Source organism: Rhizobium leguminosarum, assembly GCF_010668065.1.
GTDB classification, from domain to species: Bacteria; Pseudomonadota; Alphaproteobacteria; order Rhizobiales; family Rhizobiaceae; genus Rhizobium; species Rhizobium leguminosarum_S.
Genome location: NZ_WUEN01000012.1, coordinates 1 through 54551 on the forward strand (window position 1 = coordinate 1; position 54551 = coordinate 54551).

Genomic DNA, 54551 nt, shown 5'->3' on the forward strand with positions numbered 1-54551 from the left:
GTTGGGGAGGGGTCTTCTTTTCAAGTCAGGAGGAGGCACCCATGAAAGCCTTCGCCGACCTCCTCGATCGCCTAGTGCTCACCCCCAGCCGCAACGGCAAGCTGAAGCTGCTGACCGACTATTTCCGCGACACGCCGGACCCTGACCGCGGCTACGGCCTTGCCGCCATCGCCGGCACGCTGGAGGTGCGCAACGTCAAGCCCGCCATGCTGCGTGAGCTGGTGCTGGAGCGCATGGACGAGGTGCTGTTCCGTTATTCCTATGATTATGTCGGCGATCTTGCCGAAACCATCTCGCTCGTCTGGGACAATGAGAGGGATATCGACCGCTCGGCGCTCGCCCAGCCGCGTCTCGGCGAGGTCGTCACCGGCATGAATGCGCTCGGCCGCACCGAAGTGCGCAGCTACGTCCGCGATCTGCTCGACCGGCTGGATTCGTCCGGCCGTTTCGCCTTCATCAAGCTTGCCACCGGCGCCATGCGCATCGGCGTTTCCGCCCGCCTTGCCAAGCAGGCGCTGGCCGATCTCGGCGATAAGGACGTCACCGAGATCGAAACCCTCTGGCATGGCCTGCAGCCACCCTATGAGACGCTGTTCGAATGGCTGGCGGGTGGCGGCGAAAAACCGGTGCTGGCCACCCCGGCGATCTTCCACTCCGTCATGCTCGCCAATGCGGTGGAGGAGGGGGATCTGACCGGTCTCGATCCGGTGAATTATGCCGCCGAATGGAAATGGGACGGCATCCGCGTCCAGCTCTCCCGCTCCGGCGACAGGCGCAAGATCTATTCCCGCTCCGGCGACGACATATCAGGCGCCTTTCCCGATATTCTCGACGCGATCAGTTTTTCCGGCGTCGTCGACGGCGAGCTGCTGGTCGGCGGCACCGCGCGCTCCAATAGCCCGACCCGCACCTTCTCCGACCTGCAGCAGCGGCTGAACCGCAAGACGGTGACGGCAAAAATGCTTGGCGATTACCCCGCCTTCATCCGCACCTATGACCTGCTCTTCGATGGCGACGACGATGTCCGCGGCCGCACCTATGTCGATCGCCGCGATCGGCTGACCGAGATCATCGACCGCGCCCCGCACGACCGTTTCGACCTCTCGCCGCTCGTGCCGTTCTCGTCGTGGGAGGAGCTCGATACTCTGCGCGCCACGCCGCCCGATCCGGTCATCGAAGGCGTGATGATCAAGCGCCGCGACAGCATCTACCAGGCCGGCCGCATGAAGGGCCCCTGGTTCAAGTGGAAGCGCAACCCCTACAACGTCGATGCTGTGCTGATGTATGCCCAGCGCGGCCACGGCAAGCGCTCCAGCTACTATTCCGATTTCACCTTCGGCGTCTGGGCCGATGACGAGGACGGCGAACAGCTGGTGCCCGTCGGCAAGGCCTATTTCGGCTTCACCGATGCCGAGCTCGAGGTGCTCGACAAATTCGTGCGTGACAATACCACCGAGCGTTTCGGCCCGGTGCGCGCCGTGCGTGCCGACAAGGATTTCGGCTTCGTCGTCGAAGTGGCCTTCGAGGGCATCAACCGCTCGACCCGGCACAAATCGGGGGTCGCCATGCGCTTCCCCCGCATCGCCCGCCTTCGCCCCGACAAGCCCTCCTACGAGGCCGACCGGCTTCGCACGCTGATCGCCATGATCGAGGCCAAGCCGGCGTGAAGTTGCAAGCCCTGCGCAAAATGACGCAGGGCAATATTTTCAACAGCATGTGTATTGGCGGCAACGATCTTCCGGTGCAGATTCTGCATGCCGGGGAAATGATGGATGCTGCGTTATGAGCTCGCGTGAACGAAATTCCCTTTTCCTCCAGCGCCGTGCCGTGCTGGCGGGTCTCGCCGGTGCACTTATCCTGCCGCGCATGGCGGCCGCGTTCGATGTCCCGGACGAGCCGCGCCTTGCCAAGCACGACTACGCCAAGGTCCGCCACCATTTCCGCACCAAGCTGTTGCAGAAGGGGCCGGCGCCCGACAAATACGAATCGCTGAATGCGCCTGCCGATGCCGACAAGATCTTCTACCGCTCCGGTTACGGCGAGCTGGAGCTGGCGGCCTGGGTCTCGAAATACAAGCGCGAGCGCGCCGCCAGGCCGGCCGTGCTCTTCCTGCACGGCGGCAATGCCATGGGCATCGGCCACTGGCAGCTGATGAAGCCCTATATGGATGCCGGTTACGTGGTGATGATGCCGTCGCTGCGCGGCGAAAACGGCCAGATGGGCAATTTCTCCGGCTTCTACGATGAGGTCGACGATGTGCTCGCCGCCACCGAACGCCTTGTGCATCTGCCAGGCGTCGATCCCGAGCGCCTCTTCATCGCCGGCCACAGCATCGGCGGCACGCTGACCATGCTGACGGCGATGACCACCCACAAATTCCGCGCCGCTGCACCGATTTCAGGCAACCCCGACGCCTTCCGCTTCTTCAACCGCTATCCGCAGGATATCCGCTTCGACGATAGCAATACGCATGAATTCGAGGTGCGTTCGGCGCTGTGTTACGCCCACAGCTTCAAATGCCCGGTCCGCGTTGTCCACGGCACCGAGGAGCCGCATTTCAACGATCGCGCCGATCTGCTGGCCCGCCGCGCCCGCGGCGCCGGCGTTCATATCGAGACGGAAACCGTCGCCGGCAATCACACCTCGGCGCTGCCGGCCGAGATCGAACAGAGCATCCGCTTCTTTCACGGAGTGGCGGCCTGAGTTTCGCCGTTACCGGCGAAAGCGATTAAGTGTGACGGATGATTGATCCGCGATCCCGCCACCGTTGGCGGCGGGCTCATCGTTTCCTGATCTTGCCTTTCCCACCCCAACGCCAGCCTCGCGCCAGCCGCAGATGCCATCGTCCCGGCAGATATCGCTGTCTCGCCGATCGTTGATAAGGGTGGTTCCATGAATTTTCTGCGCCGGGTCTTCCCGCTTGCCGGGCTTGTGATTGCGGTTGCGTCGCTGAGCGGCTGCAACATCCTCATTCCCGATGTCGCCGCCGATTCGCCCGCCCGCTTCGTCCAGGAAACCTCGCCGGTCTTCTATCAGCCGCCCGGCGTCGATCCGCGCCGGGTGCGGCCGATCCCCGATCAGCCGGTGCCGCAGACGCGCGAACTCTACAAGACCCAGTTCCACCAGACCTATGGCCTGCCGGTTACGAATCCCGTGCACATGGCGATGTACGGCCAGCAGCGTGACGAGGATTTCACCCTGCCGGCGATCCCGGTTAGCCGCGTACAGCCGCAGTTCCTGCGCCAGGAGGTCGATTATCAGACGACCGAGCGTCCCGGCACAGTGGTCATCGATACCAAGGCGCATTTCCTCTATTTCGTCGAGGGCAACGGCAAGGCGATGCGCTACGGTGTCGGTCTCGGCCGCGACGGTTACGCCTGGTCGGGCCGCGGCGTCATCCAATGGAAGCAGAAATGGCCGCGCTGGACGCCTTCGGTCGAAATGGTCTCGCGCCAGCCTGAGGTTCGCCCGTTTGGGGCGGAGAATGGCGGCATGAATCCGGGGCTGATGAACCCGCTCGGCGCCCGCGCCATGTATATCTTCAAGGACGGGCAGGATACGCTCTATCGCATCCACGGCACACCCGACTGGCAGTCGGTCGGCAAGGCCACTTCGTCGGGCTGCGTGCGCATGCTGAACCAGGACGTCATCGATCTTTACGACCGCGTTCCTGCCAAGGCCGAGATCGTTGTGATGTAGCGCTGCAACAGCGCGGCCCATATCGTCTGCTCCGGGCCGACACGTCTGCGTGAAGCTATGGTTTATTTGGCGCAAGCCGATAGATCTCTTGATGTTGTTATCGGCATCGGACGAATCACCGTTTTCCCGGCGTCTCGTCCGGCTTCCCGCATCAGAGGAAATCAGTCCCGCGTCATGAGCTTCGATAGACATCTTTCCCGCCGCAGCTTTCTTTCCTTTTCGGCGTTGACCGCAGCCTCCGCGCTCGCCGGCTGCGCCTCCTCAGCCAACACCGTGACATCAGGCGATACGACGATCACTTACCGTTCGCCCATGCGCCTGTTCCAGTCCCCGGGTGCGTCGAGCGTGCCGAGTGGGGCCGAGCTTGCCGTCATGTATGGCCCCATCGAAGACGGCGGCTTTCTCATTCCAGCCGTTCCCTACGAGCAGATCGATCCGCGCTATTATCGCCAGCGCGTCGTCGATCCCACCGGTCAGCCCCCCGGCACCATCGTCGTCGATACGCCGTCGCGCTTCCTCTATCTCGTCCAGGGCGATGGCATGGCGATGCGTTACGGCGTCGGCATCGGCCGCGAGGGTTTCGCCTGGCAGGGGTCGGGCGTCATCCAGTGGCGTCAGAGATGGCCGCGCTGGAAGCCGCCGAACGAGATGGTCGCCCGCCAGCCGGAACTCGTCAAATATTCGATCGAGAACGGCGGCATGGAGCCGGGTCTGAAGAACCCGCTCGGCGCCCGCGCACTCTATATCTTCTCGAATGGAGAGGACACGCTCTATCGCCTGCACGGAAATCCCGACTGGCGCTCGATCGGCAAGGCCGTCTCGTCAGGCTGCGTGCGGCTGATGAACCAGGATATCATCGATCTCTACGACCGCGTTCCCACCAAGGCGCCCATCGTCGTCTGGCAGTAATCGTCATCGAGGCGGCCGCAATCCGGCCGCCTCGGATCGATCGCTTTTTCCGGCAAGCAGGTGCTTTGCCCCTGGGGAAAAGGGTGCTTCCCCCTGGGGCAAGAGCTTCATTTTGCCCCCGCGAGAGAATTATTTTCCGAAATACCATTGCTTAATTCGGTAAATATCCTACATGGTGCGTATCGAATTGCTTGCGACCTTTGTCCACGCGCTTGAGCGCTCCGTCAGATATCCTCTCAACATCGATACGGCTTGTCGGATATCTTTCCGCAGGCGAACACAAACGGTTGAAAAGGAGATCGTTATGAATTCAGGCGTCGTCAAGTGGTTCAATGGCACCAAGGGTTTTGGCTTCATTCAGCCCGATGATGGTTCTACGGACGTTTTTGTCCATATTTCAGCGGTCGAACGCGCCGGCATGCGCGAACTCGTTGAAGGTCAGAAGATCCGCTACGATCTCGTCCGCGACAAGAAGTCCGGCAAGAATTCGGCCGACAACCTTCAGGCCGCATGATTTGTCATTCGCCTCTGCTGACCATGAATATGGCAGCGGGCTGGCCATGTGCTGGCAGCAAGCTGACCACGGATGTACTGGCAGCGAGCTACCGATACCGGCGGCGGGCTGAGTGACTGGAAGAGGTCGGGTACCAGCCCGGCCTTTTTGCTTTGATCGCAGGCTTTTGCGGAATGCCCGGTCGTTCCTGAATGACCCCCGGTCGTTCTGATTGACCGATTGAGCAGCCGAAGAGTCGAAGGGACGCTGAAATGGGCAGACCAAACTATAAAGTCGGCGACATGATCGTGCTGAAATCCGGCCTTACCCGCACGGCGAAAGCCGACAAGCGGTGCCGGATCTCCAGCATCCTGCCCAACGACCATGGGCATGTGCAATATCGCGTCCAGTTCGACGCAGAGAATTTCGAGCGCCGCATCACTGAGGCCGACATCGATACCGGTGAATCTCCGTCGAGGGCTTCCCCCGAGGCGGCGGCCAAGTCCGACGGCGCCGAGCCCTGGCTGAAGTTTTCGAGCATCAAAATCGGGAAGTAGTTCCGGGTTTTTTATTTTTGGACAGTGCGGCCTCGCCGCCGCAACAGGAAGGATATCGTTTTGCAGGTACTCGTCAGAGATAACAATGTCGATCAGGCGCTCCGCGTGCTCAAGAAAAAGATGCAGCGGGAAGGCCTGTTCCGGGAAATGAAGGCGCGTAGCGCCTTTGAAAAGCCGTCCGAGAAGCGCGCCCGCGAAAAGGCCGAGGCCATTCGCCGCCAGCGCAAGCTCGCCCGCAAGAAGCTGCAGCGCGAAGGTCTGCTGCCGGCACCGAAGAAGGTTCTGCGCCCCACCCGCTAATTCCGGGCGTGGCATCACGGCCTACCGTGGATCACGGCGCAACCGTGGAATCACGGTTCAGCCGTGAAGCCATGGCTTACAGCGCCGCGCGTCTTTTCGAGACGCGCAAGGAGGCTGTAACACTTGAATTTCAGCATAATTCCTTGAACCGATTCCGATTTGAGGAACTATGCAGTAAAGCCGCCATCACCTGGGAAAGGGGCACATGACCGCCACCAAGGGAGAATTCTTCAATCCCGCCAAGCTTTCGTCTCGCGACAAGGCGGAAGCGACCGATCACACGGCGCGCGCCATTATCGCCGCCGAGGCAACGGCCCGTGACAAGAAGACGGAGAAGCTGAAGGCGCTGCGTTTGCAGCAGGAGGCCGAGGCCGAACCTAAGGCGGCGCCTGCAAAGAAGCGCCGGTCACCGGCCAAGCCGCGGCCCTGATTTGCGGCGCGCGCGCCGGCTCTAGCGGGGTGCCGGCTCTACTGGGTGAATGCGTTCAGCCGCCCGTGCCGGCCCGCCCGAGATTGCCCCGCAGCCGATGCAGCATGTCGCGCATCTCGGCCATTTCCTGAAGCGTGCAGCCTGCGGCTTGCCCGATCGCCGTCATGATCGTATCGATCTCCCCTTTCATTGCCTCACCTCTAGGGGTCAGCGACACGATCACCTGCCGTTCGTCGCGCAGGTCGCGGATGCGCTTGATCAGCCCGCTCTGTTCCAGCCGTTTCAACAGCGGCGATAGCGTGCCGGAATCGAGATCCAGCTGCTCGCCGATCGTCTTGACCGGCAGTTCGCCGCGTTCCCACAGCACCAGCATCACCAGATATTGCGGATAGGTCAGTCCGACCCTGTCGAGGATGGGCTTGTAGGCGCGGGTGAAAGCATGCGCCGTCGCGTAGACCGCGAAGCACAACTGCTTTTCCAGCCGCTTCTCCTCTTGCGGTATCTCCATCGTCTTCGTCGTTTGCGCTCTCATATCTATTATCCCTGAAGCCTGATTGTCCTCTTTTCGAATCCGAAATGCAATTTGCAAAATTCACTTGCGTACAATTTAATTGTGCGATAATAAAAGTCCAACCCGATCGAAGGGCCAACCAAAGGAGATTGTCATGCCTATTCTCTATACGACCAAAGCCTCTGCCACCGGCGGCCGCGCGGGCCGCGCCGTTTCCGAAAACGGCGTTCTGGACGTGACGCTGACCGTTCCCAAGGAACTCGGTGGTGACGGCGCGACCGGCACCAATCCCGAACAGCTTTTCGCCGCCGGCTACTCCGCCTGCTTCCTCGGTGCATTGAAATTTGTCGCGGGCCAGCAGAAGGTCAAGATTCCCGAGGACACGACAGTCTCCGCCAAGGTCGGCATCGGCCCGCGTGAAGATGGCGGCGGCTTCGGCATTGAAGTGGCGCTGACGGTCAACATCCCGGGTCTCGACCGCGAAACCGCTGAAAAGCTCGCAGCCGCAGCCCACATCGTCTGCCCCTACAGCCATGCGATGCGCACCTCGACCGAGGTCCCGGTCACAGTCGCCTGATCGGGGCAATTCCCAGCAAACGTGCGGGAGCAGCTTCTGTCTTCGACCGGACACCCTCGCGCTTCTGCTCCTGAGACGAACGCAGTACAGCCCAGCCCAGGAAATCGGTGAGGTCAGCCCCTCATCCGGCTGCCGCCACCTTCTCCCCGCTCGCGGGGCGAAGGGGATATGCCGCGACCTCTCCGTTCCCCACAGGCCTCTCGCGGGGCACGTTCCCTCTCCCCGTTTTTACGGGGAGAGGGTTAGGGTGAGGGGCAGCCATCGGAGCGAGCTGGATCGCCATCGGCTTGCTCTATTCGTCCGTTGCCCGTCCGCCGTGACGAGGTCGGCGTTCAGCCCGGCCGGCCCCGGCGTTTCCATCGTCATTCATGACAGCGCCTGCAGTTCCTGCCGCAGCCGGGCGGCGCCGCCTTCTGGCAGCTTTCCGTCGATCATCGCATGTGTGCTTTCCCAGATCGGCAGCGCCTTTGCCAGTACCGCCTTGCCCTCAGGGGTGAGGCTCAGCAGCCGGCCGCGCCTGTCTCTGGGGTTCTCCATCACCGTTACCCAGCCCTTGCGCTGCAGCGGCTTCAGCGCCGCCGTCAGCGTCGTCTGGTCCATGGCGAGCAGGGCTGCGACCGGCCCCATCGGCGGCGGCTCCGGCCGGTTCAGCGACATCATCAGCGAAAATTGCCCGTTGGTCAGTCCGGCCGGCCTCAGCGCATCGTCGAACAGCCGGGCAAGCGCGCGTGCTGCCCGCTGCACATGCAGGCAGAGGCAGGTGTCGCGCACCATCAGCGTCGTGGAAAAAGGAATCTCGATCGAATTTGACATGCTCCATTTCTATTGATATCAATGTATTTAGTCAAGGAGAAGGAGATGAGCCGGCTTCACCGGCAGGCGCCGGAGGAGGGCGCATTCCATGCAGAATGAAGTTGTGTCCCGCGAAGAGTGGCTCGAAGCCCGCCGTGCCCTGCTGGCAAAGGAGAAGGAGGCGACGCGGCTGCGCGACAGCGTCAACGCCGCCCGCCTGGCGCTGCCCTGGGTGAAGGTCGACAACGATTATGTCTTCGAAACGCCCGACGGCAGGAAGACGCTCGCCGATCTCTTCGATGGCCGCAGCCAGTTGCTGATCTACCATTTCATGCTTGGCCCGGATTGGGATGCCGGCTGCACCGGCTGCTCCTTCCTGTCCGATCATGTCGATGGCGCCCTGCCGCATCTGAACCATCACGACGTCACCTGGGTCGCCGTTTCACGCGCGCCGCTCGACAAGATCGCCGCCTACAAACAGCGCATGGGTTGGCAATTTCCCTGGGTTTCGTCCTTCGGCAGCGATTTCAATTTCGATTATCACGTATCTTTCAGCCCCAAGGATCTTGCCAAAGACAAGGTCTTTTACAATTTCACACTTATGCAGCCGGCTGATGCCAATGACGAACTGCCGGGCCTCAGCGCTTTCTACCGCAACGACAAGGGCGAGGTCTTCCATACCTATTCGAGTTATGCCCGCGGGCCGGAAGAACTGATCGGCACCCTGATGATCCTCGACCGCGCGCCGAAGGGCCGCAACGAGGACAGCACGATGAATTTCGTGCGCCGCCACGACGAATATGAGGAGGCCGCCAAGGCGCCATCCTGCTGTCACTGAGCCGGAGCATGATGCCGAAAAGTGTAAGCAGTTTTGCCGGGAAAGTCGCGAAGTGACTTTCACAGAATGCGGAAACCAAACACCACCATCATTCAAGGGAGAAGAGGATGATGAAGACCGCTGAAGTGCTGAAGGAACATTCCTTCCTGGAAAGACTGGTCGGCGACTGGACCGTCACCGCGCCCGACATGAGTGGCGGCGAGCCCTGGACGGAGACCGTCCGCTCGCTGCACGGCATCTGGTTCGTCGCCGAAGGGACCGGCCGCATGCCTGATGGTAAGGAGGCAACCAGCATCCTGACGCTCGGTTACAACGACGCAAAAGGCAAATATGTCGGCAGCTGGATCGGCAGCATGATGGACTATATGTGGGTCTATGAGGGCGAGGTCGACGCGTCAGGCAATGTGCTGGACCTCTATACCACAGGCCCCGACTTCAATGGCGATGGGCTTGCCGACTACCGCGAGCAGATCATCTTCGACGCCGCCGATAACCGCACCTTCGTCTCCAGCGCCAAGCAGCCGGACGGCTCCTGGAAGCAGTTCATGGAAGCACATTACGCCCGCAAGATCTGACAATCGCGGCGTTCAACCTCGAGAAAGGGGCCTCGCAGAGAGGCCTCCGAAGAGGGACGTCGAAAAGGGAGAGTATGATGTCTGAGACGCATGGAAAGTTCATCTGGTGCGAGTTGATGACCCCCGACACATCGGCTGCCGCGAAATTCTACAGCTCGGTCGTCGGCTGGACCACCTCCGAAATGAAAATGGAGGGCATGCCCACCTATACGATCTTCGAGGCGAACGGCATCGGCGTTGCCGGCCTGATGGAATTTCCGGCTGAACTCGAAGGCAAGGGCATTCCGCCGAACTGGACGGGTTATGTCGATGTCGACGACGTCGACCAGTCGGCCAAGGATTTCGCCGCCAATGGCGGTTCGGTCCGCCGTCCGCCGGAAGACATCCCGACCATCGGCCGCTTCGCCGTCGTCGCCGATCCGCATGGCGCGGTGCTCTGCATCATGACGCCGGCGCCGATGGAGAAACCCATGCCGGAACTGGCCTTCGACGCACCCGGCAATATCGGCTGGCGCGAACTCTATGCCGGCAATGGCAAAGAGGCGCTGGCCTTCTATTCCAAGCTGTTCGGCTGGACGAAGGACAGCGAATTCGATATGGGCCCGATGGGTGTCTATTATCTTTTCGCCCATAACGGCCGGCAGACCGGCGGCATGATGACCAAGCCGGAAAACATGCCGATGACCTTCTGGTGCTATTATTTCATCGTGCCCACCCTCGACGCCGCGATCGAACGTGTCACCTCAGGCGGCGGCAAGGTCGTCAACGGCCCGATGGAAGTCCCCGGCGGCAGCTGGATCATCCAGGCCACCGACCCGCAAGGCGCCTTCTTCTGCCTGGTGGCACCGAAGCGGTAGGTTTTTAGGCGTGGCAGCGTGCGGCAAGACCCTCATACGGCTGCCGCCGCTGCCTTTCCGTCAGAACTTGTAGCTGGTTCCGAAGAGGACCTTGTCCTGCGTGGCGCCGACATCGCCGATTGTCGAGCCGAAGTCCTTGTTGCCGAAATCGGAATGGCGATATTCGCCGCGCACCAGGATATTGTCGGTGACCGCATGTTCGATGCCGCCGCCGGCCGTCCAGCCGATCAGGATGCCATCCTTCTTTCCGGCAGCGGGAATGTCGACCTTGCCGCCGCCGGCTGCCACGCCTGCCGTTGCAAAGAACAGGGTTCGGTCCCAAGCGTAACCGACTCGGGCTCGGCCGGAAGCATCCCATTCGAGGTTCGCATTGTCATTTTTCTCGAAGTTATAGTTAAAGTCGTTCTCGATGCCGTAGACGATATTTCCGGATTGGAAATTATAGCCGGCATGCAGGCCGGATGTGCCGCTGTCGATATCCTGATCCGAGCCGAGGATCTTTGCCTGGCTCCAGGAATATCCGCCCTGGGCGCCGAGATAGAAGCCCGACCAGTCATAGGCCGAAGATACTTGCTCGGCGGACGGCGCCGACGGCGTTTCATAGGTGAGATCGGCGGCAACGGCAGGAACGGCAACCGAAAGCGTCAGGGCGGCGCAGGCGACTAATCTGATATGCATGGAGATGCCTCGTGTTCATGGGAAGAAAAGCCGAGAGAGCGATTGCGACACTCGGCTCTCAAGAAACCATGCCCCGCGCCGGTGTTGCGGAGTGTCCTTTAACATTGAGATTTGTTGCGAACCCTCGCAAAGGACGGGGCGGCGCGGCACGCCCCGTAGCCCATCACACGCCTGATCCCACCGAAGCGAAAAACCTTTCCGGGCTCTCGACCTCCACCAGCCGCTTCTTCTCGATCAGCCAGAACCGGTTTCCCACCGCCCGCACGAAACTGCGGTCATGCGAGACCAGCAGGCAGCTCGCCTCATGCGCCATCAGCTCGCTCTCCAGCGCCTCCTGTCCGTCGATGTCGAGGTGGTTGGTCGGTTCGTCGAGCAGATAGAAGTTCGGCTCCGTCAGCCGCAGCACCAGCATGCCGAGCCTGGCCTTCTGCCCGCCGGAGAGCTGGCCGATCGGTTTTGCCTGCATGTCGATCGTCATGCCGGCGCCGGCCAGCAAACCCCGCGCCCGCTGGTCGCCGACATCGAAGCGGCGGATGATTGTGCCGATCGGTGTGTCGGTGTCGGCAAGATCGGCAAGCGCCTGGTCGCCATAGCCGAGCACCAGCGAAGGCGTCGCCTTGATGCTGTCCCGCGCCGTCTCCGGTCTTTCGATCGCCTGCTTCAGCATCGACACCAGCCGCGACTTGCCGGCGCCGTTGAGGCCGAGCAGCACGATGCGGTCACCCTGGCAGATGAATTGCCGGCCGGTTTTGAACAGCAACGTTCCATCCGGCGTCGTCACCGCCGCATCCTCCAGCGTCATCAGCACCTTGGCATGCGTGCCGCGATTGGCAAGCCGGATGGCGCCGGCCGAGCGCTCCAGATGCGCCGGTTTTGCCGCATCCTCCAGCTTCTCCGCCCGCTGCTTGAGCTGCTTCGTCTTGACGACGAGCAGATCGCTGCCGGAGTTGATGCCGATATTGTTGAGCTTCGCCGCCTGCTTGCGCAACTGCTCCGCCACCTTCATGTCGCGCTCGTAGCGCCGGGCTTCGGAAGCGTCGGCCTCGTCGAGGGCGGCGCGCGCCCTGGTATAGGGCAGGGCGAAAACCGGCGATTGCTCCGGCCGCAGGAACAGCGTCCGGTTGGTCGTCGCATCGAGGAAGGCGCGGTCGTGGCTGGACAGGATAACCGGCACGTCCCGCGGCAGGGCATTCAGCCAGCCCTCCAGCTGCGCAATCTTTTCGAGGTCGAGATGGTTGGTCGGTTCGTCGAGCAGAAGCACGTCGGGCTCGCTTACCCAGGTGCGGGCAAGCATGGCAAGCCGCTGCCAGCCGCCGCTCAACTGCTTCAGCGGCCGGCCGCGCATGACCTCCGGCACGTCGAGCGATTCCAGCACCACGTCGACCCGCCAGCTCTCGCTTTCGGCCTGATCGGCCGGCAACGCCTGCAGCACCGCGTCGTAGAACGGCGTGTCGAAAAGGGCAGGTGGCACATTCTGCGCGACATGGCCGACGGTCAGCCCGCGCGCCTTGGTGATCTCGCCCTCGCTCGGCTCCAGCGCGCCGGTGATGCAGGCAAGCAGCGTCGATTTCCCCCGCCCGTTGGCGGCGACGAGGCCGATGCGGTCGCCGGCATTGACGACGAGATTGAGCTTGGAAAACAGGGGGTTGCCCAGCGTCACGCCGAGATTGCGGATATTGATGAGTGTCATGATCGTTCTCTGGTCTTGACCGGGTGGTCGCACGATCCGGGGCGTTCAGCCATCACGGGATTGCGCGGTTCGGGCCCGGGAAATGAGAGGAATGCGCGCTGTCATCTACGGCGCCACATTGGCCACGAAGGGCAGACCAGGAAGAGATGTCGAGAAACGGTCTCTGGTCAGCCCTGCAAACGCATTTGCAGGGCGTTGACGGGACCACGCTGGCGATTAAACCGAAAATAATATTGCATTGCGTGATCCTCCTTTCTCGAAAGGTTGCGGGATTCCAATAACATTGCCCGCGAAAAGAGGCAAGGGAGCCGGACCTGTGCCGATTCTAGCCATAAACCGCGCATAGGGGATTCTTCGGGACCGACCGGGAGAATAAGTCGCATGCTCATTGCCCATTTGCCGGCAGGCTACCTTCTCGGGAGCGCCGCGCGGCAGCGGTCCGCCGCACCCGGCATCATGACCGCAGCCTTGATCGGCAGCGTATTGCCGGATTTCGACATGGTCTATTTTTTCCTGACCGGCGGTAAAGTCCACCATCACGACTATGTCTCCCACTGGCCGCTTTTTTGGCTCGGCTTCGCCGCCACGGCCCTGCCGGCGATCGGTCGACTGGCGCCGGACTGGCTTCCAACGGCCGCCGTCTTTTTCGCAGCCGTCATGCTTCACATGGTTATGGATACCGTCGCTGCGCCGATGCTTTGGCTCGCGCCATTCGATTGGTCGAAATTCGAGCTGACGACGGTGCCGGCGACCTACAGCAATTGGGTCGTGAGTTTCATCTTGCACTGGACTTTCGCTCTTGAACTCCTGATCTGCGTCACCGCGTTGATCGTCGCCGTCCGCCGGAACCGTCGCGTCGGAGGCCGGCAGCAGGCATGAGCCGGAGTTATCCCAGGTCGGCTGGCGACAGTTCCAACCGCCGCGTGATCCCGATACTCCTGAGGAATGTCTCGTCGTGGCTGACCACCAGCAGCGCGCCATCATAGGCGCGCAGTCCTGCCTCGACCGCTGATATCGAGTCGATGTCGAGATGGTTGGTCGGCTCGTCGAGGATCAACAGCGGCGGCGGTGCCGAGCCGAGGACGCAGGCAAGGCCGGCGCGCAGCAATTGCCCGCCGCTGAGCGTCGATACGGTCTGTAGCGCCGCATCGGCCCTGAACATGAAGCGGGCAAGGGCAGCCCGGCAGGTATTTTCATCGGCCTGCGGATTGATCCGGCGAAAATTGTCGCGGATCGAGGCCGACGGATCGAGCAGGCTCACCTTCTGATCGAGCATAGAGAAAGCGGTCATGACGCCGACCGTGCCGGCCCAGGGTTTCAGAGCGCCGGTAACGAGCGCCAGCAAGGTCGTCTTACCCGAGCCGTTGCGGCCGGTGACCGCGATACGCTCGGGTCCCGTCACATCGAAGGAGAGATCGCGGATGACGGGATCATCAGGCTGGTAGCCCGATGTCACGCCATCCATCTTCAGCACGATCTTGCTGGCGGGCAATCCGGTCGGGGGCAGGGTGACCGACAAGGGCTGGAGGATCTCGATCTTCTCGCGCGCTGCTGTTGCCTCTCCCAGCGCCTGCGCGCGCCGGCGGTCGGCGAGGCGGGCATTGTCGCCGCCCGTCGTTTCGCTCCGCTCCTTCATGCCGCCGAGCATGATGCGCGGTATGCCGCCCTTGGCCGCCGTCTTCCGCCCAGCGCTGTCCCTCTGCGCCTGACGCTCCACCGTCGCCTGCGCCTTCCTCGCCACCTCGGCCATGCGTTTTTCGGCTTCAGTGAGATCATGCTGTGCCGCCGCGAGCTCGAGCGCCTTGCGCTCGCGGTAATGGCTCCAATTGCCGCCGTAGCGCGTGGCGCCGAGCGACGTCAGTTCGACGATCGCATCGACGCTTTCGAGCAGTTCCCGGTCATGGCTGACGATGATGGCGCCGGCCCGCCAGCCTGACATCAGCGCGATTACCGCCTCGCGGCCCTTGCGATCGAGATTGTTGGTCGGTTCGTCGAGCAGCAGGAAATCCGGCTCCGTGAAGATCAACGCGGCAAGCCCGGCACGGGTGCGCTGCCCGCCGGAGAGCACGGCAAGCGGCGTCTCCGGCGGTGTGTCGAGCCCCGTCCGGTTGAGCGCTGCGGCGACGCGCGCCTCCAGCATCCAGTCCGCCGATGCAAGCTCGTCGGTCGTTGCCTCGCCGGCTTCGGCGCGGCGATGAATAGCGAGCGCATCGGTCACGCCGAAGAGATCGGCGATCGTTTCCTCAGGCGCCACCTGAACGCTCTGCCGCAGCACGCCGAGGCTGCCATTGACGGATACCGTCCCCGAATGCGGCTGGAGTTCACCGGAGACGAGCTTCAGCAGCGTCGTCTTGCCGACGCCGTTGCGCCCGACAAGACCGGTCCGTTCCGTCCCGAAACTCAGGTCGAGATTGGAAAAAAGCGACCGCCCGTCAGGCGCGGACCACGAAACTTGGGAGAGGGTGATGGATGCAGGCATGGATATGGATTTCCCGGTTGGCAAGGCGAACTGGCGTTGCGATCGGGTTGAAATCCATTGCGGCACACATCCTGTTGAATTGGTCGATGGCAGATAATTTAGGGAATAAAGGCTGAAGGTTCAAGAAGGAGAACGATCTTGCATTCTTCGGGGGAAGGCCGTGGGAAGTTGCCCCTCACCCTAACCCTCTCCCCGTAAACGGGGCGAGGGGACGTGCCCTACGAGAGGTGAGCGAGGAAAGGAGAGGTTGCGGCTATTTCCCCTTCGCCCCGCGAGCGGGGGTCCGAAGGACGGGTCGAGACACGTGGCTCGACCCCGGTCGGTGCCGGCAGGCGGATGAGGGGCTTACGGCAGTCCGCAGACTTACCGCTTCAAGCTCCCCAATATCCCACGCACCAGCGCCCGGCCGACCTGCGTCGCAACCGTGCGCGCCACGCTCTTCATCGCCGCTTCCACCACCGTTTCGCGCTGATAGCCGGACGTCCGGCCGCGCGATTGGCCGCGGCCCTGGTTGTCGTCGTCATTGCCGCCGCCGAAGCCCGGCAGGTTCCAGCCGGAGGTCGTGTTGCCCTGTTGCTGGGGTGCTTCTTCCTGCGCTCGCTTGGCGGCCTCGGCATCGGCCGCCTTCTTTGCCCGCGCCGCCAGCAGCTCGAAGGCGGATTCGCGGTCGACATCCTCGTCATAGATGCCGAGAACCGGGCTCCTGTCCATGATCTGTCGGCGCTCGTCATCCGTCACCGGGCCGACGCGGCCGGATGGCGGGCGGATCAGTGTGCGCTCGACGATCGAAGGCGCGCCCTTGGCCTCCAGCGTCGAGACTAGCGCCTCGCCGGTGCCGAGATTGGTGATGACGGTGGCGCAATCGAAGGCCGGATTCGCACGGAATGTATCGGCCGCCGTCCTCACCGCCTTCTGCTCGCGCGGCGAATAGGCGCGAAGCGCATGCTGCGCCCGGTTGCCGAGCTGGGCGAGCACCGTTTCCGGCACGTCGAGCGGGTTCTGCGTCACGAAGTAGACCCCGACGCCCTTGGAGCGGATCAGCCGCACCACCTGCTCGACGCGTTCGGTCAGCACCTTCGGCGCGTCGTTGAAGAGCAGATGCGCCTCGTCGAAGAAGAAGACGAGCTTCGGCTTGTCGGGATCGCCCACCTCGGGCAATTCCTCGAAGAGCTCGGAAAGCAGCCAGAGCAGGAAGGTGGCGTAAAGCCGCGGATTCATCATCAGCTTGTCGGCGGCCAGCACCGAGATCTGGCCGTAGCCATTATTGTTGGTGCGCATGATGTCGGTGATCTTCAGCGCCGGTTCGCCGAAGAAGTGCTCCGCACCCTGCTGTTCGAGAACGAGCAGCGCCCGCTGGATCGAGCCGACCGACGCCTTGGAGATCAGCCCGTACTGGTTGGAAAGTTGGCTGGCGTTCTCGCCCATATAGTTGAGCAGCGAGCTGAAATCCTTGAGGTCGAGCAACGGCAGCCCGCCCTCGTCGGCGATCTTGAAGGCGATGTTGATGACCCCTTCCTGCGGTTCGGAGGCATCCATCAGGCGGGCGAGCAGCAGCGGTCCCATCTCGGCGATGGTGGTGCGCACCCGGTGGCCCTTCTCCCCGAACAGATCCCAGAAGATCACCGGAAACTGGTCGAATTCGTAGTCGGCAAAGCCGATCTGCTCGGCGCGTTTCGTCAGGAAATCCTTCGGCTCGCCCTTGGCGGCGATGCCGGAAAGGTCGCCCTTGATATCGGCCGCAAACACCGGAACGCCGGCCCGGGAGAAACCTTCGGCCAGCACCTGCAGCGTCACCGTCTTGCCGGTGCCGGTTGCGCCGGTGACGAGGCCGTGGCGATTGCCGAATTTCAGGTCGAGATATTCCGGCTTGTTGATGCTGTCATCGGGATTGCGGCTCGCGCCGATGAAAATCTTGCCTTCCTCGATCATTCGGAATGCTCCCTTGGGGCTCTGCCGCCATTTGTATGAGAAGGCGGCTTCTGCCGCCTTCATCGAACCATCGTTTCCCTGTTATAAGCAGGGAGATGGATGCGGACAACTGTTTGCATTGAAAGCAAAACCGGACAAAGTGCGGCCCGGGGAGGGGCCGGCTTGAGTTGCGGTCGAATCTCGATTAACGTTGACGTTAACGTCAAAAAAACAGGAGGCTGACGATGAATGAAATTGTGACCCAGATCGCCGATCGCGTGGGTATTGCGCCTGATCTGGCCGAAAAGGCGCTCGGCATGATGCTCGGTTTCCTGCAGCGCGAGGCCGCCGATGGCCCGGTTGCCAAGATGATCGAAGCGATCCCCGGCGGTGCCGATCTCGTCGCCCAGTTCAATGGCGCAGGTGCCGGCGGCGGCGGTCTGCTCGGCGGGCTGATGAGCTCGCTCGGCGGCGGCGGCATCATGGGGCTTGGCCAGCAGCTGATGGGCGAGGGCCTCGGCATGGGCGAAATCACCTCGCTTGCCAAGGAAACCATCGCGATCGCCAAGCAATATGCCGGCGAAGAGGTCGTCGACGAGGTCGTCGCTTCCGTCCCGGGCCTCAGCCAGTTCGTCTGAGACGAGGGATCGGCAGGAGCCTCGCTTTGTTGCGGGGCTCATTGTTCTCGCCACACCGGGATGAAAAGCAAGCGCTGTCCCTATGGAAGGAGAGCTCGTGACCGTCTGGCGCCCATCGCAGCAGATCAGGGTGAAGGTGATCGGCCTCGCCTGGCGGAAAGACCAGCTGCTTGCCGCCGAAGTGGAGGATGACAGCGGCCGCATCAAGGGCGTTCGCCCGCTCGGCGGTGCGATCGAATTCGGCGAGAGCCGTGAGCAGGCCCTGCACCGCGAATTCAGGGAGGAACTCGAGACCGATATCCGCATCGTCGGCCCCTGGCATCTGCTTGAAAACATCTACGAGCATCATGGCGCAATCGGTCACGAATACATCTTCGCTGCCGATATCGAACTGGCCGATGCGTCGCTCTATGAGTGCGATGAAATCCGCTACTGCGAACTCGACGAGACGGCGGCGACAGAGCGCTGGTTCGGCCGCGACAGGCTGCGGGACGCCGGCATCGATCTCTATCCGACAGGTCTCGACAGGCTGCTGTCGTGCTGGCGCGATTGAGCCTGAGATCGCCCGCTCTGAGGCGCCATATTCCGATCGCCAAACTTTGATCGTCCGCCCCAGCTTCCGAGGGGAACAATGAGGTCGTCCTGCTGTTTCTGTCGCATCGCTGAAACCATAGGAAATAGCATCATGCGTATGTTTCTTGCAGCAGCCTCGATCATTCTCCTCGGCTTCGCCGCTCCGGCTTTCTCCCAGGCCCTTGCTGATATGGATTCTAGCGGCCGCTTCGGCGGCATGCCGCCCGGCACGGTGCCGGGGGCGGAATCCAATGGCGGACTGATGATTCCGCTCGATCCAGTCGAAACCGGTGATATCACCGTCGTCATTCCGTCCGATCGGACCGTCTGCCCGCGGCCCGGAACGCGTCAGTACCGCGCGGCAGAGCGCGACGGTACGCTAGGCGACGCCTGCCGCTGACGGGATAGGCCCAGATCAGCAATCAGGACCGGCTATTTGTCGTTTTTGTGCAGCACGACGCCGAGTTCATGCCACTGCCGCCTGTCGCGCTGGATCAGTTCGTCGGCTGAGGCCGGTCCCATGCTGCCCGGCGTGTAGGCGTCAGGCACGCTCTGATCCTTGGCCCAGATATCGAGGAAGGGTTGCACCGCCGCCCAGCCGGCCTCGATGCCGTCGGCGCGCTGGAACAGAGTCTGGTCGCCGATGAAGAGATCGTAGAGCAGTGATTCATAGCCGGTCGTCTTGGCAATATCGAATTTGTCGGAATAGCGGAAATCGAGCGAGACCGGCACGGTATCGACGGAAAGCCCCGGCGATTTGATCGAGATTTCCATGCTCATGCCCTCGTCGGGCTGCACCTGGATCACCAGCCGGTTCGGCGGCAGGCGGCGCTTGACGTCGGTCTCGCGAAACTGCGCGAAGGGAACCGGCTGGAAGGTGATGACGATCTCGGTGTCGCGTGCCGTCAGCGCCTTGCCGGTCCTGAGATAGAAGGGCACGCCGGCCCAGCGCCAGGTATCGGCATAGAGCTTCAGTGCCACGAAGGTCTCGGTCCTGCTATCGGGCGAAACGTCCTTGGTGTCGCGATAGGCGGGAAGCTGAGCCCCATTGAGCGGGCCTGCAGCATAGGCGCCGCGCACGCCATGCGTCTTGGCCTCCTCAGGTGTATAGACGCGCAGCGCCTTCAGCACCTTGCTCTTTTCGTTGCGGATCGCTTCGGCATCGAAGCTGTTCGGCGGCTCCATGGCGATCATCGCCAGCAACTGGAAGAGATGGTTCGGCACCATGTCGCGCAGCGCGCCGGTTGCATCGTAGAATTTGCCGCGGCTGCCGACATCGACGATTTCGGCGGCGGTGATCTGCACATGGTCGATGTAGCGGCTGTTCCACAAGGACTCGATTATCATATTGGCGAAACGCGCCGTCATCAGGTTCTGCACGGTTTCCTTGCCAAGGAAATGGTCGAGCCGGTAGACTTGGCTTTCCCCGACTTGCGCGAGGATCTGTGCATTGAGCGCCTGCGCCGAGGCGAGATCGGTGCCGAACGGTTTTTCGATCGCGACGCGGCGGAAGACGCCGTCGCTTTCATCGGTCAACCCATGGGCGGCAAGCTTCTCGACGATCGTCCCGAAGAAGGATGGCGGCACCGCGAGATAGAAGGCGGCATTGGCATGCGGCCCCAGCCGCTTGCCGATCTCGACGAAAATATCGTCCTTGGTGAAATCCCCGGACGTATAGGAAATGCGCCGGCGCAGGCTTTGCCAGGCTTCGTCCTTCACCGTCGGCTCTTCGCCGCTCAGATGATTGAGGAATTGGTCGAGCCGCCCGCGCAGGAATTCGTCGTCACCAGGTTCGATGCCGATGCCGAGAATGTGGAGATCCTCGCCGACCAGGCGGCTGCGCGTCAGATTGATGATCGCCGGCACCAGCAGGCGGCGCGTCAGGTCTCCCGTGGCGCCGAAGATGACGAGGGTGACCGGCGGGGTAGGGGCAGCGTCCATGTGTCATCTCCTTGGATTTTCCGGCCGACTATAATGCGCGCCAGCTTTGCCGCAACATATGCAGGCGAGGGATAACAGGCATTTGACATCCTCCGGCGCCTGCGGCCGCCCGCCCCTCATCCGCCTGCCGGCACCTTCTCCCCGTAAACGGGGCGAAGGGACATGCCGCAACGTCTCCGTTCCCGCCAGCCTCTCGCAGGGCACGTCCCCTCGCCCCGTTTACGGGGGTCCGGAGGACGGGTCGAGACGAGTGGCTCGACCCCGGCAAGGTTAGGGTGAGGGGCAAGCCACACGGTAGGTTAGGGTGTGAGGGGCAGCCATCGACACGACCCAGCATGCCGGGCGCGGTCGATTACCCTTTCACCGCCACCATGAAGATCCTCGGAAACCTGAGCAGCACTCGCCCGTCCGACATCTTCGGATAGGCCTTTTCCAACCGCTCCAGGTAATCGGCCAGGAATGCCTCGCGATGCTCTTCGCCGGCATGGGCGAGATAGGGCATCAGTCCAGTTCCCTTCACCCATTCGACGATCGCTGCAGCATCCGCCATCGGATGATTGTAGACGGTGTGCCAGATATCGACGCGCGCGGCTTTGGCGATCAGCCGGCTGTAATAGGTGGACGGCGGCGGCAGCGGCTTGCGGCGCACGCTCTTCGCCTCGAAGGCGGATTTCCACGGGCCGGCATGGGCGGTCTCCTCCATCGCCAGATGCGAGGGTTCGCCGAGATTGTCGGGCATCTGCACGGCCAGCACGCCGCCTTCGGAAAGCCCGTCCATCAGCCGGTCGAAAATATCGAGATGATCAGGCAGCCATTGGAAGACGGCATTGGCAAACAAAAGGTCGGTGGGTTCGTCCGGCTGCCAGCGGGAGAGATCGGCCTCGACGAAAGCAGTGGCAGGAAGCCGCTTGCGGGCTGCCTCCAGCATGTTCATGTCGCTGTCGACGCCGGAGACGCCGTCCGCCCCATAGCGCTCGATGATCAGCTCGGTCGAATTGCCCGGGCCGCAGCCGAGATCGATGGCATGACGAATCTTTTGCAGCGGCACCTGTGCCAACAGGTCGCGCGCCGGTCGCGTGCGCTCATCCTCGAATTTTACATATTGATTGGCGGACCATGCCATGGCGTTCACTCCTGCTGTCAGGCCACATCGTCCATGTGGTGGATGCGGATCTTGTCGATGTTGCGGCCGTCGAGATTGACGACCATCGGCGACGTCGCCGGCGACGAAGGCACCTGCCGAGCTTCACTCAGCCGACACAAGTATTTTGTCCACGCGCCTCCCGTCGAGATCGACGACTTCGAAGCGCCATCCATCTCTTGTGAAGCTCTCGCCCAATTCCGGCAGATGTTTCAACTCTTCCAACACCAGGCCGGCGACAGTCTGATATTCCAAGTCGCCATCGAGCTTGAGGTTTAGGAATTCAGCGAACTCGTCAATTGGCGTCCAGCCCGACACGAGGTAAGAGCCGTCGTCTCGACGAGCGATGGCCTGTTCATCGACCGGCCCCTCCTGGAGAGCCCCCATGATTGCTTCCAAAATGTCACCCGACGAGACAACCCCCTCGAAGTGGCCGTACTCGTCGAAAACCAGCACCATGTGAACGGGCGATTTCCTGATGGCTTCAATCACATTGATGGCAGTTGAAAGGTCTGAAACCACCGGGACGTCTTGCGTCAGAGCCGTAATGTCGGCACTGCCGTGTTCGGACATCGCGTCGTAGAAGTCCTTGACTGGAAGGATGCCGATCACCTCGTCCGAACTGCCTTTTCGAACCGGCAACCGCGACCGCTTCGTCCTGTGCAACTGGGTCCGAATTTCATCAAGGCTGTCGTCGATATCGATAATTTCAACGTCCCGCCGGGGCGTCATAAGCGCTCGGGCGGTGCGGTCCGCAAGCCGCATGACACCTGATATCATCGCGGACTCTTCACTTTCGATAACTCCAGCCGACTGCGCCTCGGCCAGAACAGTTTTGATCTCTGCGTCAGAGACATTGTCGCCACCTTTTCCTGTTTGGCCCAGGAGCTTGAGCACAAGATTTCCGGAGGCGTTTAGAAGCCACACGAGTGGCAGCGCAATTTTTGAAAGGACCGCCATAGCTGGTGCGACCTTGGCCGCAACCGCTTCGGGTTCCCGCAATGCGATCTGCTTTGGAACAAGTTCGCCGACGATCAACGAAAGATATGTGATTGCCACGACGACTGAACCTACGCCAATGGCATCAGCGGCCGTCGATGACATTCCCTGGGCTTCCAGCCATCCGCTCAGGCGCCCGCCGAGCGTGGCCCCTGAGAAAGCGCCGGATAGAACGCCGACCAGCGTGATGCCGATCTGCACCGTAGAGAGAAAACGACCAGGGTTTTCGGCAAGTTTGATCGCTTGAGCTGCACCCTTGCTTCCATTGTCGGAGAGAACCTTTAGGCGAGCTGTTCGAGAATACACAACGGCCAGCTCCGACATGGCGAGTACACCATTCAGGATGGTGAGAAACGCCACAATTCCAATTTCCAGAAACACAGGGACCCTATTCGTTGAGGTTGTCATACCGCATTCATCAGGCAACGCGGCGAGGCATTCGAAGGGACGATACTATAGACGCATCGCCTATCGTCTTTCTATCATCGTGTTACATCGGTGTAGGTTCCATCAGTCTTCAGAATTCCGTGAGTGACAACGCCGACCCATGCGGGAGGGTCGAAATCCAGTCGAAAAACCATCAATGATCAAAGGCGGTCGTCGTCATGGCGGACCGCTCCTCTGAAGTGAAAGTCATATGCCGTCGGTACAAGCAGGCCGGCATGTGGCCGCCCGTCATTCTCGATGATGTGGAAAGCGGCTGCTCTCTGCGGGAGCCGTGATATGCTTGAGGCGAGGCGGAGGTCATCGCACCGTCTACAATGGTCGCCTGCTTCCTCGGCCGGGAGATCCCGGTTGGAAGGGGCGGAGCTTGTACTGGATGGGTCGCTGTCAGGCATGTCGCAATTTTGACGGTGAAACAGGGCCGACGCAAGAGGCGCCGGGCAAAAATCCTTATAGCGTCTTGATGTGACAGTTTCGCCAACGGCAGCCGCACCGCGTTTGCGCGTCTTAAAAAAGGCGCTGCGATCAGCCCTGGTAAAAGTGGCCCAATACACCGTAAATTAACAGCCGCTCCGTATCTTCTTTAAATTGCGAACGATTTCCGCGCCGTGCAGCCACGTCCTGAAATCAGTTCTCGGTCGGGGGAAGCCGGGACGGAATAGATCGGTGCGCGATCGACGACCTGCCCGCTTGAGGAGGTTAAGCGCATGCAGTTCAAATCGGCGACCGGACGCAACATTTTTTCGGTGGCGGCCTGCGGTGTCATCGCCACGATCGCGGCATCGGGCGTTCTTTTTTACATCGCCTACAACGATATGCGCAAATCGAGCCTCGATCAGATGCTCCAGATCGCCGCCACCAACGCACTCAACGTCGAGAAATCCATGAGCGTGGCACTCGGCATCGTCAATACGTTGGAAACGTCGCTGTCGACGATGAAGGACGGCGGAAACGCCAATCGTGCTGCCGCCGACGACCTGCTGAAGAACATGCTGCAGGATAATCCGATGGCGCTCGGTGTTTGGACCGGCTGGGAACCGAATGCCTTTGACGGCAAGGACAAGGATTTCGTCGGCAAGGAAGGCCACGACACGACCGGCCGCTACGTGCCTTACTGGGTGCGCAGTGGCGACAAGATCCAGCACACGCCGCTGGTCGACTATGCCGTATCGGGCGCCGGCGATTACTACCAGCTGCCCTTTACCCAGAAAAAGGCCGTGGTCATCGAACCTTATGTTTACGCGGTCGACGGCAAGGACGTGCTGATGACCTCGGTCGCCAAGCCGATCATGGTCGACGGCAAAGCGCTTGGCGTCGCCGGCATGGATATTTCGCTCGACGACGCCAACAAGGCGATCTCGGCAGTTCACCCGATGGAGACCGGCTATCTCAGCCTCGTGACGGGCGCTGGCAGCATCATCAGCCATCCCTCCGCCGAGCTCGCAGGCAAGAACATCAAGGACGGCGGTGATTTGACGGCCGGTTGGGATCAGTTGATCGCCAAGCCCGGCGTCGCGCAGGAGATCGCAGGCCGGGACGGCCAGACCTATTTCTCGGTCGCCTATCCGGTAAAGCTGACGACTGACCTGAACTGGTACGCCGTTGTCTCGGTGCCCAAATCCACCGTCTTTGCCCAGCTCAACAACATGGCCTGGAGCGCCGTTGCGATCACCGCCATCGCGGCACTGCTGCTCGGTCTCGCGGGCTGGCTCATCGCCCGCAAATTCATCCGCCGCATAGAGGGCGTGATCGCCGAGACCGATCGCATCGCCCATGGCCAGCTCGACGTGCAATTGAGCGACAAGAATGCCAAGGACGAAATCGGCGACCTCTCACGCTCCCTCGCCATCCTGCTGGAAAGCAATCGCCAGAAGATCAAGCTCGAGGCCGATGCGGAAACCTCCCGGGCCCGCGAAGAGATTGAACGGCAGGAACGTTCCGTTCATCATGCCGCCCGCGAGGATTCGATCAAGTTCGCGGTCAGCGAACTCGGCAACGGACTGGCCAGCCTTTCCAACGGAGACATGACCATCCGGCTGGAAAAGCCGTTTGCCGACTCGCTTGACGAAATCCGCGTCGATTTCAATGCGTCTGTCGAAAAGCTCCAGGCAGCCCTGATTTCCTTCTCCGAAAACGCCGCCGTCATCCAGGCCGGTTCGGAAGAAATCCGCTCTGGCGCCGACGATCTCGCCCGCCGCACCGAACAGCAGGCCGCTTCCGTCGAGGAGACTGCCGCCGCGCTAGAGCAGATCACCACCTCTGTCAAGGACTCCACCCTTCGCGCCGAGGAAGCGGGCACGCTTGTCAGCCGCACAAAGCAAGGTGCGGAAAAATCCGGAGAGGTCGTGCGCAATGCCGTCGATGCCATGACCGGCATCGAACAATCCTCGCAGTCGATCTCCAACATCATCGGCGTGATCGACGATATTGCCTTCCAGACGAACCTGCTGGCCCTCAATGCAGGCGTCGAGGCAGCACGTGCAGGGGAGGCCGGCAAGGGCTTCGCCGTCGTCGCACAGGAAGTGCGTGAACTGGCGCAGCGCTCGGCCACCGCCGCCAAGGAGATCAAGGCGTTGATCACCTCGTCCGGCGACCAGGTCAAGCGTGGCGTCGATCTCGTCGGTCAGACCGGCAAGGCGCTGCAGGCGATCGTTGCCGAAGTCCAGCAGATCAACAGCAATGTCCAGGCGGTCGTCCAGGCCGCCCGCGAACAGTCGACCGGTCTCTTGGAGATCAACACGGCGGTCAACCAGATGGATCAGTCGACCCAGAAGAACGCCGCAATGGTCGAGGAATCGAATGCCGCCTCGCACACGCTGGTGACGGAGGTGTCTGCCCTTTCGGAGCGTCTGGCACAGTTCAATCTCGGCCGGGCGGCCAACGCGGCTCCTGCCGCGCGGACGACTGCCAGGCCGTTGGCACGCCCGGTCGCGGCGACGCTTGCGGCGCGCAGACCGGTTCCCGCCTCGGCCACCGATCATGCCAGGCCCGCTCCGTCGCCGGCCCGCGCACTCGGCGGCAAGCTCGCAGCCGCCTTCGGCACCTCAGCCGCACCGGCTTCGACCGAGGGCAACTGGGAAGAGTTCTAGACTCTCCACACGCGTCATCGAAGGCGGCAGACATTGTTTTCCTCCAGCGGACAGAGCTGCAAGGATAAGACGCGCTCAATTTTGATTTGAACGCATTCAATACCTCGCGCTAAGGTCACGCAAAACCAGCATCAGCGCAAAGTCCTCGGAGTTGCCGATGACGTTTCCCGATCCGCCAATCGCCTTTGACCGCATGCTCATCATGGGCAATGGCGGCGCAGGCAAAACATGGCTCGCCTGTCGTATCGGTGAGCAGCTTCACCATCCGGTTGTCCACCTTGATGACATGCATTGGGAGCCGGGGCGCTATGGCATCGCTCGCGACAGGGCGTTGAGGGATGAGATGGTCAAGACAGCGGCCGAACGCGATGTCTGGGTCATGGAGGGCGTTTACGGGCAGCTGGCGAACATGGTCCTCAGCCGCACGACGATCCTGGTCTGGATTGATCTGCCGGAGGAGGAATGCATCGCCAACATCAAGGAGCGAGGCATCCAGGGCGGCGAGTCCCAAACCCAGTTCGATGGCCTGTTGAACTGGGTGGCCGAATACAGAAGTAGAACGAACAACTGGAATTCCTTCGAGACGCACGCGCGATTGTTTTCGGTCTTTTCCGGTCCGAAATTCCTGTTATCGAGCCGTGAGGCCGTCACCGATTTTACCGGCCGGTTGTCCACGAGCATCGACGAGGCCATCGATGAACGAGCCTAGATTTCCGAATGACGAGGGCGAAGACGCCTGGATGGTCGTCCAAGTGTCTGCGGATGAACACTGGAGCGCCTACCACGACATCCGCCGCGCTGTCCTTTTCGAGGCCCGCGGGTTGATTGGCTATGATGCGAACCATCCCGATGATCGAAGGGATGGGCATTTCCCTTTGCTGCTTTTGCTCGAAAATACTCCAGTGGGTGCGGCTCGCCTCGATCTGATGGACGATGCTGCGGCGTGTGTGCGAACCGTCGCGATCAGGGCGGAATGCCAGGGAAAAGGGTACGGGCGGATGCTCATGACCGGCCTCGAAAAATTCGCATCACAACACGGGGTCGAGAGATTGGTTGTGAATGCGGCGCGAGACGCCGTGGGATTCTACGGCGCGCTCGGGTGGAGCGTCGTTGAAGCCGGTGGTGAAAACCCGGCGCTGACTAAGGAATTGCGAACCGGGCCTTAATGGTGAAGTATTGCGCTGACCGCGAGCTGCTCTGACGTTCTCGTGGAGCCTCTCCAAAAACGACGAGGTCACGATGCTCATTATCTTCGGTGGTCTGCCTGGCAGTGGAAAGACGACGATTGCCCGCGCCTTGGCTGAGCGGTTGAATGCGGTCCATGTGCGCGTCGATACCATTGAGCAGGCAATCCGTGCCTCCGGAATAGCCGATGACGCCGGCCCCGCAGGCTATATCGTGGCTTACGGTATCGCCGGAGACAATCTGACCCTTGGCAGGACTGTCATTGCCGACTCCGTCAACTCGCTTCGGATAACCCGGTCGGCGTGGCTTTCGGTCGCGCAAGCCGCTGGGGTGACGGCGGCGGAGGTCGAGGTCGTTTGCTCGGACAAAGCCGAGCACCGCAACCGTGTCGAAACGCGCCTCACTGACGTCGAAGGTCTGGTGAAGCCGACATGGCAAGAGACTTCCGAAAGAGCCTATGACGAATGGCGCGATGCAATCGTCATCGATACGGCTTCGAAAACGGTCGACGCCGCTTTGGATGAACTGGTGAGCCGATTGAAATCGCTCCCGCCAAATGCCTAGCAGAAGCGACGAAGGAACGCATGATGTCGTCCGAAAAGCGACACCACGCGCTACCACGCACTCGCGCCGTCACGCCGCGAGGATGGTGATCCCGTAGGCGTTGGCAGCCGCCGTCATGCGGGCGATGGTTTCCGCCGAAGGGCTGGTCTTCGGCGGCTCGGTTGCGCCTTCCGCTTCGATGAACTCGGCCATGCCCCGATCGACGACTGCAGAAAAGACCACGGGGACGGTTCCGCGGTTGGCATAGCCGTGCACCATGAAGGGCGGGATGGTGACGATGTCGCCGGCGCTGGCCTCGATCTCTTCGGGGCCGCTGTCGCTCAGGCGCCAGATCGTCAGGCGTCCCTCGATGATGCGGAACACTTCGGGGCTCGCATGCGCATGTTTCGGCGTCCGGCTGCCTGATGGCACGGTGACATCGAAGAGATTGAGCCAGGTTCCGCTGATTCTAAGCCGCCGCTCGACCCGGTCGCCGAGGACGAAAAACCGCTTTGCCTCGTCGCTCGCAGGAATTTTCACAAATGAGTTGGACATCATGTCTCTTTCTTTTTCTTACAGGGCTTCTTCTTATGGGCTTTTTCTTGCGGGCGCAGCCGTTAGACCTTTACGACGCCTTTGACAACCCGCCCTGTTGTTGGGGGTAACATCGCCGAGCTCTTTCAAAGAAGCGCGTTTTATCAGCCGAAGCGCTGAACAAACGGCTCCGTTGCCGGGGATTCAACGCCGCTCGCGCGCCACTGCGTCACGAGACTGTCGGGGCCGATATCGGTACTTCGGGGCGTTTCCGCAAGGCCCGCCAATGCCGCATCAGCTATGCGGAAATGATTGAGGCCGGAGGGGTCGATAGGCTCGGCGCCTGTAATACCGCCGACACAGAAGGGGCGCATAGAACGCGGCGGCCGTTCTTGGGGCCGTCCTTCCACGCCGTCCCGGCATTCACATTGATCATTCACATTGATGGAGCGCATCCATGTCCTCTCTTCCCGTCGTCGGCGCCGCCATGACGCTCGATGAAGTCGAACTTCACCGTGATTGGCTCTTCGAAAAGTCCCGCGATCTCGAATTGCAGAGCTTCGTCGATGCCGAGGTTCTGAACGGCGACTGGGCGCCGCTTGCCGCCCGCACCAGGCGGCTTCTCGACGGTCATGGCGGCCGCCTCGGCATTCATGGCCCGTTCTGGGGCTTCACCATCGCTTCGGAAGATCCGGATATCCGCGCCATCGTCACCCGGCGCCTGCTGCAGGGCCTCGATGTCTGCGCCGCCATCGGCGCGACCCATATGGTCATCCACAGCCCTTACACCTCCTGGTCCTACAACAATCTCGACGACAATGCCGGCGCCCGCGAAGCCCTGGCCGAGCGCACGCACATGACCCTGCGCGATGCCGTCAGGCGCGCCGAGGATATCGGCTGCACCATGGTGATCGAGAATATCGAGGACAAGGATCCGCATATTCGCGTGGCGCTCGCCGAAAGCTTCCAATCGCCTGCCGTCGCCGTCTCGATCGATACCGGCCACGCCCATTATGCTCACGGCTATACCGGTGCGCCGCCGGTCGATTACTACGTCAAGGCCGCCGGCAATCGCCTGCAGCATGTCCACCTGCAGGATGCCGACGGATATGCCGACCGCCACTGGAGCCTCGGCGAAGGTACGATCCGCTGGCATGCAGTCTTCGCAGCCCTTGCCAAGCTCGAAAGCAACCCGCGCCTCATCATCGAGATCAAGGACAAGTCGAAGATCCCGGCCTCTGCTGCCTATCTCGCTTCGATCGGAGTGGCTGAATAAGGTATGTTCTCTGGGCATTTGGGCTGGCTCCCTCTTCTCCCCAGCGGGGGTCCGAAGGACGGGTCGAGACCCGCGGCTCGACCCCGGTCGGTGGCCCGAAGGGTCGGATGAGGGGGCCGCACGGCACACCATTCATGTTGCTCTTCGCTTGCGCTACGAGCATTCGCGGCCTTGCCGCTTACCCCCTCATCTGCCTGCCGGCATCTTCTCCCCGCTGGGGAGAAGCGGAATCGTGGCAATGTCTCGGTCCCTTTCTTTTCAGCCGGAGCAAGACAATATCGGACGAAACCCGCTTGCGCTCCCACCTTTACTCGCCACAGCAGGGCAGGGTGGAGTTCCCTCATGAAAACCGGGTAATCACGCTGATCCCCGTCGCCTCAGCCTTATCCAGCGCCATCAGCGCCGGCACGGCCTCCTCGAGGCTGATGCGGCGTCCGATCAGCTTCTGCGGTGCGATCTTTCCGGCCGAAAGCATTGACAGCATGGCGTCGTATCGCCATGCCTGCATGCCGTGGCTGCCGTAGATTTCCAGCTCGTGGCCGATCACCTGCGCCATCGGGATTTGCGGCGTCGCGTGTTCACCGAGCATCAGCCCCACCTGTACATGCCGTCCGCGCCGGCGCAGATTCTTGATCGAGTTGAAGCAGGTGACGGGATGGCCGAGCGCGTCAATCGAGACATGCGCGCCGCCCTTGGTGATCTCGCGCACCGCTTCCGCCACGTCGGCGACGCCGGATGCGTTGACCGTCGCCACCGCCCCGCACTCCCGCGCAAAGGCAAGTTTCTCCTCGGAAATGTCGATGCCGATCGCATTCGCCCCGAGCGCCGTGGCGATCATGATCGCCGACAGGCCGACACCGCCGCAGCCATGCACGGCGATCCATTCTCCTGGCCCGGTGCGCGCCTGGTCGGCGACGGCGCGAAACGAGGTGGCGAAGCGGCAGCCGAGGCTTGCCGCCGTCGCATCGTCGATCGTATCGGGCAGGTGCACCAGATTGGTGTCGGCATAATCGATCGCCACATATTCGGCAAAAGACCCCCAATGGGTGAAGCCCGGCTGGAACTGGTTCGGGCAGACCTGCTGGTTGCCGGAATGGCATTCCCCGCAATGGCCGCAGCCGGAAACGAAGGGCACGGTCACCCGGTCGCCCACCTTGAAGCGCATCACGCCGCGGCCGGTGGCGACGATCCGCCCGGCAAGCTCGTGTCCCGGCACATGCGGCAGACGAATGTCGGGGTCGTGGCCCATCCAGCCGTGCCAGTCGCTGCGGCAGAGCCCGCTGGCGCCGACGGATATGACGACACCGTCCTCTGTCGGTGTCGGATCGGGCAGGGTGCGGATTTCGGGCGCCTGTTCGAAGGCTTCGTAGAACATGGCTTTCATCGGCGTCTTCCCTTGCTGCTCATCCGCTGTTGCGCCCATCATCGCATGCGGCAGGCAGCCATTCCAACATTCCATTCCATCATTTTTGCTGATGCACCCATCGCTGAGGCCTGTGTGACTGCGCACGAATATTGCGGCTTCGCACCCGCTTCCGGCATTTTCTTGCTTCCGCGTTTTCTGCCCCGATTTGTCCTTGACCCGGCTAGCGGAGGCGGCTTTTCCTTCTCCGGCTTCAGGAGGAAACCGTCATGGCCGTCGATACAACACCCCGTTCAACCACCTGGACTCATGTCGACGGGGAGTGGCTCCCCGGCAATCCGCCGCTGATCGGGCCGACCTCGCATGCCATGTGGCTCGGCTCCACGGTCTTCGACGGCGCCCGCTGGTTCGACGGCATCGCGCCGGATCTCGACCTGCACTGCCAGCGCATCAACCGCTCGGCGCTCGCCATGGGCCTGAAGCCGGTGAAATCAGCCGAGGAGATTGTGGCACTTGCCTGGGAAGGCGTTGAGAAGTTCGATGGCGCCACGGCGATCTATATCAAGCCGATGTATTGGGGCGAACACGGCGCGCCCGGCAGCGTCGTCTCGGTCGATGGGGAATCGACCCGCTTCGCGCTCTGCCTGTTCGAGGCGCCGATGGGCGGCCATGGCGGCACCAGCCTCACCGTCTCGCCCTATCGCCGCCCGTCGCCGGAAACGGCGATGACCGAGGCGAAGACCGGCTCGCTCTATCCAAACAGCGGCCGCATGATCGCCGAGGCGCGCAGCCGCGGTTTCGACAATGCGCTGGTGCGCGACCTGAACGGCAACGTCGTCGAGACCGCTTCTTCGAACGTCTTCATGGTCAGGGACGGTGTGGTGATGACGCCCGCCGCCAACCGCACCTTCCTCGCCGGCATTACGCGTTCCCGCGTCATCGGCCTGCTGCGCAAGGCCGGTTTCGACGTGCACGAAGCAACGCTCTCCGTCGAGGATTTCATGCAGGCCGACGAGATCTTCACCACCGGCAACTACTCCAAAGTCGTCGGCGTCGTCCGCCTCGACGGCCGCGATCTCCAGGAAGGCCCGGTCACCCGCAAGGCGCTGGAACTCTACATGGACTGGGCCTTCGGCAGAAGCGAGAGTGAAGAGTGAGCCACGATCCCGCGAAGCGGGAGCAATCGATCCAGTGAATCGATTGCAGTGGCGAACGCCCGAAGCGCAAGCGCAGGGCTGGCGCGGGGCAAGTGCAAGCGCCGGCTGCTCGCGCCTACCGCGCCGCGCGTTTTGACGACAAAACAGGCAATGTCAGCGTCCCTGAACTGATGGGCTGAACACCAGCAGGCTTAGAATTTCGAAGAGAACCTGAGCCCCCGCCTGGGCGGTATTGGTGGTGCTGTCATACTGCGGCGCGACTTCGACGACGTCGCCACCGACGAAATTGATCCCCTTGAGACCCCGGAGCAGCTCGAGTGCTTCCCGGGTGGTGAGACCGCCGGGCTCGGGTGTTCCGGTGCCGGGGGCAAAGGCCGGGTCCAGGCTGTCGATATCGAAGGACAGATAGGTCGGACCGTCGCCGACAATGCGTCGAGCCTTTTCGATGATGGCCGGAATGCCCATGCCGGAAATCTCCTCGGCATGAATGACGGTCATCCCGGATTCATAGGAGAATTCCCAGAGATATTCGGAGGGACCTCGGATGCCGATCTGCACGGTGCGGGTCGGATCGAGAACGCCGTCCAGCACGGCGTTGCGCATGGGGCCGCCATGGTGGAACTTGCTTTGGTCGAAAGGACCGCCGGTGTCGCAATGCGCGTCGATATGGATAAGACCGACCGGCTCCCGCGCCCCGACCGCTTTCAGGATTGGATGCGTGATGGAGTGATCACCGCCGACCGAGACTGGGATGACGCCCGCACCGACGATCTTTGTGATGGCCGCCTCGATGTTCTCATGGCATTGCTCCAGCCGATATCGGCTCGCAAACGGCACATCGCCGATATCGGCTGCACGCAGGTCATAGGCCGGGGCGCAATCCAGAACGTGGTGATAGGGTCCGATCCGCTCGATGCCGCGTACGGCCCGCGGTCCGAACCTTGATCCCGGCCGGTTGCTGACGCCGAGATCCATCGGGATGCCGACGACGGCGACTTGCAGATCACCAAAATCGGGAGCGGCGAAGTTCACCTCCTTGTAGGGTAGGCTCGCAAAGGTCGAGACGCCGGAATAGGGGGCCGCGCGCGTGCCGCCCCTGAAAATCTTCTCGGCCACCCGACGGAATCGCGGATCGAAAAATTCGGCGCTATCTGCGAATTTCCTGCGCAGATCGTCGAGATGCTTCTTCAAATCAACCATGGTCTTGTCCCTCGTTTCTGCATTCAGTTTGACGGCGTGCCGCCCGGAGGGGCAGCTTTATTGCGTGAAGGGCAGCCTATAGTCCCGTTGTCTGCCCCTCACGTCATCCACTTCCGATGCTCCGCAAATCTCTCCGCCAAGAGATCGATGAACAGCCGCACCTTCGTCGGCAGATGGCTGCGGTTGGGGTAGACGGCGTTAATGTTGAATTCCACCGGCCGGTAGTCCGGCATGATCTTCACCAGCCGCCCTTCGGCGATGTCGTCGAACACCACGAAACTCGGCGCCAGGAAGATGCCCCGCCCGGTCAGCGTCAGGAAGCGCAGCATCTCGGCGCTGTTGGAGACGACATTGCCGCTGATCTTGACGCTTTCCTTGTTGCCCTCGCCATCCTCGAAGCGCCATTCATCGCCATAGGGGTAATAGGCATATTGCAGGCAGTTGTGGTCGGCGACCTCGGCCGGCGTCTTCGGCATCGGATGGCTCTCGAAATAGGCCGGCGAGCAGACGAGCATATGGCGCCAGGGCGTCAGCTTGCGCGCGACGAGCGATGAATCCGGCGGTGGTACGGTGCGCATCACCAGGTCGTAGCCATCCTCGATCATGTCGACCATCCGCTCGCCGACGCTGAAATCGAGTGAGATCGACGGATAGAGCTCCATAAATTCGCTGACGACGGGCAGCAGGAAACGCACGATGGCGCTGCTGGTATAGACCTTCAGCGTGCCGCGCGGCGTCGTACTCAGCGCGCCGGCCGTCCGGTCCGCCTCATCGAGTTCGGCCAGGATCTGCGACGAGCGCTCATAATAATATTTGCCGGTTTCCGTCAGGCTGACCTTGCGCGTCGTGCGGTTAAGCAGGCGCACGCCGAGCCGGTCCTCCAACGATTGCACGTGATTGCCGACCATGGTGACGGACATGTTGAGCCGGCGCGCGGCGGCGGAAAAGCCGCCGCATTCCACCACGCGGCCAAACACCATGAGGCTGGTTAGTCGATCCATATTGCCCTCGGATTATCCGCTGAGAGTTGATGATCCTTCCCGATTTAAGCAGATTATCAAAATGAATGGCAGGGTGCATTTTCCTTCGCATCGAACAGGGCCTCTCACAGAGGAGGCCAAGGGTGAAGGAGAATGACGATGGTCGAGTTGCCCCGCAAAGACGTTTTCGAAAGTGCGAGGGAGGCTGAGCAGATCTTGGCCAAGGAAGCCGCCAGGGCGCCTGCGGCGGAGGCGCCCCCCATGCCTGTCTCTGAAGCGCCGGTCGCGGAAGCTCCCAAAAAGACCGGCCGTCGCATCGTCAAGCGCGCCGTCATCGCCGCCGTACTGCTTGCCGCCGTCGCTTTCGCTGGCGATTTCGGCTACCGCTACTGGACGGTCGGCCGCTTCATCGAATCCACCGACGATGCCTATGTGAAGGCCGATTACACCACCGTCGCCCCGAAGGTCGCCGGTTATATCAAGGCAGTGCTCGTCAACGACAATGACGCGGTCAAGGCCGGCCAGGTTCTCGCCCGTATCGACGACCGCGACTTCCAGGCCGCATTGTCGCAGGCGAAGGCCGATGTGAAGGCGACCGAGGCCGCCATCACCAATATCGACGCCCAGATCGCCTTGCAGCAATCGGTGATCGAGCAGGCCAAGGCGATGGTCGATGCCTCGCAGGCCTCGCTCGATTTTGCCGTGTCCGATGCCGCCCGCTCGGCCCGCCTGATCACCAACGGCGCCGGCACCCAGTCTCGTGCCGAACAGACCCAGTCGGCCCGCGACCAGGCCGCTGCCGCCGTCGAGCGCGACCGGGCAGCCCTCGTCACGGCTCAAAACAAGGTGCCGGTGCTTCAGACTGAGCGCGAACAGACGGTTGCCCAGCGTGACCGTGCGGCCGCCGCCGCCCAGCAGGCAGAGCTCAACCTCTCCTATACGGATATCGTTGCCGCCGTCGACGGCACGGTCGGCGCCCGGTCGATCCGGGTCGGCCAGTATGTCACCTCGGGCACGCAGCTGATGGCGGTGGTGCCGCTGCACGCGGTCTATGTCGTCGCCAATTTCAAGGAAACGCAGCTGACCCATATCAGCCCCGGTCAGTCCGTGGAGATCAAGGTCGACAGCTTTCCCGATATCTCGATCAAGGGTCATGTCGACAGCGTTTCGCCGGCAAGCGGGTTGGAATTCTCACTGCTGCCGCCGGACAATGCCACCGGCAATTTCACCAAGATCGTCCAGCGCATCCCGGTCAAGATCGTCATCGACGACGAGGCTCTGAGCGGACTGTTGCGCTCGGGCATGTCGGTCGAGCCTGAAATCGATACCAAGGCTGCCCAAACCAAGGCTGTCCAGACCTCTGGGGCAGCTAAGGAGGGATCATCCAACCCTGCTGGATGATCCTTTCCCTTTTTCCCGAATGATCCCGATCATTCCCGAATTGATCCCGATCATTCCCGAATGATCCCGATCGTTCCTGAATGATCACCCGGACCCCGTCATGAGAAAATTTTCCGCAAGAGCCGGAAGGAGATAGGTCATGGCCGCTCTTCAGATCGCCGCCAACGGCAATGCGCTGGCGCCCCCCGTCGCCGCAGCGCCCGCGACACCTGCCGCCATGAGCCCGCTTCGCATGTGGGCAGCCGTTGTCGGCTCGACGCTCGGTGCCTTCATGGCCGTCCTCAACATCCAGATCGTCAACGCCTCGCTTGCCGATATCCAGGGTGCGATCGGCGCCGGCACGGATGACGGCGGCTGGATTTCGACCTCCTATCTGATCGCCGAGATCGTCGTCATTCCGCTCAGCGCCTGGCTGGCGCGCGTCTTCTCGCTCCGCAATTACCTGCTCACCAACGCCATCCTCTTCCTCATCTTTTCTGTTGCCTGCGCCTTCGCGGCCAATCTGCAGCAGATGATCATTCTGCGCGCCATACAGGGCTTTTGCGGCGGCGTGCTGATCCCGATGGCCTTCACCATCATCATCACGCTGCTGCCCAAGGCCAAGCAGCCGGTCGGTCTTGCCCTCTTTGCCCTGTCCGCCACCTTCGCGCCGGCGATCGGCCCGACGATCGGCGGTTACCTCACCGAGAACTGGGGCTGGGAACATATCTTCTATGTCAACCTGGTGCCCGGTGCGCTGATGGTCGGCCTGCTCTGGGTCTCGCTCGACCGTGCGCCGATGAACCTGAAGCTGCTCGCCAAGGGCGACTGGCCGGGCATCATCACCATGGCGATAGGCCTGGCGGCCCTGCAGACCGTGCTGGAAGAGGGCAACAAGGAAGACTGGTTCGGCTCCGATTTCATCGTCCGCCTGTCTGTTATCGCCGCCGTCTCGCTGACGCTGTTCTTGATCATCGAGCTGAAGACCGCCAATCCGCTGCTCAATCTTCGCCTGCTGGTGCGCCGCAACTTCGGCTTCGGCATCGTCGCCAATTTCCTGCTCGGCATTGCGCTTTACGGCTCCGTTTTCGTGCTGCCGATCTATCTGACCCGCATCCAGGGCTATAATTCCGAGCAGATCGGCATGGTTCTCGCCTGGACCGGCATCCCGCAGCTGCTGCTGATCCCGCTGGTGCCGCGCCTGATGAAGCATTTCGATGTTCGCCTGTTGATCGTCGTCGGCTTTGCCCTTTTCGCCGCCTCGAACTTCATGAATGTGCACATGACCGGCGATTATGCGAGCGACCAGCTGTTCTGGCCGAACATCGTCCGTGCCATCGGCCAGGCGCTCGTCTTCACCCCGCTTTCGGCGATCGCCACCGCAGGCATCGAGCAGGAGAATGCCGGTTCGGCTTCCGCGCTCTTCAACATGATGCGCAATCTCGGCGGCGCCGTCGGTATCGCCTCACTGCAGACCTTCCTGTCGAAACGCGAGCAGTTCCACTCGAACATCCTGACCCACTCGGTCTCGATCTTCGAGGAAGCCACCCGCGATCGTATCGCCAGGCTCACCGGCTATTTCATGAGCCACGGCGTCAGCGATCAGGCGCTTGCCGGCCACAAGGCCGTCGTCGCCATCGCGCTCAAAATACGCAAGCAAGCCAATATCATGGCCTTCAGCGACACCTTCTTCCTGCTCGGCGTCGCCCTCGTCGTCGCCCTGCTTGCAAGCCTGCTTCTGAAAAAACCCGGTCAACTCTCCGGCGGCGGCGCCCACTAGCGCCGCGCGGCCCTCAAGGAGGAGAAAGCCATGACGTCAGCGATCTATGCTCCCGATGCCGACAGGCTCCAGCCCAAGGCCGCCGGCCATGCCGTCAGCGTCGGCGCACTGCTCTCGATCATCGAGTGGCTCTCCGGCGACGAATGCCACGCGCTCGACGAAGCGGGGCTCGTCTCCGGCCTCGGCCGCCGGCTTCAGGCGCTTGGCCTGCCGGTCGACCGGCTGACCCTGCATCTGATGACGCTGCATCCCGAGTTCATCGGCCGCACCATCGCCTGGGCGCCGGGCGAACCGGTCGAGATCCACGACCGCGAACACGGCGCGCGCGTCGCCATCGCCAATACGCCGCTGCGCAAGGTCATGGAAACCCGCGAGCCGCTGGTCGTCGATACCAGAGAAAGCGTGCATGGCCGCTGGCAGCATATCGATGTCTTCGCCGATCGCGGCCTGATGCAGCTCGTCATCGCGCCGCTCTGCAATGTCGACGGCCCGGTCAGCGCCGCCGTCTTCGGCACACGGCGGCCGGGCGGTTTCACCGCCTCCGAGCGCGAGGTGATCGAGCGCATCCTGCCGGCGCTGCGCAACACCAGCGAACTGCGCATTCTTCGCCAGGTCGAGCTCAGCCTGCTCGATACCTATATCGGCCCGCTGACGGCAAGCCGCATTCTGGCCGGCCGCATCCGCCGCGATGAGATCGAATCGATGGAGGCAGCCCTGCTGCTTTGCGATCTGCGCGGCTTTACTGAGCTGTCGAACCGGCTGCCCGGCAGCACCGTGCTCGGGCTGCTGAACGCCTATTTCGACAGGATCGTGCCGGCCATCACCCGCGAGGGCGGCGAGGTGCTGAAATTCATGGGCGACGCGGTGCTTGCCTTCTTCCCGGGTTATGATGCCGCCCATTCCTGCGGCGCGGCCCTGGCATCTGCCCGCGCCATCCTCGAGGAGATCGACCATTTCCAGTATGAGGGCATCGGCGTGAAGGCCGGCATCGCCCTGCATTATGGCGAGGTCAGCTACGGCAATGTCGGCTCCGGCCGCCGCCTCGACTTCACCCTGATCGGCGGCGACGTCAATCTGGTCAGCCGCATCCAGACCGCCTGCAGCGAACTGGGAGAGGCACTGCTGATGTCGGCGCCGTTCCGTGACGAGGCTGGGGCAGGGGATGTGGTGTCGGTCGGGGCGCACAGGCTGAAGGGTTTTGCCGATCCGGTGGAGCTGTTCACGATCGTGCGGTAGGGGCGCGACGCACCCCCTCTGCCCTGCCGGGCATCTCCCCCACAAGGAGGGAGATTGGCTGGGCGCGATGGTTTCCCCAAACAACTGGCCGTCACATGAATCGTAAATTGAGGGTGAGGCATGGCTTCCTGCCGATCTCCCCACCTGTGGGGGGTCCGAAGGACGGGTCGAGACGCGTGGCTCGACCCCGGGCCCGGCAGGGCAGAGGGGGGTGCTGCACCCGCCGAGATGCCAAACCGCCCACTTGCATAAAATGCATGGCAGGTCTGCCCGAAACGGCTTCGTCTTCCCTCATCTTTTCGCCATAGTGGCGCCGAAATTCCGTAAGCGGGGAGGAAGAGGCTTATGACTGTGCTGTTCGACGAACAAGGCGAGATCATCCGCGAACTGGGTGTCGCCGCCGATATCGACCCTGAGCGGGAGATCGAACGGCGAACCGCTTTCCTCAAGGATTATCTCGTCGCTTCGGGCATGCGCGGCTACGTCCTCGGCATCAGCGGCGGTGTCGATTCGCTGACGGCGGCGCTGCTGGCTCAGAAGGCGGTGCGCGAGCTGCGGGAAAGCGGCCATGCGGCCGAATTCATCGCCGTGCGCCTTCCCTACGGTGTCCAGGCGGACGAGGCGGATGCGGGAAGGGCGCTGGAAACGATCGGCGCCGACCGTGCAATGGTGGTCAACATCAAGGCGCCGGCGGATGCGATGCTTGCCGCCGCGCAGGACGGCGGCCTCGCTTTTGCCGATGCCGGCCGTCAGGATTTCATCCTCGGCAATATCAAGGCGCGCCAGCGCATGATCGCCCAGTTCGCCCTTGCCGGCGCGCTTGGAAGCCTCGTCATCGGCACCGATCATGCGGCCGAGGCGGTCATGGGCTTCTTCACCAAGTTCGGCGATGGCGCAGCCGATATCCTGCCGCTCGCCGGCCTCAACAAGCGCCGGGTTCGCTTGCTGGCAAAGCGGCTCGGCGCCCCGGACGAGCTGGTGTTCAAGGTGCCGACCGCCGATCTCGAGGACCAGCGGCCGCTGCGACCCGACGAGGAGGCCTATGGCGTCAGTTATGACGAGATCGACGATTTCCTCGAAGGCAAGCCGGTCGGCGAGATCGCCCGCCGCCGCATCCTCGCCGCCTATCGGGCGACTGCCCACAAGCGCGCTTTGCCGGTGGCGGTCAGCACCCTCTGACGGTCGCCCAAGCGCGGGATGCGCGGGCGCGACCCGGGGTTTAAGGTCTGACCGGCTCTCCTGTTCGTCCTGACGAGGCGAGATAGGCGTGCGGCGCGAAATAGACGCCGTCGGCATCGAAGGCTTCGAGATCTTCGGCCTGGAGCGCCTCGCGCACCTTCGGTCGTGCCGCCACGCGGGCCATGAAGCCGTGCAGCGCCGGCCATTGCTTGAGATCGATGTCGGTCCAGGGCGACCAGTTCAGGCAGACGAAGAGGTAGGCATCCGCCACCGTGAAGGCATCGCCGGTGAGATAGGGTCCGGCAAGGCGACCGTTCAGCCAGGCGAGCCGCTTCGATATCAGCGCGCGGACTTCCCCATGAACGCTGGAATAAGTCGGATTGAAGAGCAGCACCATCGGCTTGTGCAGCTCGGCGGTGATGAAGTTGAGATAGGATTGCACCTCGTTGCGGCGGATGTTGCCGACCTCAGGCAACAGGGCTGCCCCTTCGGGCACGCTGTCGGCGAGGAACTGCACGATCGCCGGCCCCTCGGTCAGCACCTTGCCATCGTCGAGCATCAGCGCCGGCACATAGCCGTTGCCGTTGATCGCGAGATAATCCTCGCCAGTGCTCGTCCTGTGGGTTTGCCGGTCGACCTGGACGAGCTCGATATCGAGCCCCAGCTCCCGGCAGATAATGTGCGGCGAAAGCGAACAGGCGGCTGCGTGCATGTAAAGTTTCATTCCGGTTTCCTCTCCTTGCGGAGGCGGTCGATGCCGACGGCCGACAGTGTTGAATATCTGTACTGTTTCGCATAAAATAACTTTCGTCAAGAATTTAATACGAAACGGTACAAATATGAAAGACGAGAAGAAGCGCGGCCGCCCGAGGGCTTTCGACGCCAAGGCGGCGCTCGGCAAGGCGCGGGATGTCTTCTGGGACAGGGGGTTTGCCGCCGCCTCGCTCGACAATCTGAGCGCGGCGACCAATCTCAACCGCCCGAGCCTTTACGGCGCCTTTGGCGACAAGGAGGATCTCTATCTCGATACGCTGGAGGGCTATCGGCAGGACGGCATGAATACGCTTGCCGAAGCGCTCGACCCCTCACTGCCGCTTCGCGACAATATCGCCCGCGTCTATGCCGGCGCGCTGGCGATCTATCTGCATGGTGAAACCGCCGCTCGCGGCTGTTTGCTGATCGGCACGGCATCGGTCGAGGCGGTCCAGCATGAGCGGGTCCGGGAGGTGCTCGGCCGCAGCCTCAACGATTTCGACGACGAGATCGAAAAGCGCATGCGGCTTGGTGTGGAATGGGGCGAGCTTCCGGAAAGCGCCGATCCGCAGATGCTTGCCAGGCTCGCCGCCGCCGTCATGCATTCGCTCGCCGTCCGCGCCCGCGCCGGCGACAGCCGCGAGACGCTGGAAGCGATCGCCCGCTCAGGCGTCGAGCTGATCTGCGGGAGCGCCAATAATCCTTAGGTCGAGTCCCGAGACTCCCGATCCTTCGGCCGCACGATCCAGGCATAGGCCGCACCGGCGAGAAGCAGCACGGAGGTGCCGAGGAACACCGCCCGCATGCCGATATGGCCGCCGACAAAACCGCCAAGGATGGGGCCGGCCACCTGGCCAACATATTGCGACGAGATGGAAAGCCCGAGAATGCTGCCGGCCGCACTATCAGGTACGCTGTGGCGGATGACCGCGGCGATGCAGGGCAGCAGCCCGCCGAGTGCTGCGCCCATCAGGAAACGCAGGATGATCAGCTGCCAGGAACTGGTGACGAAGGCCTGCGGGATCAGCAGCAGCCCGGCGACGGCAAGCGCGCCTGCAATCACCGGCCAGTGGCCGATCCGGTCTGCGAGCTTGCCGAGCCATGAGGCCGAGAGAATGCTGCCGAGGGCGGCCGCCGACATGACGACGCCCGATACCATCGTCACCTGGGATTCGACGGGCACGAGTTGCGCGACATAGACGGTGATGATCGGCTCGATCGACATATTGGCAAACATCAAGAGCATGCCGGTCGCCAGCATGGCGATGACCGGCCGCTTGTCAGCAATGGATTTCCAGCCGCCGCTGGCCTTGGCCGCCTTTTTGCGGGCCGGCGACTTCTCTTCCTTGATCAGGAAGGCCGTGGCGAGGAAGGCGAGGAAGATCATGCCGCCGGCGGCGAGGAACGTGCCGCGGATGCCGATGATGGGCGGCAGCGCCCCGCCGACCAGTGGCCCGACGAGATTGCCGGCCATGATGCCGGAGGAGAGCACGCCGAGCGCCCAGGCCGAACGATCCTTCGGCGTCTGCGTCGCTACCAGCACCATCGAGCCGGAGGCATAACCGCCGGCAAGCCCGACGAAGAGGCGCAGCGCCACCAGTTGCCAGACATTGCCGGCCATGCCCATCAGTGAGATCGCCAGCGTCATGCCGAGGCTGGCGCGCACCAGCATCAGCTTGCGGCCGTAGATATCGCCGAGCCGGCCCCACAGCGGCGCGACGAGAGCTGCGGCGAAGAAGGTGGCGCCATAGGCGATGCCCGACCATTGCACGATCGCAGCATGGTCACTGACACCGAGTTCCTCGACATAGAGCGGCAGGAAGGGAAGCAGCAGCGTCATCGCCACGATCGTGGTGAAGGAGCCGATCAGCGAGATGGTGAGATTGCGTTTCCAGTGGATCGAGCCGGGTCTGGCGCTGGCGGCGTCCAATTGCGTATCGGTCATTCTCTCGGCCTCGGCATTGATTCTACAGCGCCGCGCGTCTTTTAAGGCGCGCAAAGGACGCTGTAACACTTTGAAATCTGCATATTTCCTAAAATCGGTTCCGATTTGAGGAAATATGCGGCAAGCGCGGGTTCCGCCGCGCCTGATGAAATGATGTGCCTTTTGCCGCGGCGAAGGAGATCGGCGCGGTAAAACTGTCCTGAAGATCGAGCTTTTCGAGGTCGAGCGCATAGGCCGTAGCGGTGCATGCGCTCGCCGTTCCAGGGCGGGCACGCGCTGATATAACCGCGCTATGGCCCATCCTTCAAGACGGCGTTTTCGCATCGGTGACCTGTCTTTGGAAATGAGAGTCGCAATCTGGACCCTCTCCGGCAAAAGTGCTAAAACATGACTGATTGCATGATGCAATCGGTTAATCCAAGGACATTGCCATGAGCGACATGCGCACATCCCGAGAGCAGACCGTCCGTCATCTCTACGCCGCCTATCTCGACGATCGCAAGGATATCGTCGGCGCCATGTTGACGGAGGATTTCACCTTCTCCAGTCCGCGCGACGACCACATCGACCGGGCGACTTATTTCGAGCGCTGCTGGCCGAAGGAGCCCGTCTTCCGCGGCTTTGACATCGAATTCCTGGCGATCGACGGCGACGAGGCGGTCGTTCGCTACCGTGCCGAAAAACGGGATGGCGGCAGCTTCCGCAACATAGAGAGCTTTCGCTTCCGCGGCGACAAGATCGCCTCCGTGGATGTTTATTTCGGCCGGAATCTCTGATCCCCCGGCCGGGATGGCGATCGCTCTTTACAGGAGCCGTATCGCCGAAGTGCCGATGATGATCATCGACACCGCCACCATCAGCGGCCGCACCGGCAGCCGTTTGACGAGGATCGCGCCGAAGGGGGCGGCGATGACGCCGCCGATGATCAGGCCGATCGCCGAATCGAGTTCCGACCAGCCGAGCGTCAGGATGAAGGTCAGGGAAATCGTCAGCGTCACCGCGAATTCGGTGAAATTGGTCGAGCCGATCACCCGCTTCAGGTCATGGCCGCGGCTGACGAGTGAACTGGTGACGATCGGCCCCCATCCGCCGCCGCCGATCGCATCGAGCACGCCGCCGCAAAGCCCGACCGGCGGCACCATCCAGTCGCGAACATCCCGCTTCGGCGGCGGCCGAAAGGCCTTGTAGAGGATCACCAGTCCGATCGCGATCAGATAGGCCGACACGAAGGGCTCGATCGCCTTGCCGTCGATATTGGCCAGCAGATAGGCGCCAATCGCACCGCCGATCATGCCGGCCGGTGCAAGCCGCGCCACCAGGCGCCAGTCGACGTTGCGATGATAGGCATGCGAGATGCCCGAGGCGGCGGTGGTGAACACTTCCGCCACATGCGTCATGGCGCTGGCATTGGCCGCCGGCACCCCGAAGGCGAGAAGGCTCGTCGTCGACAGTACGCCGAAGGCCATGCCGAGCGCGCCGTCGACGATCTGCGCGCAGAAACCCACGACGATGAAAAAGAAGATATCCGATGTCATGCAGTCCCCTCAGACGAACGGTAGCATCAGAATAGGCGACGCGGGGAAAAAATTTCCGGTCTCAGCCGGCAAGTCCGCGCTGCTTCAGCCGGATGATCTTGAAGAAGCCGTTCGGAAAGACCGGCAGGATATCGGCAGCGGCAAAATCGCCGCGGCGCTCGGCCCAGGCGACGATGCGGTGAATGCGGAAGGCGGAGGACCAGCCGATGTGACGCACCAGCGGCGCCACCGCCGTCTCGATCGCGCCCTGCAGACCGGCGCCGTCGCCAAGCTTGCTGGCGAGGATGATCTCGCCGCCCGGCCTCAGCACCCTGGCGCATTCGTCCAGCGCCCGTTCGGGTTCGGGGATGAGCGTGATGACGAAGGGCAGGCAGACCGCATCGAAAGACCGGTCGGCAAAGGTGAGCGCATGCGCATCCATCACCTCCAGCGCCTGCACATGCTCAAGCTTTTCGCGTTTCGCCTTTTCGCGCGCCCGCGCGATCATGTGTTGGGAAATGTCGATGCCGGTCACCCGGCAGTGGCGCGGGTAATGCCCGAGCGTCAGGCCGGTGCCGACGCCGATCTCCAGGATGTCGGTGCCGGCTGCAGCGGCGAGGGCTGCAAGCTTGCGGTGGCCATCGCGCAGGATGCCGCGATAGACCCGGTCATAGACCGGTGCCCAGCGCTGATAGATTTTCTGCTGATCTTCCGCCCTGCTGCGAAGCTCTGACATGCCGCACCTCCCTAAAGCCCAGGCTTTCAACTCCCGAGGGTAGCCTTCGGTTCCCCAGAAATGTGACGCAAGTCACAAACAAGCACGGTGAGCAGCCTCATAGTGGGCCTATTTAGCCGGCGTGAGACCGAGCATCTTGGCGTCCAGCTCGCTGCCGATCTCGACCGTTTTCTTTTGTTTGTCGTAGACGCAGATCTGGGCGATCAGCCCCTTGGCGCCCTTCGGCTTGCCGGTCACCAGGGCAAGCCCGTAATGGGAGCTGCCGAAGGGATCGACGGTGGCGCTGGGCTTTTCGATCGTGACCGCTGCCTTCTTGCATTTGGCCTCGACGTCGGCGGCGAGCTGCTTCCAGGCGTCATCGGAGGAGGCATGCGCCGCACCTGCCAGCGAAAGCAGTACGGCGGCAGTCAGAGGCTGGATTATATTCCTGTTCATATCGGGTCTCCGTTGATCTCCATAATAGGCAAAGTGGTTTTCGGGGCGGGTATTCCCATTGATTTGCCCAGGCGATTTCTACGCACGACTCCAACCCTGCAACTGAGGCAAATTTTCCTCCGGCCGGTCGTTTTTTGATAATTCGCCGGTTGCCTCTCCCCCTTTCCCCTCCTATGTTCCGCCTCACCTGCCGAGACGCAATCTATTGCCAAGAGGAGATCTGACATGGCTTTCGAATTGCCTGAACTTCCCTATGACTACGAAGCGCTTGCTCCCTTCATGTCGAAGGAAACGCTGGAGTTCCACCACGACAAGCACCACAAGGCCTATGTTGACAACGGCAACAAGCTCGCCGCCGAAGCCGGTCTTTCGGACCTGTCGCTCGAAGACGTCGTCAAGAAGTCCTTCGGCACCAATGCCGGCCTCTTCAACAACGCGGCCCAGCACTACAACCACATCCATTTCTGGAAGTGGATGAAGAAGGGCGGCGGCGGCAACAAGCTGCCGGGCAAGCTCGAAGCGGCCTTTACGTCCGATCTCGGCGGCCACGACAAGTTCAAGGCCGATTTCGCCACTGCCGGCGCCACCCAGTTCGGCTCCGGTTGGGCCTGGGTTTCCGTCAAGAACGGCAAGCTCGAAATCTCCAAGACCCCGAACGGCGAAAACCCGCTCGTTCACGGCGCCACCCCGATCCTCGGCGTCGACGTCTGGGAACACTCCTACTACATCGACTATCGCAACGCCCGCCCGAAGTACCTCGAAGCCTTCGTCGACAGCCTGATCAACTGGGACTACGTCCTGGAACGCTACGAAGAAGCCACGAAGTAAGCGCTACCAGGCTCGCCGCCCTGGCGGCGATGTCCGTCCGCCTGTTTGAATTTGACACCCGGCGCCTCCAAAGCGCCGGGTGTTTTGTTTGGAGAGGCAAGCCGTCACATCCCTGTCACCAGCTGCTCCTAATCACGCCCCATGTCTTCCTCTGCTTCTCCCCTGTTCCGCTTCGGCATCATCGCCGACCCGCAATATGCGGCGATCGCGCCGCATGTGGCGATGGATCGTTATTACGCCAACAGCCTCGCCAAGGTCGCCGAGGCGATCGAGGTCTTCAATGGCGAGGAGCTGAGCTTTGTCATGACGCTCGGCGATGTCATCGACCGCAGCTTTTCAAGCTTCGACGATATCCTGCCGGTCTACGGCAAGCTCAGGCACGAGGCGCTCTTCCTGCTCGGCAATCACGATTTCTCGGTCTCTTCTGGGCATCTCGCCGAAGTCGCCGCGCGTCTCGGCATGCCGTCGCCCTATTACAGCTTCGTGCGCCACGGCTGGCGCTTTATCGTGCTCGACGGCAACGAGGTCAGCATCTTCGCACCGCCCGAAGGCCATCCTCATCGCGCCCTTGCCGCTGAGATGCTGGCGGAGCTGCAGGCAAAAGGTGCGAGGAATGCCCATCGCTGGAATGCCGCGCTGAGCGACGAACAATTCGCCTGGCTCGGCGATGAAATCGCAAAAGCGGCCGAGGCTGGCGAGAAGGTGATCGTGATGAATCACTATCCGGTGCATCCGCCCAGTGAGCACGGCATGTGGGACAGCGAACGCACCGTCGCGCTGCTCGCCTCCAGCAGCAATGTCGTCGCCTATCTCAATGGCCACGACCACGTCGGCAACTACGGCATGGCCGGCGCCTGCCACTTCCTCAATTTCAAGGGCGTGGTTGACACCGAGATGGAAAACGCCTTTGCGATCGTCGAGGTCCATGCCTCCCGCATCGAGATCCGCGGCTTCGGCCGGGAGCCGAGCCGCACGCTGTCCATCTAACTGATTGCCGGCTCAGCCGGCATCGCCTTCATTTCACTGATGTCGCGCTTCGGTGGTGTCCCGAACATGCGGGCATATTCGCGGCTGAACTGGGAGGGGCTCTCGTAACCCACCTGATAGGCCGCGTTTGCGGCGTTGAACCCATCGGTCACCATCAGCCGCCGGGCCTCGAGTAGCCGCAACTGCTTCTGATACTGCAGCGGCGTCATCGTGGTCAGGATTTTGAAATGCTGGTGGAAGGAGGAAGGGCTCATCCTGGCTGCCGCCGCAAGCTTTTCCACCCGGACGGCGTCCGCAAAATTACCGCGCAACAGGTAGATGGCCTCGGCCACGCGGCGCGTATGGCTGTCGGGCAATGCAAGCTTGCAGACCTCATCGCCATTTTTTCCGGAAAGCAACCAGAAACTGATCTCTCGGATGATTGCCGGATGAAGGATTGGGATCGCCTTGGGCGTTGCGAGCGTTCGGATCAGCCTCAGTATGCAGTCCTGCAGCTCGGGGCCGAATTCTTGTACGAAAACACCCGGCCCGCCGTCGCCTGCCGGCTTCGGCGGCGCATCCATCTCCTCCAGCACCTCGCGCAGGATAGTGACGTCGAGTTCCAAGTTGATGGCGATCATCGGCCGTTCGGCACTGGCTTTTGTCACCTGTCCGAAGGCCGGCATCTCGACGCTGATGATAAGCGCTTGCATCGCTTCGTAATCGAAAAGGCGGTCTCCGAACATGAGCTGCTTGGCGCCATCGACGATAATGCAGAGCGCCGGTCGGTAGATCGCCGGTTTCGGCATGGAGAGAGTGCTGGAACGCATCAGGAAAAAGCCGTCGATAGCGGTGGCAAAGAGGCCGTCACCGCCGCCATGTGCATCCATGTACCCATTGAGCGCCTGCTTCAGATCTGCGGACATCTTAGTCTCCAGTGAACGCGGGGTCGGTCTGCCGCGCCGGTGAGGATGATCTTAATCCCTCAGCCCGGCTGGGCAAGGCGTTTGGAGGAATAGGCAAGAAATTGCAGGGTTTCGGCATTCAGGATTCCAAGCTTGCGGCGCATAAACTGGTCTATCAAAACATCAGGAGTACCTGAAATGCCTAACCAGAATTCAACCTCGAAAATCGCAATCGTAACCGGCGGAAGCCGCGGCCTGGGCCGCAATACGGTCGTCCATCTGGCAAGGAGCGGCGTCGATGTGATCTTGACCTACAACTCGAACCGCGACGAGGCGGAGAAGGTCGTCGCTGAGATCGAGGCGCTGGGCCGCAAGGCCGCCGCACTTCAACTTGACGCCGGCAACGTGGCGGCGTTCGATGCCTTTGTCGAAAGTGTTCGCGAGATCCTCAAGGGCTGGGGGCGTGAGCACTTCGACTTTCTAGTCAACAATGCCGGCACCAGCTACCACGCCCCGATTTTGGAGACGACCGAAGCGGAGATGGACAAGCTTTACAACCTGCATTTCAAGGGGGTCTTCTTCCTCACGCAGAAGCTCCTGCCGGTGATCGAGGACGGCGGCCGCATCGTCAACCTCTCCAGCGGTCTTGCCCGCATGGCCATGGTCGGCGCTTCGGCCTACGGCTCGATAAAGGGCGCAGTCGAGGTGCTGACGCGCTACATGGCAAAGGAGCTTGGCCCCCGCGGCATTGCCGTGAATGCCGTCGCCCCGGGCGCCATCGAAACCGATTTCAGCGGCGGCATGGTGCGGGACAATCCGGAGATCAACCGTGCGGTCGCCTCCATGACCGCACTGGGCCGCGCCGGTGTCCCCGACGATATAGGGCCGATGATCGCTTCCCTCCTGAGCGATGCCAACCGTTGGGTCAACGCCCAGCGCATCGAGGTTTCGGGCGGCATGTCGCTCTGAATAATCGCGATTGGGCGAACAGCTACACGGCGATCGGTTTCTCTGTCCAGCCGCTGGTCCAGAGTTCCCGCAGCCGGTCGCCGTCGCCCTTGAAGAAATCCTCAGCTGTCGCGCAGTGCTCCACCCGGTCGCTGCGGAAATTGCGGATCGCCTGGCGCAACTCGCACCAGGCGACGATATTGGCGGTTTGCGAATAATAGATCAGCGCGACCGGCCGGATCGTCCGCTCGCTGGCTCGGCCGAGCTCGTCGCGGTAGCCGAGCATCAGCTTGCGTTCGTCGCGGATCGCGCGGCGCACGATCGCCAGGTCGAAGCCCGCCGGCTGTGCGATCGAGCCCCAAGCATAAAGCGCCTTGTTGTCCATCGCCTGGCGCAGCGGCGCCGGCACGGCGCCTGATATCTTCCGGTTGACCCGGCGCGCGGCCTGTTTCAGCTCCTCGTCCGCCGTTCGTTCGAGCAGCGCCAGCGACAGCACGATCGCCTCCATCTCCTCGATCGAGAACATCAGCGGCGGCAGGTCGAAGCCCGGCCGCATGATGTAGCCGATGCCGCGCCCGCCTTCGATCGGCACCCGCATCGCCTGAAGGGCGGCGATGTCGCGATAGATCGAGCGCACGGTCACTTCGAGCGTCTCGGCCATCGTCGCCGCCGTCATCGGCTTTCTTGCCAGCCTGAGGATCTGAATGATCTCGAAAAGCCGCGAGGCCTTGCGCATTTAACCTCTCCCATCCGTCACGCTCCTGACAATACACTGTCAGTTGGGTTTCCGTATAGAGCCGCCTATCGGATTGAAATCAATCAGGGTCTTTTCACAACGGCCCTCAGAACCCAAGGCGGTAACTGACATGAACTACAATGAAAACCTCTGGCTCTTTTTCACCCTTCTCTTCGGCATCATCATCGTGCCGGGCATGGATATGCTCTTCGTGCTTGCCAATTCGCTGACCGGCGGCGTCAAGCGCGGGCTGGCGGCGACCGGCGGCATCATGGCCGGCGGCGCCGTGCATTCTGCCTATGGCGCGGCCGGGGTCGGCGTGCTCGTCACCATGCTGCCGCAGCTCTTCAACGTACTGCTGTTTGCCGGCGTCGCCTACATGATCTGGATCGGTATTTCGCTGATCCGCAGTTCGATCACCGTCGAGGCGGTCGAGCCGGGAACCGCACGCTCCGGCTGGCGCGCCTTCCGCCAGGGCGCCGTCACCTGTCTGGTCAATCCGAAGGCCTATATTTTCATGTTTGCCGTCTATCCGCAGTTCCTCAGGCCGGAATATGGCCCGATCTGGATGCAGGGGCTGATCATGGGCGCCATGACCGTCGTCACCCAGTTCGCCATCTACGGCACGCTGGCGATGACGGCCGGCCGCAGCCGCGACCTGCTCGTCGCAAACCCTGACGTTACGGCCTTTGTCGGCCGCTTCGCCGGGCTGCTGCTGGTTGCGGTCTCCGCCTTCAGCCTCTGGCAGGGGTGGAAAAGTGCTTGAGCGCCACTGCATGTCGCCTGGAAGTGTGCAGCGGTTCCGGGATAACGACATGTATAAAAGCAGAGAACGCGCTATCACATTGTTTTTATGATGCTCCGGCAAAACGTGACTGCCAGGACGCATGGATTTTGTCATGCTCCCGGTGCAGATTGGCCATCGGCCAGCTTGGCCGAGGAAAAAGGGAGAGCAATATGAATTGGAAAGCAGCAGCAGCGGCCGTAGTCATGGCCGGCATGGCCTTCGGTTCGGTGACCGCCGCCGACGGCACCCATGATTCGCGCGTTGCGCTGATGAAGCAGATCGGCGGTTCGGCCGGGGCCTTGGGAGCCATCGCCAAGGGCACCAAGCCCTATGACGCCGAAGCGGTGAAGGCGGCGCTGACGACGATCGCCGCAACGGCCAAGGTTTTCCCCGACCAGTTCAAGCCGGGCACGGAGACAGGCGACGAGGCAGCGAGCCCGAAGATCTGGGAAAACATGGACGACTTCAAGGCCCGCGCCGCCAAGCTCTCCGCTGATGCCGAAACCGCGCTGGCTCAGCTTCCGGCCGATCCTGCGGCCATCGGCGCCACGATGAACACGCTCGGGGCCAATTGCGCCGGCTGTCACAAGGCCTATCGCCTCGGCAAGTGAGCGATAGGCCATCTTCATCCGGATATATGACACGCGCCGGCCTTGCCGCCGGCGCGGTTCGCCTTATTCTCCGCGTTCGCGGACTGGTCGCGGCATCGATCGGTGGGGAAATGTCGGCAAAAGGGGAGGCGGCGCATGGTCCGCAGGTTCATCCGGGTACTGCTCTGTCTGATCGGCGTCGCCGTCCTCGGCGGGGGCGCCTTCTATCTCGTCACCGCACCCGATCCGCTGCCGGAGAGCCATTGGGCGGGTCTCGGCGCCCCGGATCCGGCAAATGGTCAGATGGTCTTCTGGGCGGGAGGCTGCGTCAGTTGTCATGCCGCGCCCGGTTCCGAAGGCGATGCCAAGCTGACACTTGCAGGCGGACTGGCGCTGAAGAGCTCCTTCGGGACTTTCCATGTGCCGAACATCTCACCCGATGAAAAGGCCGGCATCGGCACCTGGACACTTGCTGAGTTCGGCAACGCGATGAAGCGCGGCGTCGGCCCGGGCGGGCAGCATCTCTATCCGTCTTTTCCCTATGGCTCTTATTCCCGCATGAGCGACAAGGACGTCAACGATCTCTATGGCTTCCTGAAAACCCTGCCGAAGAGCGCAAACGTGGCGCCACCGCACGAACTGCCGTTCCCCTTCAACATCCGGCTGGCGCTCGGCGGCTGGAAATTCCTCTATCTCAACGACCAGCCGCGCGTCGCCTTGGTAAAGAGCGACGACAAGATCAAGCGCGGGCAATATCTCGTCGAAGGCCCCGGCCATTGCGGCGAATGCCATACGCCGCGTGATGCGCTCGGCGGCTTCAAGGCGGATCAGTGGCTTGCCGGCGCGCCCAATCCGGAAGGCAAGGGCCGCATACCCGATATCACCCCGGCCTCCGAGAGCATCGGCGGCTGGAGCGAGGCTGATATCGCCAGTTACCTCGAAACCGGCTTCACCCCCGATTTCGATTCCGTCGGCGGCTCGATGGTTGATGTGCAGCAGAACATCGCCCATCTGCCGGCCTCCGACCGCGAGGCGATCGCCGCCTATCTGAAGGCCGTGCCGGGACGCTAAAGCATGTTGCGGCAACGACATGCGTAAAAAGATCCAAAGCGCGTCGCATCAATCAAGTTTGATGCGACGCGCTTAAGAGTGCGGTTGTGCTTGGCACCTTCGCAAGGTCCCAAGCCTGTTTATAGGGAGGTGGGACCCGGCATCAGGTCATAGGGATGGCGCCAGCCGGGCATATTGCTGATACGATCTTTCCAGGCTGTGATCGCCGGGAAGGCGCTGTGATCTATCCCGGTTTCCTCCGGCATGAAGACGTAGCCCGCCAGAGAGAGGTCTGCGATCGTCAGCCGGTCGCCGACCATGAAGGCCCGGTGCGCCAGATGTTCGTCAACAATGGCATAGGCAGCTTTGGCCCTCAGTCTCAAAAACTCGACGACGGGCGTCTCGCCGCTCTTCTGGAGGCCATACATGAACCTCAGCGTCGCGTAGTAGCTCGTGAATTTATGGTTGTCGAAAAGAATCCAACGCATGATGTCACGCCGTTCTTCGGCTGTCTGCGCCCCAAAGTGCCCTGTCACCTCTGACAAGTAGTCCAGGATGATTCCCGATTGGCTGATCTTCGTTTGCCCATGTTCGAGCACAGGCGCCTCGCCCTGTTCGTTTATGGTTTTTCGCCATTGTTCGGTTCGCGTTTCGCCGCCCAGATAATCAACGAAAATGCTTTCCCACTCGATGCCGGCAAGCGCAAAGAATAGCGCGACCTTGTAAGCATTCCCCGAGAGAGCGAAACAATGGAGTTTGAAATCAGGCATGAAAGCTCCTTATGCAATTCGATAAAGCATGTCGCGCAAAACTGTGCAGCCGTTTTGATGCGTCGAGCTTCGGCTCTTGCTAAAGCCGAAGCTTCGAGGGGGGGCTAAGCGATCGACTGCATGTAGCGCATGCCGGTCACCGGACGCGGGGTGAAATCCAGTTGTTCGTAGAAGCGGTGCGCCAGCACGTTTCCGGTCGCGGCGCTGACGGAGAGGTAGCCGCAGCCGGCATTGCGGGCGGTCTCGCGCGCCCGGTCGACGAGCAACTGGCCGGTGCCGTGGCCGCGATGGCCGTCGCGCACGAAGAGATGGTGCAGGTCCATGCCGCGCTTGCCTTCCTGCGCCCTGTAAAGCGGCACGAGAATGGCGTAGCCGATCAGCCCTTCGCTGGTCTCGGCGACGAGCGCATTGATCCAGGGCAGGGGCCCGAAGAGGTCGCGCTCCAGCTGCTCCGGCGTTGTGGCAGCCGCATCGCCGTGATGGGCGGCAAGCAGGGCGATCATCTCGCCGAGTTCGGGCAGGTCGCGCGGCTTGGCGGCGCGGATCGTCACCACCGATGGGCGCATCAGTGAAATTTCGCTGCCTTCGATTTCGGTCATGGTCTTCGCGTCCTTTGATAGTCTGCCGTCAGGACGCTGCCGATACAACAAAGCCGCCTGACGGCGGCTTGTTGACAATATGATCTTGTCCAGCCGCCCTTTACAGGTACAGCCAAAAATACGAGCGGCTCTGGTGCGCGTTCTTGATCATGGATCATAGATCGTCGGAAACGCGGGCTTTGTCAATGGCGGATCAAGCCCATCACAGGCATTGAGCTGCGGCTTCAGCCTTGATAGTATACCCCCCTATGTTATATGAGAGCTCATCATGTCCCACACCACCCTGCAGAAAAAGAAGCTCGTCGCCCGCATCAGCCGGCTGAAGGGGCAGATGGAGGCGGTCGAGCGCGCGCTCGAGGCCGAGCGCCCCTGCGGCGAGATCCTGCAGCTGCTCGCCTCGATCCGCGGCGCCCTGACCGGGCTGACCGGCGAGGTGCTCGACGATCACCTGCGCGAGCACGTGCTGAATGCCGCCGACGATGCGGCCAGGGCAGAGGCGGTCGAGGAAATATCGGAAGTCTTGAGAACCTATATGCGCTAGAGCAATTCCAGGAAAAGTGTGAAGCGGTTTTCCCAGGCAAAGCACGTAGAGATTTTGCCGATAATTGCGTAAAAACAAATATTTATGGCGACGAAGGAGCCTGTCATGAGTGCCGGAATCGACAAAGCTGGAATTGATGCCCTGGAACATGATCACGTCTTCCTCGGTACTGATCATGCGCGCAACGAGCGGCGCATCTGGCTGGTGATTGCGCTGACGGCGGTGATGATGGTGGCGGAAATCGCCGCCGGCACCATCTACGGCTCGATGGCGCTCGTCGCCGATGGCTGGCACATGTCGACCCATGCCAGCGCGCTGCTGATTTCCGCACTCGCCTATCTCTTCGCCCGCCGGCAGGCGCGCAATCCACGTTTCACCTTCGGCACCGGCAAGCTCGGCGATCTCGCCGGCTTCGCCAGCGCCATCGTCCTTGCCCTGATTGCCCTGCTGATGGCCTGGGAGAGCCTGCTGCGCCTTTCCAATCCCGTGCCGATCGGCTTTGCCCAGGCAATCGCCG

Annotated in this window: 60 protein-coding genes (1 of these 60 running past the window's edge); 37 read left to right on the forward strand and 23 right to left on the reverse strand. The window is 62.0% G+C overall.

All coding sequences use genetic code 11. The annotated features are described in order from the left end of the window. Window positions 1-41 precede the first annotated feature (41 nt). From GR198_RS26490 to GR198_RS26525, 9 genes are all read left to right on the forward strand, one after another. Window positions 42-1667, forward strand: coding sequence for a cisplatin damage response ATP-dependent DNA ligase (locus GR198_RS26490; protein ID WP_164046149.1), 1626 nt, complete (start codon window positions 42-44; stop codon window positions 1665-1667). Beyond that, entirely contained in the window at window positions 1664-1786 is a 123-nt protein-coding gene (locus tag GR198_RS36160; RefSeq protein ID WP_261315219.1) for a hypothetical protein, read from the forward strand. The genes GR198_RS26490 and GR198_RS36160 overlap by 4 nt, the downstream gene beginning before the upstream one ends. Beyond that, window positions 1783-2703 (forward strand): alpha/beta hydrolase family protein, encoded by a 921-nt coding sequence (locus tag GR198_RS26495; RefSeq protein ID WP_029874312.1) that lies wholly within the window; start codon window positions 1783-1785, stop codon window positions 2701-2703. Before GR198_RS36160 ends, GR198_RS26495 begins: the two co-directional genes overlap by 4 nt. 189 nt (window positions 2704-2892) lie before the next feature. Then, the gene (locus GR198_RS26500) at window positions 2893-3699 is read left to right on the forward strand and encodes a L,D-transpeptidase (protein ID WP_025393749.1); all 807 of its coding nucleotides are present in this window, start codon (window positions 2893-2895) and stop codon (window positions 3697-3699) included. Window positions 3700-3873: 174 nt separating this feature from the next. After that, a complete protein-coding gene (locus GR198_RS26505) occupies window positions 3874-4608 on the forward strand; it encodes a L,D-transpeptidase (protein WP_003557650.1) in 735 nt (244 codons plus the stop codon). Window positions 4609-4912: 304 nt separating this feature from the next. Continuing rightward, window positions 4913-5122, forward strand: a complete 210-nt coding sequence (locus GR198_RS26510) for a cold-shock protein (protein ID WP_003546468.1) — start codon at window positions 4913-4915, stop codon at window positions 5120-5122. Between the two features lie 251 nt (window positions 5123-5373). Then, the gene (locus GR198_RS26515) at window positions 5374-5658 is read left to right on the forward strand and encodes a hypothetical protein (RefSeq protein WP_012756578.1); all 285 of its coding nucleotides are present in this window, start codon (window positions 5374-5376) and stop codon (window positions 5656-5658) included. Window positions 5659-5718: 60 nt separating this feature from the next. Further along, window positions 5719-5958 (forward strand): 30S ribosomal protein S21, encoded by a 240-nt coding sequence (gene rpsU / locus GR198_RS26520; RefSeq protein ID WP_003546477.1) that lies wholly within the window; start codon window positions 5719-5721, stop codon window positions 5956-5958. Window positions 5959-6163: 205 nt separating this feature from the next. Beyond that, a complete protein-coding gene (locus tag GR198_RS26525) occupies window positions 6164-6388 on the forward strand; it encodes a hypothetical protein (protein ID WP_028741582.1) in 225 nt (74 codons plus the stop codon). 55 nt (window positions 6389-6443) lie between these two features. Here GR198_RS26525 and GR198_RS26530 read toward each other — a convergent pair whose 3' ends face one another. Next, window positions 6444-6929 (reverse strand): MarR family winged helix-turn-helix transcriptional regulator, encoded by a 486-nt coding sequence (locus GR198_RS26530; RefSeq protein WP_164069836.1) that lies wholly within the window; start codon window positions 6927-6929, stop codon window positions 6444-6446. A gap of 124 nt (window positions 6930-7053) precedes the next feature. Between GR198_RS26530 and GR198_RS26535 the strand changes: the two genes are divergently transcribed. Beyond that, window positions 7054-7476 (forward strand): organic hydroperoxide resistance protein, encoded by a 423-nt coding sequence (locus GR198_RS26535; RefSeq protein ID WP_003546481.1) that lies wholly within the window; start codon window positions 7054-7056, stop codon window positions 7474-7476. Between the two features lie 366 nt (window positions 7477-7842). On the opposite strand, the gene GR198_RS26540 is transcribed toward GR198_RS26535, so the two are convergent. Next, the gene (locus GR198_RS26540; RefSeq protein ID WP_164069774.1) at window positions 7843-8289 is read right to left on the reverse strand and encodes a MarR family winged helix-turn-helix transcriptional regulator; all 447 of its coding nucleotides are present in this window, start codon (window positions 8287-8289) and stop codon (window positions 7843-7845) included. A gap of 88 nt (window positions 8290-8377) precedes the next feature. Here GR198_RS26540 and GR198_RS26545 point away from each other — a divergent pair, with 88 nt between their 5' ends. The 3 genes from GR198_RS26545 (at window position 8378) to GR198_RS26555 (ending at window position 10538) form a co-directional block, all read left to right on the forward strand. Beyond that, a complete protein-coding gene (locus GR198_RS26545; RefSeq protein WP_164069775.1) occupies window positions 8378-9106 on the forward strand; it encodes a DUF899 domain-containing protein in 729 nt (242 codons plus the stop codon). A gap of 107 nt (window positions 9107-9213) precedes the next feature. Then, complete coding sequence (locus tag GR198_RS26550; protein ID WP_029874307.1) at window positions 9214-9681, forward strand: DUF1579 domain-containing protein; 468 nt, start codon at window positions 9214-9216, stop codon at window positions 9679-9681. Between the two features lie 77 nt (window positions 9682-9758). Further along, on the forward strand, window positions 9759-10538 hold the full coding sequence (locus GR198_RS26555; RefSeq protein WP_029874306.1) for a VOC family protein: 780 nt from the start codon (window positions 9759-9761) through the stop codon (window positions 10536-10538). 60 nt (window positions 10539-10598) lie between these two features. Here the strand turns inward: GR198_RS26555 and GR198_RS26560 are convergent, their stop codons facing one another. Then, window positions 10599-11216: an outer membrane protein gene (locus GR198_RS26560; RefSeq protein ID WP_164054815.1), complete on the reverse strand. Its 618-nt coding sequence runs from the start codon at window positions 11214-11216 to the stop codon at window positions 10599-10601. Between the two features lie 163 nt (window positions 11217-11379). Further along, window positions 11380-12906 carry an ABC-F family ATP-binding cassette domain-containing protein gene (locus tag GR198_RS26565; RefSeq protein WP_164069776.1) on the reverse strand — a complete coding sequence of 509 codons (1527 nt, stop codon included), beginning with the start codon at window positions 12904-12906 and terminating at the stop codon, window positions 11380-11382. A gap of 381 nt (window positions 12907-13287) precedes the next feature. On the opposite strand from GR198_RS26565, the gene GR198_RS26570 reads away from it, so the two are divergent. Continuing rightward, a complete protein-coding gene (locus GR198_RS26570) occupies window positions 13288-13785 on the forward strand; it encodes a metal-dependent hydrolase (protein WP_164069777.1) in 498 nt (165 codons plus the stop codon). A 7-nt stretch (window positions 13786-13792) separates the two neighbouring features. Here the strand turns inward: GR198_RS26570 and GR198_RS26575 are convergent, their stop codons facing one another. After that, window positions 13793-15385, reverse strand: a complete 1593-nt coding sequence (locus GR198_RS26575) for an ABC-F family ATP-binding cassette domain-containing protein (RefSeq protein ID WP_164069778.1) — start codon at window positions 15383-15385, stop codon at window positions 13793-13795. A gap of 363 nt (window positions 15386-15748) precedes the next feature. Further along, a complete protein-coding gene (locus tag GR198_RS26580; RefSeq protein WP_164069779.1) occupies window positions 15749-17314 on the reverse strand; it encodes a helicase HerA-like C-terminal domain-containing protein in 1566 nt (521 codons plus the stop codon). 224 nt (window positions 17315-17538) lie between these two features. On the opposite strand from GR198_RS26580, the gene GR198_RS26585 reads away from it, so the two are divergent. The 3 genes from GR198_RS26585 (at window position 17539) to GR198_RS26595 (ending at window position 18904) form a co-directional block, all read left to right on the forward strand. Then, complete coding sequence (locus GR198_RS26585; protein WP_003546502.1) at window positions 17539-17931, forward strand: hypothetical protein; 393 nt, start codon at window positions 17539-17541, stop codon at window positions 17929-17931. 97 nt (window positions 17932-18028) lie between these two features. Beyond that, complete coding sequence (locus GR198_RS26590) at window positions 18029-18484, forward strand: NUDIX hydrolase (protein WP_164069780.1); 456 nt, start codon at window positions 18029-18031, stop codon at window positions 18482-18484. Between the two features lie 78 nt (window positions 18485-18562). Then, complete coding sequence (locus GR198_RS26595; protein WP_050573696.1) at window positions 18563-18904, forward strand: hypothetical protein; 342 nt, start codon at window positions 18563-18565, stop codon at window positions 18902-18904. Between the two features lie 32 nt (window positions 18905-18936). Here GR198_RS26595 and zwf read toward each other — a convergent pair whose 3' ends face one another. From zwf to GR198_RS26610, 3 genes are all read right to left on the reverse strand, one after another. Continuing rightward, entirely contained in the window at window positions 18937-20445 is a 1509-nt protein-coding gene (zwf, locus tag GR198_RS26600) for a glucose-6-phosphate dehydrogenase (protein ID WP_164069781.1), read from the reverse strand. 352 nt (window positions 20446-20797) lie between these two features. Beyond that, window positions 20798-21568: a trans-aconitate 2-methyltransferase gene (gene tam, locus GR198_RS26605; RefSeq protein WP_164069782.1), complete on the reverse strand. Its 771-nt coding sequence runs from the start codon at window positions 21566-21568 to the stop codon at window positions 20798-20800. A 123-nt stretch (window positions 21569-21691) separates the two neighbouring features. Continuing rightward, window positions 21692-22966, reverse strand: coding sequence for a hemolysin family protein (locus tag GR198_RS26610; protein WP_029874296.1), 1275 nt, complete (start codon window positions 22964-22966; stop codon window positions 21692-21694). Between the two features lie 770 nt (window positions 22967-23736). On the opposite strand from GR198_RS26610, the gene GR198_RS26615 reads away from it, so the two are divergent. The 4 genes from GR198_RS26615 to GR198_RS26630 all read left to right on the forward strand — a co-directional run bounded on the left by GR198_RS26615 (window position 23737) and on the right by GR198_RS26630 (window position 27867). Continuing rightward, the gene (locus tag GR198_RS26615; RefSeq protein ID WP_164069783.1) at window positions 23737-26118 is read left to right on the forward strand and encodes a methyl-accepting chemotaxis protein; all 2382 of its coding nucleotides are present in this window, start codon (window positions 23737-23739) and stop codon (window positions 26116-26118) included. A 157-nt stretch (window positions 26119-26275) separates the two neighbouring features. Beyond that, complete coding sequence (locus GR198_RS26620) at window positions 26276-26827, forward strand: AAA family ATPase (RefSeq protein ID WP_164069784.1); 552 nt, start codon at window positions 26276-26278, stop codon at window positions 26825-26827. Beyond that, window positions 26814-27284: a GNAT family N-acetyltransferase gene (locus GR198_RS26625; RefSeq protein ID WP_164069785.1), complete on the forward strand. Its 471-nt coding sequence runs from the start codon at window positions 26814-26816 to the stop codon at window positions 27282-27284. The genes GR198_RS26620 and GR198_RS26625 overlap by 14 nt, the downstream gene beginning before the upstream one ends. Before the next feature lie 73 nt (window positions 27285-27357). After that, window positions 27358-27867, forward strand: a complete 510-nt coding sequence (locus tag GR198_RS26630; RefSeq protein ID WP_164054826.1) for an AAA family ATPase — start codon at window positions 27358-27360, stop codon at window positions 27865-27867. Between the two features lie 69 nt (window positions 27868-27936). On the opposite strand, the gene GR198_RS26635 is transcribed toward GR198_RS26630, so the two are convergent. Together GR198_RS26635 and GR198_RS26640 are read right to left on the reverse strand one after the other, a co-directional pair. After that, window positions 27937-28404: a cupin domain-containing protein gene (locus tag GR198_RS26635; RefSeq protein ID WP_164054827.1), complete on the reverse strand. Its 468-nt coding sequence runs from the start codon at window positions 28402-28404 to the stop codon at window positions 27937-27939. A 140-nt stretch (window positions 28405-28544) separates the two neighbouring features. Then, window positions 28545-28835 (reverse strand): hypothetical protein, encoded by a 291-nt coding sequence (locus tag GR198_RS26640; RefSeq protein ID WP_164054736.1) that lies wholly within the window; start codon window positions 28833-28835, stop codon window positions 28545-28547. A gap of 2 nt (window positions 28836-28837) precedes the next feature. Between GR198_RS26640 and GR198_RS26645 the strand changes: the two genes are divergently transcribed. Continuing rightward, a complete protein-coding gene (locus GR198_RS26645) occupies window positions 28838-29656 on the forward strand; it encodes a sugar phosphate isomerase/epimerase family protein (RefSeq protein ID WP_029874288.1) in 819 nt (272 codons plus the stop codon). A 340-nt stretch (window positions 29657-29996) separates the two neighbouring features. On the opposite strand, the gene GR198_RS26650 is transcribed toward GR198_RS26645, so the two are convergent. After that, on the reverse strand, window positions 29997-31040 hold the full coding sequence (locus GR198_RS26650) for a zinc-dependent alcohol dehydrogenase family protein (protein ID WP_164046134.1): 1044 nt from the start codon (window positions 31038-31040) through the stop codon (window positions 29997-29999). 248 nt (window positions 31041-31288) lie between these two features. Here GR198_RS26650 and GR198_RS26655 point away from each other — a divergent pair, with 248 nt between their 5' ends. Continuing rightward, on the forward strand, window positions 31289-32176 hold the full coding sequence (locus GR198_RS26655) for a branched-chain amino acid aminotransferase (RefSeq protein ID WP_164046133.1): 888 nt from the start codon (window positions 31289-31291) through the stop codon (window positions 32174-32176). Between the two features lie 153 nt (window positions 32177-32329). On the opposite strand, the gene speB is transcribed toward GR198_RS26655, so the two are convergent. Continuing rightward, window positions 32330-33376 (reverse strand): agmatinase, encoded by a 1047-nt coding sequence (gene speB / locus GR198_RS26660; protein ID WP_018484342.1) that lies wholly within the window; start codon window positions 33374-33376, stop codon window positions 32330-32332. 98 nt (window positions 33377-33474) lie between these two features. Further along, the gene (locus GR198_RS26665) at window positions 33475-34377 is read right to left on the reverse strand and encodes a LysR family transcriptional regulator (protein ID WP_164023169.1); all 903 of its coding nucleotides are present in this window, start codon (window positions 34375-34377) and stop codon (window positions 33475-33477) included. Window positions 34378-34515: 138 nt separating this feature from the next. Between GR198_RS26665 and GR198_RS26670 the strand changes: the two genes are divergently transcribed. The 4 genes from GR198_RS26670 (at window position 34516) to nadE (ending at window position 39931) form a co-directional block, all read left to right on the forward strand. Continuing rightward, the gene (locus GR198_RS26670; protein WP_164069786.1) at window positions 34516-35757 is read left to right on the forward strand and encodes an HlyD family secretion protein; all 1242 of its coding nucleotides are present in this window, start codon (window positions 34516-34518) and stop codon (window positions 35755-35757) included. Between the two features lie 139 nt (window positions 35758-35896). Continuing rightward, window positions 35897-37516 (forward strand): MDR family MFS transporter, encoded by a 1620-nt coding sequence (locus GR198_RS26675; RefSeq protein WP_164069787.1) that lies wholly within the window; start codon window positions 35897-35899, stop codon window positions 37514-37516. A gap of 30 nt (window positions 37517-37546) precedes the next feature. Further along, window positions 37547-38752: an adenylate/guanylate cyclase domain-containing protein gene (locus GR198_RS26680; protein WP_029874281.1), complete on the forward strand. Its 1206-nt coding sequence runs from the start codon at window positions 37547-37549 to the stop codon at window positions 38750-38752. Window positions 38753-39097: 345 nt separating this feature from the next. Next, window positions 39098-39931: an ammonia-dependent NAD(+) synthetase gene (nadE, locus tag GR198_RS26685; protein WP_164069788.1), complete on the forward strand. Its 834-nt coding sequence runs from the start codon at window positions 39098-39100 to the stop codon at window positions 39929-39931. Between the two features lie 40 nt (window positions 39932-39971). On the opposite strand, the gene gstA is transcribed toward nadE, so the two are convergent. Then, a complete protein-coding gene (gene gstA / locus GR198_RS26690) occupies window positions 39972-40655 on the reverse strand; it encodes a glutathione transferase GstA (protein ID WP_164069789.1) in 684 nt (227 codons plus the stop codon). Between the two features lie 115 nt (window positions 40656-40770). On the opposite strand from gstA, the gene GR198_RS26695 reads away from it, so the two are divergent. After that, window positions 40771-41391 carry a TetR/AcrR family transcriptional regulator gene (locus tag GR198_RS26695; RefSeq protein ID WP_164023164.1) on the forward strand — a complete coding sequence of 207 codons (621 nt, stop codon included), beginning with the start codon at window positions 40771-40773 and terminating at the stop codon, window positions 41389-41391. Here the strand turns inward: GR198_RS26695 and GR198_RS26700 are convergent. After that, entirely contained in the window at window positions 41388-42629 is a 1242-nt protein-coding gene (locus GR198_RS26700) for a multidrug efflux MFS transporter (RefSeq protein ID WP_164069790.1), read from the reverse strand. The genes GR198_RS26695 and GR198_RS26700 overlap by 4 nt on opposite strands. A 431-nt stretch (window positions 42630-43060) precedes the next feature. Between GR198_RS26700 and GR198_RS26705 the strand changes: the two genes are divergently transcribed. Next, window positions 43061-43405 (forward strand): nuclear transport factor 2 family protein, encoded by a 345-nt coding sequence (locus GR198_RS26705; RefSeq protein ID WP_164046126.1) that lies wholly within the window; start codon window positions 43061-43063, stop codon window positions 43403-43405. Window positions 43406-43432: 27 nt separating this feature from the next. Here GR198_RS26705 and GR198_RS26710 read toward each other — a convergent pair whose 3' ends face one another. The 3 genes from GR198_RS26710 to GR198_RS26720 all read right to left on the reverse strand — a co-directional run bounded on the left by GR198_RS26710 (window position 43433) and on the right by GR198_RS26720 (window position 45314). Then, the gene (locus GR198_RS26710) at window positions 43433-44164 is read right to left on the reverse strand and encodes a sulfite exporter TauE/SafE family protein (protein ID WP_029874275.1); all 732 of its coding nucleotides are present in this window, start codon (window positions 44162-44164) and stop codon (window positions 43433-43435) included. 61 nt (window positions 44165-44225) lie between these two features. Next, a complete protein-coding gene (locus GR198_RS26715) occupies window positions 44226-44879 on the reverse strand; it encodes a class I SAM-dependent methyltransferase (protein WP_164069791.1) in 654 nt (217 codons plus the stop codon). Window positions 44880-44987: 108 nt separating this feature from the next. Next, on the reverse strand, window positions 44988-45314 hold the full coding sequence (locus GR198_RS26720; protein ID WP_164069792.1) for a hypothetical protein: 327 nt from the start codon (window positions 45312-45314) through the stop codon (window positions 44988-44990). Between the two features lie 225 nt (window positions 45315-45539). Between GR198_RS26720 and GR198_RS26725 the strand changes: the two genes are divergently transcribed. After that, window positions 45540-46142, forward strand: a complete 603-nt coding sequence (locus tag GR198_RS26725) for a superoxide dismutase (protein ID WP_164069793.1) — start codon at window positions 45540-45542, stop codon at window positions 46140-46142. A 141-nt stretch (window positions 46143-46283) separates the two neighbouring features. Then, window positions 46284-47129 carry a metallophosphoesterase gene (locus GR198_RS26730; RefSeq protein ID WP_164069794.1) on the forward strand — a complete coding sequence of 282 codons (846 nt, stop codon included), beginning with the start codon at window positions 46284-46286 and terminating at the stop codon, window positions 47127-47129. Here the strand turns inward: GR198_RS26730 and GR198_RS26735 are convergent. Next, window positions 47126-48034 (reverse strand): AraC family transcriptional regulator, encoded by a 909-nt coding sequence (locus tag GR198_RS26735; protein WP_164069795.1) that lies wholly within the window; start codon window positions 48032-48034, stop codon window positions 47126-47128. The two genes, GR198_RS26730 and GR198_RS26735, sit on opposite strands and share 4 nt — an antisense overlap. Window positions 48035-48211: 177 nt before the next feature. Between GR198_RS26735 and GR198_RS26740 the strand changes: the two genes are divergently transcribed. Then, window positions 48212-48982, forward strand: a complete 771-nt coding sequence (locus tag GR198_RS26740) for an SDR family NAD(P)-dependent oxidoreductase (protein WP_012756618.1) — start codon at window positions 48212-48214, stop codon at window positions 48980-48982. Between the two features lie 22 nt (window positions 48983-49004). Here GR198_RS26740 and GR198_RS26745 read toward each other — a convergent pair whose 3' ends face one another. Further along, complete coding sequence (locus tag GR198_RS26745) at window positions 49005-49697, reverse strand: helix-turn-helix transcriptional regulator (RefSeq protein ID WP_164046122.1); 693 nt, start codon at window positions 49695-49697, stop codon at window positions 49005-49007. Between the two features lie 130 nt (window positions 49698-49827). Here GR198_RS26745 and GR198_RS26750 point away from each other — a divergent pair, with 130 nt between their 5' ends. The 3 genes from GR198_RS26750 (at window position 49828) to GR198_RS26760 (ending at window position 52145) form a co-directional block, all read left to right on the forward strand. Continuing rightward, the gene (locus tag GR198_RS26750) at window positions 49828-50463 is read left to right on the forward strand and encodes a LysE family translocator (RefSeq protein ID WP_164069796.1); all 636 of its coding nucleotides are present in this window, start codon (window positions 49828-49830) and stop codon (window positions 50461-50463) included. A 191-nt stretch (window positions 50464-50654) separates the two neighbouring features. Beyond that, window positions 50655-51095, forward strand: coding sequence for a c-type cytochrome (locus tag GR198_RS26755; RefSeq protein WP_029874269.1), 441 nt, complete (start codon window positions 50655-50657; stop codon window positions 51093-51095). A 135-nt stretch (window positions 51096-51230) separates the two neighbouring features. Continuing rightward, window positions 51231-52145: a cytochrome c gene (locus tag GR198_RS26760; protein WP_164069797.1), complete on the forward strand. Its 915-nt coding sequence runs from the start codon at window positions 51231-51233 to the stop codon at window positions 52143-52145. Between the two features lie 119 nt (window positions 52146-52264). On the opposite strand, the gene GR198_RS26765 is transcribed toward GR198_RS26760, so the two are convergent. Continuing rightward, entirely contained in the window at window positions 52265-52894 is a 630-nt protein-coding gene (locus tag GR198_RS26765; RefSeq protein WP_029874267.1) for a glutathione S-transferase family protein, read from the reverse strand. 104 nt (window positions 52895-52998) lie between these two features. Then, on the reverse strand, window positions 52999-53493 hold the full coding sequence (locus GR198_RS26770) for a GNAT family N-acetyltransferase (RefSeq protein ID WP_164069798.1): 495 nt from the start codon (window positions 53491-53493) through the stop codon (window positions 52999-53001). 268 nt (window positions 53494-53761) lie between these two features. Here GR198_RS26770 and dmeR point away from each other — a divergent pair, with 268 nt between their 5' ends. Both dmeR and dmeF read left to right on the forward strand, forming a co-directional pair. Then, window positions 53762-54034: a Ni(II)/Co(II)-sensing transcriptional repressor DmeR gene (gene dmeR / locus GR198_RS26775; RefSeq protein WP_003546569.1), complete on the forward strand. Its 273-nt coding sequence runs from the start codon at window positions 53762-53764 to the stop codon at window positions 54032-54034. A gap of 105 nt (window positions 54035-54139) precedes the next feature. Continuing rightward, on the forward strand, window positions 54140-54551 hold the 5' portion of the coding sequence (gene dmeF, locus GR198_RS26780; protein WP_164069799.1) for a CDF family Co(II)/Ni(II) efflux transporter DmeF. Its footprint extends 602 nt past the window's final position; 412 of the gene's 1014 nt are visible here — the first part of the coding sequence; it begins with the start codon at window positions 54140-54142; its stop codon lies off the right edge, out of view.

Bases quoted from the DNA above. Each gene is read 5' to 3' on its own strand.
- GR198_RS26720 (WP_164069792.1), bottom strand. From the start codon at position 45,314: ATGAACAGGAATATAATCCAGCCTCTGACTGCCGCCGTACTGCTTTCG.
- GR198_RS26490 (WP_164046149.1), top strand. From the start codon at position 42: ATGAAAGCCTTCGCCGACCTCCTCGATCGCCTAGTGCTCACCCCCAGC.
- GR198_RS26715 (WP_164069791.1), bottom strand. From the start codon at position 44,879: ATGTCAGAGCTTCGCAGCAGGGCGGAAGATCAGCAGAAAATCTATCAG.
- GR198_RS26755 (WP_029874269.1), top strand. From the start codon at position 50,655: ATGAATTGGAAAGCAGCAGCAGCGGCCGTAGTCATGGCCGGCATGGCC.
- gstA (WP_164069789.1), bottom strand. From the start codon at position 40,655: ATGAAACTTTACATGCACGCAGCCGCCTGTTCGCTTTCGCCGCACATT.
- GR198_RS26725 (WP_164069793.1), top strand. From the start codon at position 45,540: ATGGCTTTCGAATTGCCTGAACTTCCCTATGACTACGAAGCGCTTGCT.
- GR198_RS26650 (WP_164046134.1), bottom strand. From the start codon at position 31,040: ATGAAAGCCATGTTCTACGAAGCCTTCGAACAGGCGCCCGAAATCCGC.
- GR198_RS26510 (WP_003546468.1), top strand. From the start codon at position 4,913: ATGAATTCAGGCGTCGTCAAGTGGTTCAATGGCACCAAGGGTTTTGGC.
- GR198_RS26620 (WP_164069784.1), top strand. From the start codon at position 26,276: ATGACGTTTCCCGATCCGCCAATCGCCTTTGACCGCATGCTCATCATG.
- GR198_RS26505 (WP_003557650.1), top strand. From the start codon at position 3,874: ATGAGCTTCGATAGACATCTTTCCCGCCGCAGCTTTCTTTCCTTTTCG.
- GR198_RS26745 (WP_164046122.1), bottom strand. From the start codon at position 49,697: ATGCGCAAGGCCTCGCGGCTTTTCGAGATCATTCAGATCCTCAGGCTG.
- dmeR (WP_003546569.1), top strand. From the start codon at position 53,762: ATGTCCCACACCACCCTGCAGAAAAAGAAGCTCGTCGCCCGCATCAGC.
- GR198_RS26545 (WP_164069775.1), top strand. From the start codon at position 8,378: ATGCAGAATGAAGTTGTGTCCCGCGAAGAGTGGCTCGAAGCCCGCCGT.
- GR198_RS26710 (WP_029874275.1), bottom strand. From the start codon at position 44,164: ATGACATCGGATATCTTCTTTTTCATCGTCGTGGGTTTCTGCGCGCAG.
- GR198_RS26535 (WP_003546481.1), top strand. From the start codon at position 7,054: ATGCCTATTCTCTATACGACCAAAGCCTCTGCCACCGGCGGCCGCGCG.
- GR198_RS26735 (WP_164069795.1), bottom strand. From the start codon at position 48,034: ATGTCCGCAGATCTGAAGCAGGCGCTCAATGGGTACATGGATGCACAT.
- GR198_RS26495 (WP_029874312.1), top strand. From the start codon at position 1,783: ATGAGCTCGCGTGAACGAAATTCCCTTTTCCTCCAGCGCCGTGCCGTG.
- GR198_RS26765 (WP_029874267.1), bottom strand. From the start codon at position 52,894: ATGCCTGATTTCAAACTCCATTGTTTCGCTCTCTCGGGGAATGCTTAC.
- GR198_RS26730 (WP_164069794.1), top strand. From the start codon at position 46,284: ATGTCTTCCTCTGCTTCTCCCCTGTTCCGCTTCGGCATCATCGCCGAC.
- GR198_RS26585 (WP_003546502.1), top strand. From the start codon at position 17,539: ATGAATGAAATTGTGACCCAGATCGCCGATCGCGTGGGTATTGCGCCT.
- GR198_RS26645 (WP_029874288.1), top strand. From the start codon at position 28,838: ATGTCCTCTCTTCCCGTCGTCGGCGCCGCCATGACGCTCGATGAAGTC.
- GR198_RS26625 (WP_164069785.1), top strand. From the start codon at position 26,814: ATGAACGAGCCTAGATTTCCGAATGACGAGGGCGAAGACGCCTGGATG.
- zwf (WP_164069781.1), bottom strand. From the start codon at position 20,445: ATGGACGCTGCCCCTACCCCGCCGGTCACCCTCGTCATCTTCGGCGCC.
- GR198_RS26525 (WP_028741582.1), top strand. From the start codon at position 6,164: ATGACCGCCACCAAGGGAGAATTCTTCAATCCCGCCAAGCTTTCGTCT.
- speB (WP_018484342.1), bottom strand. From the start codon at position 33,376: ATGGTTGATTTGAAGAAGCATCTCGACGATCTGCGCAGGAAATTCGCA.
- GR198_RS26580 (WP_164069779.1), bottom strand. From the start codon at position 17,314: ATGATCGAGGAAGGCAAGATTTTCATCGGCGCGAGCCGCAATCCCGAT.
- tam (WP_164069782.1), bottom strand. From the start codon at position 21,568: ATGGCATGGTCCGCCAATCAATATGTAAAATTCGAGGATGAGCGCACG.
- GR198_RS26575 (WP_164069778.1), bottom strand. From the start codon at position 15,385: ATGCCTGCATCCATCACCCTCTCCCAAGTTTCGTGGTCCGCGCCTGAC.
- GR198_RS26680 (WP_029874281.1), top strand. From the start codon at position 37,547: ATGACGTCAGCGATCTATGCTCCCGATGCCGACAGGCTCCAGCCCAAG.
- GR198_RS26640 (WP_164054736.1), bottom strand. From the start codon at position 28,835: ATGCGCTCCATCAATGTGAATGATCAATGTGAATGCCGGGACGGCGTG.
- GR198_RS26665 (WP_164023169.1), bottom strand. From the start codon at position 34,377: ATGGATCGACTAACCAGCCTCATGGTGTTTGGCCGCGTGGTGGAATGC.
- GR198_RS26630 (WP_164054826.1), top strand. From the start codon at position 27,358: ATGCTCATTATCTTCGGTGGTCTGCCTGGCAGTGGAAAGACGACGATT.
- GR198_RS26760 (WP_164069797.1), top strand. From the start codon at position 51,231: ATGGTCCGCAGGTTCATCCGGGTACTGCTCTGTCTGATCGGCGTCGCC.
- GR198_RS26740 (WP_012756618.1), top strand. From the start codon at position 48,212: ATGCCTAACCAGAATTCAACCTCGAAAATCGCAATCGTAACCGGCGGA.
- GR198_RS26750 (WP_164069796.1), top strand. From the start codon at position 49,828: ATGAACTACAATGAAAACCTCTGGCTCTTTTTCACCCTTCTCTTCGGC.
- GR198_RS26615 (WP_164069783.1), top strand. From the start codon at position 23,737: ATGCAGTTCAAATCGGCGACCGGACGCAACATTTTTTCGGTGGCGGCC.
- GR198_RS26635 (WP_164054827.1), bottom strand. From the start codon at position 28,404: ATGATGTCCAACTCATTTGTGAAAATTCCTGCGAGCGACGAGGCAAAG.
- GR198_RS26675 (WP_164069787.1), top strand. From the start codon at position 35,897: ATGGCCGCTCTTCAGATCGCCGCCAACGGCAATGCGCTGGCGCCCCCC.
- GR198_RS26595 (WP_050573696.1), top strand. From the start codon at position 18,563: ATGAGGTCGTCCTGCTGTTTCTGTCGCATCGCTGAAACCATAGGAAAT.
- GR198_RS26705 (WP_164046126.1), top strand. From the start codon at position 43,061: ATGAGCGACATGCGCACATCCCGAGAGCAGACCGTCCGTCATCTCTAC.
- GR198_RS26515 (WP_012756578.1), top strand. From the start codon at position 5,374: ATGGGCAGACCAAACTATAAAGTCGGCGACATGATCGTGCTGAAATCC.
- GR198_RS26655 (WP_164046133.1), top strand. From the start codon at position 31,289: ATGGCCGTCGATACAACACCCCGTTCAACCACCTGGACTCATGTCGAC.
- nadE (WP_164069788.1), top strand. From the start codon at position 39,098: ATGACTGTGCTGTTCGACGAACAAGGCGAGATCATCCGCGAACTGGGT.
- GR198_RS26695 (WP_164023164.1), top strand. From the start codon at position 40,771: ATGAAAGACGAGAAGAAGCGCGGCCGCCCGAGGGCTTTCGACGCCAAG.
- GR198_RS26550 (WP_029874307.1), top strand. From the start codon at position 9,214: ATGATGAAGACCGCTGAAGTGCTGAAGGAACATTCCTTCCTGGAAAGA.
- GR198_RS26670 (WP_164069786.1), top strand. From the start codon at position 34,516: ATGGTCGAGTTGCCCCGCAAAGACGTTTTCGAAAGTGCGAGGGAGGCT.
- GR198_RS26540 (WP_164069774.1), bottom strand. From the start codon at position 8,289: ATGTCAAATTCGATCGAGATTCCTTTTTCCACGACGCTGATGGTGCGC.
- GR198_RS26770 (WP_164069798.1), bottom strand. From the start codon at position 53,493: ATGACCGAAATCGAAGGCAGCGAAATTTCACTGATGCGCCCATCGGTG.
- GR198_RS26555 (WP_029874306.1), top strand. From the start codon at position 9,759: ATGTCTGAGACGCATGGAAAGTTCATCTGGTGCGAGTTGATGACCCCC.
- GR198_RS26560 (WP_164054815.1), bottom strand. From the start codon at position 11,216: ATGCATATCAGATTAGTCGCCTGCGCCGCCCTGACGCTTTCGGTTGCC.
- GR198_RS26500 (WP_025393749.1), top strand. From the start codon at position 2,893: ATGAATTTTCTGCGCCGGGTCTTCCCGCTTGCCGGGCTTGTGATTGCG.
- GR198_RS26570 (WP_164069777.1), top strand. From the start codon at position 13,288: ATGCTCATTGCCCATTTGCCGGCAGGCTACCTTCTCGGGAGCGCCGCG.
- GR198_RS26700 (WP_164069790.1), bottom strand. From the start codon at position 42,629: ATGACCGATACGCAATTGGACGCCGCCAGCGCCAGACCCGGCTCGATC.
- GR198_RS26565 (WP_164069776.1), bottom strand. From the start codon at position 12,906: ATGACACTCATCAATATCCGCAATCTCGGCGTGACGCTGGGCAACCCC.